Consider the following 57,671-nt stretch of genomic DNA (forward strand, 5'->3'; position numbering starts at 1 on the left):
CGATGTTGGAAGAGGAGCCCGGCTGACCGGTGAGCAGAATGATCTCTGCCCCGTCGGGGAATTTGCTTTTCACGAAGTCGCCAATCGCCTGGCCGCCTTTGTAGTTATTGGCACCAAAGTGCGGCACTTTCTTCTGACTGTCGACGGAGCGGTCAAGGGTGACCACCGGCAGCTTCGCATCCTGAATTTCATCCACCGCGCTGGAGACCGCGTTCACGTCGTTCGGGGAGACGATGAACCCCTGCGCTCCGCGGGTGATGGCGTTTTCCAGGTCAGCCACCTGTTTTGGTGAACTGCCCTGCCCGTCCAGCACCTGCAACTTGACGCCCATCTCTTTTGCGGCTTTCACCGCCGTGCGCTGCATGTGAACTTCAAACGGCATCGCCAGGTTTGGCGTACTGAAAACAATTTGCTCGTTTTCGGCGAGGGCGGCCCCGGACGTCATGGCGATGAGGGCGGCTAAGATCAGCTTTTTCATTATTATGTCTCTCTGTGTAGGGTGGTTGTGTTTAGAGGACGATCTCGCGCTGGCTACGCAGCGACTCCAGCGCTTTATCCGCGAGGTACAGCGCACGTTCACCATCATCGCCGCTGCAGTCAGGCACCGCTTCGCCGCGCAATACCGCAACAAAGTGTTCCCATTCCGCGGCGTAAGCGGATTTGTAGCGCTGCAGGAAGAAGTGTTCCGGCAGCGCGCTGGTGCAGCCCTGTTTGCCGTAGTGCTGCACCTGATTTTCAAGAATATTGCCCGCGCAGAGCAGCCCTTCAGAACCGTGTAGCTCCAGGCGCTGGTCGTAGCCGTAAGAGGAGCGGCGGCTGTTGACGATGGTCGCCATTGCGCCGGAGGCATATTTCAGAACGATAAATGCGGTGTCGATGTCCCCCGCCTCGCCAATCGCCGGATCCACCAGGTTACTGCCCTGGGCATACACTGACACCGGCTCTTCACCCATGATGAAGCGCGCCATATCAAAGTCGTGAATGGTCATATCGCGGAACATGCCGCCAGAGACGCGGACATACTCCGCCGGTGGTGGAGACGGATCGCGGGAGATGATCAGCAGCGATTCCGGTTTGCCGATACGCCCGGCCTGGGCGTCGGTTTTCACACGGCGGAACTGCGGGTCAAAGCGACGGTTAAAGCCGATAAACAGCGGCACGTCGTACTCTTTGACTACTTTCAGGCAGTCACGCACGCGGGCGAGGTCGAGGTGTACCGGTTTTTCACAGAAGATGGCTTTGCCATGACGGGCGGCCATTTCAATCAGGTCCGCATGGGTATCGGTCGCCGAGGCGATCAGCACGGCATGAACGTCAGGGTCGGTCATCGCCTCAATCAGGCTCTGCTGGCGGGCCTGATACTGCGTGGCGAGACGGGTGGCAAATTCCTGATTCGGGTCAACCACGGACCAGAGTGTGGTCGCGCTGTGGCTGGCGATGTTAGCTGCATGTACCTGGCCAATTCGGCCAGCGCCCAGTAAAGCAATGTTAAACATAACGGCTCCCGGTGTTAGTGAATGCTGTGAACTAACGACCCTTTAAATAAAACATTTATTTCATTTTTATAAATAGTGAAAATTATGTTTTTGAGTGTGGGTTAACACTTTTGAGATGAATGAGATAAATTTTGTTATCAATCTCACAACATGGGAGGGAGGACATCTTCCCCTCACCCCGGCCCTCTCCCTCAGGGAGAGGGAGGGAAAACCGCACCGAACTATCCCCTCTCCCAGTGGGAGAGGGTTAGGGTGAGGGGAAAAAGAAAAATGAAATGAAAATTTCGTTAAGGCGGGAAATCTTAATACTGACGAGCTTTTTTCACCTGCGCCTGCGTCTGCGCCGCGGCTTCGCGCACGGCAGTAGACGCTGCTACCTGCGCATCGCCGGTTCGCCACCAGGAGGCGTAATCGTGGGTCATGGTCTTCGGCAGCACTTTGATGTCCAGCAGCGTCGGGCCTGGATGGGCGCGGGACGCCTCCAGCGCCGCCAGCAGGCTTTGCTCATCATGTACCCGCCACGCGCGACAGCCGTAGCTTTCCGCGTTTTGCGCGAAATCGACCTTCACCAGCGGCCCGTCAAGCTGCCCGGTCTGCGGGTTACGGTGGCGATTTTCCGTGCCAAAGCTTCCCATTCCATGTCCCATCTGCAGGTTATTAATGCAGCCAAAGCTGGCGTTATCAAACAGCAGAACGGTGATTTTAATGCCCTCCTGCACCGCGGTTTGCAACTCGGAGTGCAACATCATGTAAGAGCCATCCCCCACCATGGCGTAAACCGGTTGCCCGGGTCGGGCAAGCTTCGCGCCAAGCGCCGCCGCAATCTCGTAACCCATGCAGGAGTAACCGTACTCCAGATGATAGGTATCAGGCATTTTGACCTGCCAGAGGCGCTGTAAATCTCCCGGCAGCGAACCGGCTGCGCCAACCACGATGGCGTTATCTTCAACATGCTGATTAATCAGCCCCAGTACCCGCGTCTGGGTCAGGCAGGTGTTGAGCGTCTCGCCATATTCCGTCAGCTGGGCATCAAGATGGCCCGCCACTTCCGGTGCCTCGTCCGGGCGCCACTGGCGATCCCAGAGACGGCGGCACTCGTCATGCCAGGCGGCTTTCGCCTGCGCAATCTCCTCTCCCCAGCCGCTGCGATACTCCCTGAGCGAGTGGGTTAAGGCCTGCAGTCCGGTCCGGGCATCGGCAATCAGCGCGGTGGCGTCAAGCTTCAGGGCGTCAAACTCGGCCACGTTGAGCAGCAGAAACTCGACGTCCGGGTGGGAAAAGAGCGCCTTGGAGCCGGTGGTAAAATCGGTAAGACGTGTCCCCACGCCAATCACTAAGTCGGCCTGCGGCGCAAGCTGGTTGGCGGCCATTCCGCCCGTCACGCCCACCCCGCCCATATTAAGTGGGTGGTCACTTACCAGCGCCCCTTTTCCGGCCTGGGTTTCGGCAAACGGCAGATGCAGCGTCTCGACAAATTCGCGCAACGCCTCATGCGCGCCGGAGTAGCGTACGCCGCCGCCGCACACCACCAGCGGACGGCGTTTGCGCGCAATCAACGCCTGCGCCTGCGCCAGACGCTGCGGATCTGGCGGTCGACGCTCGATGTGATGCACGCGACGCGCGAAGAAGCTCGGCGGGTAATCCCAGGCTTCGCCCTGCACGTCCTGCGGCAGGCAAAGGGTTACCGCACCGGTATCTGCGGGGTCAGTGAGCGTTCGCATCGCGTTTAACATGGCGCTCATTAACTGCTCCGGGCGATTGATGCGGTCCCAGTAGCGGGAGACCGGGCGGAAGCAGTCGTTGGTGCTGATGCTGAGATCGTGATACTGCTCGATCTGCTGCAACACCGGGTCCGGCTGGCGGCTGGCGTAGATATCCCCCGGCAGCAGCAGCAGCGGAATACGGTTCGCCGTGGCGGTTGCCGCCGCGGTGATCATATTGGCGGCTCCCGGCCCGACGGAAGAAGTCACGGCGAAAATGCGCTGACGGCGATGCTGTTTGGCGAATCCCGTCGCCATGTGGGCGATGCCCTGCTCATTACAGCCCTGCATTACCTGCAGATGGCCCGGATCCTGTTCCAGCGCCTGGCCGATGCCCAGCACGTTGCCATGACCAAAAATGGTCGCCACGCCCTCCACGAAGGGTGTTTCAATGCCATCAATGCTGACGTACTGTTGATTAAGGAACCGGACCAGCGCCTGGGCCATGGTCATACGTTCGGTTTGCATAAAACCTCCTGTCAGCCCAGCGTCGGCATGGAGAACGCAGCGCCTGTCTCCTGCTGCATTTCCGGCCAGCGTGCGGTGACGGTTTTCATTCGGGTGTAGAAACGCACGCCGTCGTTACCGTGAACGTTGAGTGCGCCAAAAATCGAGCGCTTCCAGCCGCCGAAACTGTGGAACGCCATCGGCACCGGGATCGGCACGTTAACCCCTACCATGCCCGCCTGCACCTCTTCGCAGAAGCGGCGCGCGCAGCCGCCGTCGCGGGTGAAAATGGCTGAACCATTACCATATTCATGGCGGTTAATCAGATCCACCGCGCTGGCGTAATCTGCTACGCGTACCACAGAAAGCACCGGGCCGAAAATCTCTTCCTTATAGATCGTCATCTCCGGGGTGACGTTATCGAACAGCGTCGGCCCGACAAAATAGCCCTTCTCGTGACCCTGCACGCTAAAGCTGCGGCCGTCCACGCGCAGATTCGCCCCCTGCGCTTCCCCGCTGTCGATGTAGCCCAGCACCTTGCTGCGGTGCGCGGAGGAGATAAGCGGCCCCATTTCGTTTTCTGGCGTCTGGTCCAGCCCTGGCCCAACGCGCAGCGCGGCAATCTGTTTTTCCAGACGGGCGCAGAGGTCATCGGCGGTTTTATCGCCCACCGCCAGTACCACTGAAAGCGCCATACAGCGTTCCCCCGCCGCGCCGTAGGCCGCGCCCATAATGGCGTTGGTTGCCATCTCCATGTCGGCATCCGGCATTAAAATGCAGTGGTTTTTCGCCCCACCCAGCGCCTGACAGCGTTTGCCGTGGGCGGACGCGGTCTGGTAGATGTATTCCGCAATCGGCGTAGAGCCAACAAAGCTCACGGCCTGCACGCGCGGGTCGGTCAGGAGCACATCAACGGATTCTTTATCCCCCTGCACCACGTTAAACACGCCGTCCGGCAGGCCGGCCTCTTTCAGCAGTTTTGCCAGCGCGAGCGCCAGAGAGGGATCTTTTTCTGATGGTTTCAGCACGAAGGTATTGCCGGTCGCCAGCGCAATCGGGAACATCCACATCGGCACCATCGCCGGGAAGTTAAACGGCGTGATCCCGGCGCAGACGCCGAGCGGCTGCATCAGCGAGTGGCTGTCCACACCGGTGCCCACGTTGGCAGAGTGTTCACCCTTTTGCAGATGCGGAATGCCACAGGCGAACTCCACCACTTCCAGGCCACGGGTCAGCTCGCCTACCGCGTCGGAGAAGACCTTACCGTGCTCTTCGCTGATAAGACGGGCCAGACGTTCCATATTCTCTTCCAGCAGCGCTTTGAAGCGGAACATCACACGCGCGCGCTTAAGCGGAGAATGACGCGCCCACGCCGGAAACGCCTGCTGCGCGGCGGCAATCGCCTGCTCCGTTTCCTGTGCCGTACTCATCACCACCTGACGGATCTGCTCGCCGGTGGCCGGGTTGAAGATCGCCTGAACGCGCTGGCCTGAACCGGTGACACATTCGCCGTGAATAAAATTCGCTACCGTCTCCATCCTTAACCTCTCGCTGTTGATACGTGACTGTTACCTGAACACTGTGTACTGAACACTATATATGAAACAAATATTCCATTTTAAGTTGAAATAAAATAAATGATGATTATTGTGATCAAGGATGGATTTTTATGTTAACAGCCAACAACACTGACGCAGCGTGCGCTATTAAGGATTTTCAGGCGATGAAATGAGTGAAGTTTCTGTTTCATTTTTGCTGCCAGATGGATGGCCAACATTTAAAAGACGCGGTTTTGCGTTTAGAATCATAAGACTGTATTTGGGGGATAACATGACGACAGCAACCAGCCTGAACGAACTGCAGCAGCAAATCCGCGATCGCTACGATAGCCTGAGCAAGAGGCTGCAGCAGGTCTCCCGCTATGTACTGGATAATACGAACAGTGTGGCGTTTGATACGGTTGCGGTCATTGCCGAGCGTGCCGATGTGCCGCCCTCGACGCTAATCCGTTTTGCCAATGCCTTTGACTTTACCGGCTTCAACGAGATGAAACAGCTGTTTCGTATGAACCTGGTGGAGGAGACCGCCAGCTACAGCGATCGCGCGCGGCTGTTCCGCGAAATGGAGAGCGAAGCCGTGCCGGAAACGCCGCTCGATATCCTGCAGGAGTTTGCCCGCTCGAACGCGCAGGCGCTGCAGCAGCTGGCCGCCCGCGCCGAACCGGAGATGCTGGAGCGCGCCGTACAGCTTCTGGCCGACGCGGACACCATCTACATCGCCGGACTGCGCCGCTCCTTTAGCGTCGCTGCTTATCTCACCTATGCTTTAAGCCACCTGGAGTGCCGCCCGATTCTGCTCGACGGCATGGGCGGCATGCTGCGTGAGCAGATCAGCCGCATTAAGGCGCGCGACATTGTGGTGTCGATCAGCTTCTCGCCGTACGCGGAAGAGACGGTGATGGTCAGCGAAACCGCCGCCAGCGTCGGCGCGCGGCAGATTGTGATTACGGACAGCCAGATTAGCCCGCTGGCGACATTTAGCGATCTCTGCTTTGTGGTGAAAGAGGCGCAGGTGGATGCGTTTCGATCTCAGTCGGCAACGCTGTGCCTGGTGCAGTCGCTGGTGGTGGCGCTGGCGTATAGGTTGGGTGAAGGGAAGTAAGGAAATAAAAAACCCCCTGCGCAGGCAGAGGGTTTTGGTGTTAACTCAGAGGGGGATTATTCCCACTCAATCGTAGCCGGTGGCTTACCGCTGATGTCATACACCACGCGGGAAATACCGTTCACTTCGTTGATGATGCGGTTAGACACACGGCCTAAGAAGTCATACGGCAGGTGCGCCCAGTGCGCGGTCATGAAGTCGATGGTTTCCACCGCACGCAGGGAAACAACCCAGTCGTACTTACGGCCATCGCCCATAACGCCGACGGAGCGAACTGGCAGGAACACGGTGAACGCCTGGCTCACTTTGTTATACAGGTCAGCTTTGTGCAGCTCTTCGATGAAGATCGCGTCCGCGCGACGCAGCAGGTCGCAGTACTCTTTCTTCACTTCGCCCAGCACACGCACGCCCAGACCCGGACCCGGGAACGGGTGACGGTAGAGCATGTCGTACGGCAGACCCAATTCCAGACCGATCTTACGCACTTCGTCTTTGAACAGCTCACGCAGAGGTTCAACCAGACCCATCTTCATCTCTTTCGGCAGGCCGCCCACGTTGTGGTGAGATTTGATGACGTGTGCTTTACCGGTTGCGGATGCCGCAGACTCGATCACGTCAGGGTAGATTGTGCCCTGTGCCAGCCACTTCACGTCTTCCAGCTTCAGCGCTTCTTCGTCGAACACTTCCACGAAGACGCGGCCGATGATCTTACGTTTGGCTTCCGGATCGTTGACACCGGCCAGCGCGTCCAGGAAGCGCTGTTCGCCTTCCACGTGAACGATGTTCAGACCGAAGTGGTCACCAAACATGTCCATGACCTGCTGGGCTTCATTCAGACGCAGCAGACCGTTGTCCACGAATACGCAGGTCAGGTTTTTACCGATAGCGCGGTGCAGCAGCATCGCGGTTACGGAGGAGTCAACGCCACCGGACAGGCCGAGAATGACTTTGTCATCGCCAACCTGCTGACGGATGCGCTCAACGGCGTCGTCGATGATTTTAGCCGGGGTCCACAGCGCTTCACACTGGCAGATATCGCGCACGAAGCGCTCCAGCATGCGCATACCCTGACGGGTGTGAGTCACTTCCGGGTGGAACTGCACGCCGTAGAAGCGTTTCTCTTCGTTCGCCATAATCGCGAACGGGCAGCTTTCGGTGCTGGCAACGGTCACGAAGTCGGACGGGATAGCGGTCACTTTATCGCCGTGGCTCATCCACACGTCCAGCAGCGGTTTGCCGTCTGCGGTCAGGGAGTCTTCGATACCGCGCACCAGCGCGCTGTCGTTCACCACTTCAACCTGTGCATAGCCAAACTCACGCTCGTTAGAGCCTTCTACGTGGCCGCCCAGCTGCATTGCCATGGTCTGCATACCGTAGCAGACGCCGAATACCGGCACGCCCGCTTCGAACACATACTGCGGCGCACGCGGGCTGTTCTCTTCGGTGGTGCTTTCCGGGCCGCCGGACAGGATAATGCCGCTTGGATTGAATTCGCGAATCTGTGCTTCCGTGACATCCCACGCCCACAGTTCACAGTAAACGCCCAGTTCACGCACGCGACGCGCCACCAGCTGAGTGTACTGAGAACCAAAGTCCAGGATGAGAATGCGATGTTTATGAATGTTTTCCGTCATTGACGCTAATTCCGAGGCAAGTGAAACAAAAACAGAGCGCCCGGCATGAGCCGGGCGCGGAAACTTATCAGGAGCCCAGACGGTAGTTCGGGGACTCTTTGGTGATCGTCACGTCGTGAACGTGGCTCTCCTGGATACCCGCACCGCTGATGCGTACGAATTCCGCTTTAGTACGCAGCAGGTCAATGGTACCACAGCCGGTCAGACCCATACAGGAGCGCAGGCCGCCCATCTGCTGGTGAATGATCTCTTTCAGACGGCCTTTGTAGGCAACGCGGCCTTCGATACCTTCCGGCACCAGTTTGTCAGCAGCGTTATCGGTCTGGAAGTAACGGTCAGAAGAACCTTTAGACATCGCGCCCAGAGAGCCCATACCACGGTAAGATTTGTAAGAACGGCCCTGGTAGAGTTCGATTTCACCCGGGGATTCTTCAGTCCCTGCCAGCATGGAGCCAACCATCACCGCGGAAGCACCTGCGGCGATCGCTTTAGCGATGTCGCCAGAGAAGCGGATGCCGCCGTCTGCGATGACCGGAATACCGGTGCCTTCCAGCGCTTCAACCGCGTCAGAAACCGCAGTGATCTGTGGAACACCTACACCGGTCACGATACGGGTTGTACAGATGGAGCCAGGGCCGATACCCACTTTCACCGCGCTGCAACCTGCGTCAGCCAGCGCGCGAGCACCTGCGCCCGTCGCCACGTTACCGCCGATGATCTGCAGATCAGGATATTTCGCACGGGTGTCGCGAATACGTTGCAGAACGCCTTCGGAGTGGCCGTGGGAGGAGTCAATCAGCAACACGTCAACGCCTGCGGCAACCAGCGCATCAACACGCTCTTCGTTACCGGCACCTGCGCCAACCGCAGCGCCAACGCGCAGACGGCCATGCTCGTCTTTACAGGCGTTAGGTTTACGTTCTGCTTTCTGGAAGTCTTTAACGGTGATCATACCGCGCAGGTGGAAGTTCGCATCCACAACCAGCGCTTTCTCAACGCGTTTTTCGTGCATTTTTGCGAAGACGACATCACGCGCTTCACCTTCACGCACGGTCACCAGACGCTCTTTTGGTGTCATATATACGCTAACCGGCTGGTTCAGGTCGGTCACGAAACGCACGTCACGGCCGGTGATGATACCCACCAACTCGTTCTCTTCGGTCACCACCGGGTAACCGGCAAAGCCGTTACGTTCGGTCAGGGCTTTCACTTCGTGCAGGGTGGTGGTTGGCAGAACGGTCTGTGGATCGGATACGATGCCGGATTCATGCTTCTTCACGCGGCGAACTTCTTCCGCCTGACGCTCGATAGACATGTTTTTGTGAATAAAGCCAATGCCACCTTCCTGTGCCAGGGCAATAGCCAGGCGCGCTTCAGTCACGGTGTCCATTGCCGCAGAGAGCATAGGAATGTTCAGGCGAATGGTTTTCGTCAACTGCGTGCTGAGATCGGCAGTATTCGGCAGAACGGTGGAGTGAGCGGGAACGAGGAGGACGTCGTCAAACGTCAGTGCTTCTTTAGCGATACGTAGCATGGGCAATATCTCTGACCTGGGTGGTTAAATATTGCCGTGGCATTATACAGAGCGTAACCGATTGCATCCACACTTTTTTATAAAAAAACCTTGCACTCCCCTCTCAGCAGGTTACTATCGACTGAATAACTTGCTGATTTAGAATTTGATCCCGCTCACATGTTATCCTCTCAATCCCCCTCAATTTATACTGTCAGCCGCCTGAATCAGACGGTGCGTTTGCTGCTTGAGCAGGAAATGGGGCAGGTCTGGATCAGCGGTGAGATCTCTAACTTCACGCAGCCCGCTTCCGGCCACTGGTACTTTACTTTAAAAGACGACACCGCCCAGGTGCGCTGCGCCATGTTCCGCAACAGCAACCGCCGCGTGACGTTTCGTCCTCAGCATGGCCAGCAGGTGCTGGTGCGCGCCAATATTACGCTGTATGAACCGCGCGGCGACTACCAGATCATCGTCGAGAGCATGCAACCTGCGGGCGAAGGCTTACTCCAGCAGAAGTATGAACAGCTTAAGGCTGCGCTTTCGCAAGAGGGGTTGTTCGACCAGCAGTATAAAAAGCCCCTGCCCTCACCAGCCCACTGCGTTGGGGTAATCACTTCGAAAACCGGTGCCGCACTGCACGATATTTTGCACGTCCTCAAGCGTCGCGATCCTTCCCTGCCCGTTATCATCTACCCGACCGCTGTTCAGGGTGACGATGCGCCAGGCCAGATTGTGCGTGCCATTGAGCTGGCGAACGCGCGTCAGGAGTGCGACGTATTAATCGTTGGGCGTGGCGGCGGCTCGCTGGAAGATTTGTGGAGCTTCAACGACGAGCGCGTGGCACGGGCGATTTTTGCGAGCGCTATTCCCATCGTGAGTGCGGTCGGGCATGAAACGGATGTGACGATAGCCGATTTCGTTGCGGATTTACGCGCGCCTACGCCGTCTGCTGCGGCAGAAGTGGTGAGCCGCAATCAGCTGGAGCTGCTGCGTCAGATCCAGAACGGCCAGCAGCGCCTGGAGATGGCGATGGACTACTTCCTCGCTAACCGTACCCGCCGCTTTACCCAGCTTCATCACCGCCTGCAGCAGCAGCATCCACAGCTTCGCCTTGCGCGTCAGCAAACCGTGCTGGAGCGTCTGCGCCAGCGGATGAACTTCGCGCTGGATAATCAGCTCAAGCGCGCTATGTCGCGTCAGCAGCGCGTGACGCAGCGCCTGAATCAGCAAAACCCGCAGCCGAAAATTTACCGCGCACAAACGCGCATTCAGCAGCTGGAGTATCGTCTGGCAGAAACTGTCCGGGCACGACTTAGCACCACCCGCGAACGCTTTGGCAATGCGGTGACCCATCTTGAAGCGGTTAGCCCACTTTCTACCCTGGCACGCGGCTATAGCGTTACCACCGCCACTGACGGCAAAGTGCTGAAGCAAACCATACAGGTGAAAGCCGGAGACGTGCTGACCACCCGTCTGTCGGACGGCTGGGTGGAAAGCGAAGTGAAAGCCATTACCCCTGTTAAAAAGACGCGTCAGCGAAAAAACGGATAATTCTTCGCCGGTTAGAAACTATACTGCTGCTATTCCCTTTTTTAATAAGGAGAGCAGCATGTCCCATCTTCACAGCGTGATCCCCCCCTATATTCTTCGTCGTATTATCGAAAGCGGTTCAGAGCCGCAGCAGCGCTGCGCCCGCCAGACTTTAACCCATGTTCAGACGCTGATGGCCCACATGCCTGGCAAACCTGCCGCGCCGCACGTGAGCAAAGCCGGACAACTGGAGCGTGATATCTACGATGCGAAACAGACCCAGGAGCTGCCAGGCACGCAGGTGCGCTATGAAGGCCAGCCGTCCAATGGGGATGTGGCCGTCGATGAAGCCTATGACTATTTAGGCATCACCCACGATTTCTTCTGGAATGAATACCAGCGTGACTCGCTCGATAATAAAGGGCTGATCCTCACCGGCACCGTGCATTATGGCCGGGAATACCAGAACGCCTTCTGGAACGGTCAGCAGATGGTCTTTGGCGATGGCGACGGGGAAATATTTAACCGTTTTACCATTGCCATCGACGTTGTGGCGCACGAACTCAGCCATGGCGTTACCGAGACCGAAGCCGGGCTGATCTATTTTGAACAATCGGGTGCGCTGAATGAGTCCCTGTCGGACGTGTTTGGCTCGCTGGTTAAACAGTATCACCTGAAGCAAACCGCCGACCAGGCCGACTGGCTGATTGGCGAAGGTCTGCTGGCGAAAGGGATTAACGGCAAAGGGCTGCGCTCCATGTCGGAGCCGGGCACCGCCTATGATGATCCTCTGCTCGGTAAAGATCCGCAACCGGCGCACATGAAGGATTTCATCAAAACGCGTGAAGATAACGGCGGCGTCCACCTGAACTCAGGCATTCCCAACCGGGCGTTTTATCTGGCCGCAACGGCAATCGGCGGCTATGCCTGGGAAAAAGCGGGTTATGCCTGGTACGACACAGTTTGCGATCGCAATCTGCCACAAGATGCGGATTTTGATGCCTTCGCAAAACTGACGATAGCCCACGGCGAAAAGCGCTCGGGCAGCGACGTCGGGGCGGCGATAAGACAAGCCTGGGAACAGGTGGGAGTGCTGTAAATGCAGGTTCCGGAACTGACGGATGACGCCGTGGTTGAGCTGGCCCGGGAAGGCGGCGTCGCTTTTATTCCCAGGCTGAGCGGCCAGCGTACCATCACGCTCTCATCTCTCAATGAGGCGCAGCGTCAGCGCGTGGTAAGTATTCTGGAGCAAGCCATTCCGCGTGGGCAACCGCCTGGTCAGACGTCGTCACCAGGCAGCGGTGACCAGCGTTATTTTCGTATCCAGATCTTCTGGACCCGGCACAACGAAGCGCAGTATACCGATATTATTGTGCTGGTACCGGAGCAGGAAGCGCCCGAATCGCTGGTTGAACTCTGGAAGAAAGGCGAAGGCTGCGTGTGTGATTAAGCCCCGACAGGGACGAACTCCACGCGTTTTTTAGAGATCAGGCCGTGGCCGTTCTGGCAGAAATAGTCCACCGCACCGCAGGCCTTTAATACCTGGAGTGGCTGATGGCACTCCGGGCAGCGGGCTTCGAGCGCAATATCTTTGTGACAGTGTTCGCAGTAAGCCACGCCGTTTTGCGGCTCCAGCTCGGCATGGCAGGTTGGACAGGCGATCGACATAGTAACTCCTTAAGCAGGTTGCCGGGGCGAAGCGGTCGCCCCGGCGGATCGATTATACCGCCTCAGTGGCAGGTTTCGTCCGGGCATTTTCCAGCATGCGACGAACCGGCACAATGAGAACGATCAGTACCGCAGCACAAATCAGCAGCGCGATGGAGCAACGCGCGAAGAGATCCGGCAACATATCCAGCTGGTCTGCCTTCACGTGGCCGCCAATCAGACCGGCAGCCAGGTTACCCAACGCACTTGCGCAGAACCACAGCCCCATCATCTGACCGCGCATTCTTTCTGGTGCCAACAGGGTCATGGTAGCCAGACCAATCGGGCTCAGACATAACTCACCCAGCGTCAGCATCAAAATACTGCCTACCAGCCAGAACGGCGAAACGCCTGCCCCGCCGTTGCCCAGCACATTCTGCGCCGCCAGCATCATCAGGCCAAAGCCCGCCGCCGCACAGAGAATACCAATAACAAACTTGGTGATACTGCTCGGGCGAATGTTCATGGTGGCAAGCTTCGGCCACGCCCAGCTGAATACCGGTGCCAGCAGAATGATGAACAGGGCGTTGATCGACTGGAACCATACTGCCGGAATTTCGAAATCACCGATCATGCGATTGGTGTAGTCGTTGGCAAACAGGTTAAAGGAAGTCGGTTTCTGTTCAAACGCGGACCAGAAGAACGCAGCGGAAACCAGCAGGATAAAGCAGACCAGCAGTCTGGCGCGCTCTTTACGGGTCAGACCCGCGAAGATGAACAGATAAATGAAGTAGAGCGCAACGGATGCCGCAATCACATAGACCAGCATACTGGCCACCGCGACCGGGTTAATCACAATGACCCCCTGGGCGATCAGCGTGACGAAAACCGCCACCCCAACCGCCAGCGCCAGCAGCCACGCGCCCACGCCGTTGCGTTTGACCACCGGGCTGTTCCAGGTGGAATCGAGGCCCACTTCGCTGTCGTAGCGCTTCATGGACGGGACAGCAAACACGCGGAAGATAATCAGCGCCACCAGCATCCCGATGCCGCCAATACCAAAGCCCCAGTGCCAGCCGTGGGTTTTAATCAACCAGCCGGAAATCAGCGGCGCAATGAACGAGCCCATGTTGATGCCCATATAGAACAGCGAGAATCCGCCGTCACGACGCGCATCGCCTTTTTTATACAGGGTGCCGACCATCACGGAGATACAGGTCTTGAACAGGCCCGATCCCAGCACAATAAACATCAGGCCGATAAAGAACAGGTTGTTCCCCATCACCGCCGAGAGCGCAATCGACAGGTGGCCGAGCGCAATCAGAATCGAACCGTACCATACGGCTCGCTGCTGGCCGAGCCAGTTATCGGCCAGCCAGCCACCCGGCAGCGCGGCCAGGTACATGGTACCGGCGAAGATACCGACAATCGCCGAGGCGTTTTCACGCGCCAGCCCCATGCCGCCGTCATAGACAGTGGCGGCCATAAAGAGGATCAGTAACGGACGAATGCCGTAAAACGAGAAACGCTCCCACATCTCGGTAAAGAACAGCGAACCGAGCGGATAAGGATGGCCGAAGAACGTTCGGCTTTCTTTTTGATTAACAGAGGATTGCATAATTCTCCCGAAAGGTATGTCGTTGTGCTGAAAGCACCGCGCGTACGCCGGCCAGTTACGTATCTGACCGATTTTTTACATGCGGCGAAAAATGAGTTAACCATTTGATAACCAGGCGCTAGTTTTGTCTAGTACCAGACCCTGGACTTTAAGATGAAAATTCGACGATTGTCTACTTTCTTAGATTTAAACATGGTTAAAAGCGAATAGTGATTGACTTCACACAAGGAAGGCAGGCGTTTTGTATGGGCGAAAAAAACCCGCGACAGGCGCGGGTTTTCGTGAGACAGGCAAAGTTTATTTGCTTTTCTTAATGTGCTTAATCAAACGCTTACGCTTACGCATCTGGTTTGGCGTAAGGGTGTTGCGCTTGTTAGCAAACGGGTTATCCCCTTCCTTGAACTGGATACGGATAGGGGTGCCCATCACGTCCAGCGATTTACGGAAGTAGTTCATCAGATAACGCTTGTAGGAATCCGGCAGGTCTTTCACCTGGTTGCCGTGAATCACCACGATTGGCGGGTTATAACCACCGGCGTGGGCGTATTTGAGCTTCACGCGACGGCCACGTACCAGCGGCGGCTGATGGTCTTCTGCTGCCATGTTCATGATGCGGGTCAGCATAGCGGTGCTCTGACGACGGGTGGAGCTATCATACGCTTCACGCACGGAGTCGAACAGGTTACCCACACCGCTGCCGTGCAGCGCAGAGATAAAGTGCACGCGAGCAAAATCGATGAAGCCCAGACGGAAGTCCAGCGTCTCTTTCACCTGCTCACGAACTTCATTGCTCAGGCCATCCCATTTGTTCACCACGATAACCAGTGAGCGCCCACTATTGAGGATAAAGCCGAGCAGCGACAAGTCCTGATCGGATATACCTTCACGCGCGTCGATAACCAGCAGCACAACGTTGGCATCTTCAATCGCCTGAAGGGTTTTAATGACGGAGAATTTCTCCACCACATCGGTGATTTTTCCGCGCTTACGCACGCCCGCGGTGTCGATGAGTACATACTCACGCTCATCACGCTCCATCGGGATGTAGATGCTGTCGCGGGTGGTGCCCGGCATGTCGTATACCACCACACGCTCTTCGCCCAGAATACGGTTAGTGAGCGTAGACTTACCTACGTTTGGACGCCCCACAATGGCCAGCTTAATCGGCAGATCCTGCGGGTTGAATGTCTCTTCAGGCTCTTCTTCTTCGCCTTCTTCACCGTCTTCGAACTGCGCCCAGTATGCCGCGTCTTCGTCCACCTCTTCCGGCGGGTTCACTTCGTCAACCCACGGCAGCAGAACGGTTTCCAGCAGGCTGGTCACGCCGCGGCCATGCGATGCGGCGATCGGGTAGATGTCACCCAGACCTAAAGACCAGAAATCGGCGATCGCCTGATCGGCATCGATACCGTCAGTTTTGTTCGCCACCAGGAAGGTCGGTTTTTCACGCGAACGCAGATGTTTAGCAATGGCGGAATCCGCAGGCATCAGGCCAGCACGGGCATCCACCATAAACAGCACCACGTCTGCCTCTTCGATGGCCAGCAGAGACTGCTCCGCCATGCGGGTTTCAACGCCGTCTTCTGTCCCGTCGATACCACCGGTATCGATACAGATGAACTCGCGTCCTTCCACCTCTGCACGACCGTACTTACGGTCACGCGTCAGCCCCGGGAAATCCGCAACCAGCGCATCACGGGTGCGTGTTAAACGGTTAAAAAGAGTGGATTTTCCAACGTTAGGGCGCCCGACAAGCGCGACCACAGGTACCATGTTTGAAGCCTCATAAAATTCAAAATAACGTCGCTTTCGCAGCGTTTTTAAAAATGTCAAAACGGCTCCTGAGTGAACAGGAGCCGTTTAGTATACTACAACCGCCGGGTAATTAACGCGTGATCGCGTACAGCGTGCCGTCTTTTGCCTGAATCAGCAGTTTGCCGTCAGCCACAACCGGCTCGGTGAGGAAGCCAGAGCTGTCGACTTTTTGCTGCGCAGTAAAGCGGCCCGTCTCCGGATCGATCCAGTGCATGTAGCCTTCGCTATCACCCACCACCAGGCTACCGTTGTACAGCGCCGGTGCGGTCAGCAGACGGTGCAGCAGATCGCTTTGCGTCCACAGCGTCACGCCGCCATCGGTGCTCAGCGCCAGCAGACGGTCGTTCTGGTCAACCATATAGATGCGGTTACCATCAACAATGAAATCATTCACTGAGCCCAGTTCACGTTTCCACATGATCTGGCCACTGCGCAGATCCAGCGCGGTCAGGTTGCCGTTGTACGCCAGCGCATAAACCACACCGTTGACGATAACAGGCGTCGTGTCGACGTCGTTCAGACGGTCGATTTCAGTTGACCCCGTCGCCTGAGAGATACGCTGCTGCCAGATCATCTGACCTTGCTGCATCAGCACCGCGCTCACGCGACCGTTATCACCACCCACAATGGCAGCACCAAAGGCTGTCGCCGGGGCAGATTCGCCGCGCAGGGAGAGTGATGGCATATCCAGGTTGACGGTCCACTTCACCAGACCATCGGCTTCGTTCAGCGCCTGCAGCTGGCCGTTGCTGGTGTGGATCAGCACCAGGCCGTCGCTCACCACCGGACGAGACAGAGACTCACCGGCAACCGTGGTTTGCCAGGCAACAGAACCGTCGCTGGTGTTCAGGGCATAGACCTGTGCTTTTTCGCTTCCCACGTATACGTGACCACCGGCAACGGTCAGGCCGCCAGACAGCAGTGCAGGTTTACGGGAGAACCAGCCGTCTTTTTCCGCCAGGTTAACGGACCACACTTCTTTTCCGTCATCGGCGTTAAGCGCTTTTACGGTACCTTTACGGTCAGCCGCATAGATAACACTGTCAGCAAAAGCCGGGTGCAGGTTGGAATAGAAATCACCAATTCCATCCCCCACGGAAGTACTCCACGCGGTTGACGGGGTAAACTGGTTTTCAACCGTCGGCAGCGGGGACATTTTCACAACGTCTTCTTCGCCACTGAACAGTGAACAGCCACTCAATAACGTAACAGAAAGCAGTCCTGGCAGAAGTAATTTACGCAATTGCATCGGGTCCCTCTCAGACGGACAAATTATTTATTTTCATCTGCATCATTTCGCTCAGCGCAGGGGATGCATTGCTATCTACACCAGCTTGCCACGCTTTACGCGCGCCCGCTTTATCACCTTTGCTTAGCAGTGCTTCACCGCGCAGATCGGCAACGATGGCAGCAAAACCTTCGCCTTTGATGGTATCGAGCGTTTTCAGCGCTTCATCAGCTTTTTTCTGCTGAACCTGGATACGGGCCAGGCGCAGATTGATAACCGCTTTCAGGTTGTCATCGCTGGCGGCTGCAAGCCCCTGCGACAGCTGGGCAGCCGCTTTATCCAGTTCGTTCTTATCAATGTACTGCTGAGCCACTTCCAGCGCGGCCAGCGCACCGTAGGTGTTTTTGTTGTCAGCGGCAAATTTCTCTGCTGCCGTCAGCGTTTGCGGCTGATCGGCACGAATGGCGCTCACGGTATTTTCATAGGACAGAGACGCGCCGCGCGCGGAATCCGCCTGATGATTGTTCCAGTAGCGCCAGCCAATCAATGCACCTACACCTAAAATAACCCCAACAACCAGCGCTTTGCCGTTTTCAGCAAAGAAGCGTTTGATCGCGTCGACCTGGTCGTGTTCGTTCTCGTAAATTTCCACGCAGTCCTTCTCCTTAGCCCAATAGAGTGCGCAAGTGCGCCGCAACGCCGTCCTGCGTTACCGTTGTCTGCTCACCAGAGCGCAGGTCTTTCACTACCACTTCGCCGTTGGCCACTTCGGACTCACCCAGCACCAGTGCAATACTTGCGCCCCACTTATCGGCACGAGCAAACTGTTTTTTGAAGTTGCCGCCGCCATGGTTGGTCATCAGCTTAACCTCCGGCAGTGCATCGCGCACGCGTTCAGCAAGCTGCATCGCCGCAGACTGCGTTTCCGCGCCTGAGGCCACCAGGTATATATCGACAACGGAATCTGCTTTAAATTCCGGATTAACTGCCTGTACCAGCAAAACAAGTCGCTCAAGGCCCATTGCGAAACCAACCGCAGGCGCGGCACGGCCGCCAAGCTGCTCAACCAGACCGTCATAACGGCCGCCAGCACACACGGTGCCCTGCGAACCGAGGCTGGTGGTAACCCACTCAAACACGGTACGGTTATAGTAGTCCAGACCGCGCACCAGGCGCTGATTAACGGTATAGGCAATGCCTGCTGCTTCGAGCAGTTTGCAAAGACCAGCAAAGTGTTCGCGAGACTCGTCGTCCAGGTAATCGCCTAATGCAGGCGCATCGTTCAGCAGCGCCTGCACGTCCGGATTTTTGGAATCAAGCACGCGCAGCGGGTTGCTGTACATGCGACGTTTGCAGTCTTCGTCCAGCTTCTCTTTGTGCTCTTCAAGGAACGTCACCAGCGCATCGCGGTAGTTGGCACGCGCTTCCAGAGAGCCGATAGAGTTCAGCTCCAGAGAGACGTGCTCGGAGATGCCCAGCGCACGCCACCAGCGGGCGGTCAGCATGATCAGCTCAGCGTCAATGTCGGGGCCTTGCAGGCCAAACACTTCTACACCCAGCTGGTTGAACTGGCGATAACGACCTTTCTGCGGACGTTCGTGGCGGAACATCGGGCCGATATACCACAGGCGCTGCTCCTGATTGTACAGGAGACCATGTTCGATGCCGGCGCGTACGCAGCCCGCCGTACCTTCAGGACGCAGTGTCAGGCTGTCGCCGTTGCGGTCCTCAAAGGTGTACATCTCTTTTTCAACCACGTCGGTCACTTCGCCGATCGCGCGTTTGAATAACGGGGTCTGCTCTACAATCGGCAAACGGATTTCGCTGTAACCGTAGCTGCCGAGCACCTGTTTCAGTGTGCCTTCAATGCGCTGCCAGATGGCGGTTTCGCCAGGCAGATAATCGTTCATGCCGCGGATGGCTTGAATGTTTTTTGCCACGTTTATTCTCTTTCTATATACAAAAAAGAACCCAAAGAATGGGTTCAATCATACATGGGAAGCACTTCGCTTCCCATCACGTTATTTTTCAACCTGCTGAACGCTGATGCGCTGCGCTTCGTCCATCATCGACGCTTTGGCACGAATGCGCGCTTCAAGCTGATCGATCATATCACTATTATCCAGACGATCTTTACGAACGCCATCTTCATAGAGACCACTTTTCTTGTTACCGCCGGTGACGCCCAGCGTTGACACCAGCGCTTCACCCGGGCCATTCACCACACAACCGATGATGGAGACGTCCATTGGGGTGATGATGTCTTCAAGACGTTGCTCCAGGGCATTCACGGTTCCGATGACGTCAAACTCCTGACGTGAACAGGTTGGACAGGCAATGAAGTTGATCCCACGTGCGCGGATACGCAGTGATTTCAGAATGTCGAAGCCAACTTTGATCTCTTCGACCGGATCGGCCGCCAGCGAAACGCGCAGGGTGTCGCCGATCCCTTCCGAGAGCAGCAGACCCAGGCCAATGGCTGATTTGACAGAGCCACTGCGCAGGCCACCCGCCTCGGTGATCCCAAGGTGCAGGGGCTGATCGATCTGCTTCGCCAGCAGACGATAGGACTCTACCGCCAGGAAGACATCGGAGGCTTTTACGCTGACCTTGAACTGATCGAAGTTAAGACGATCCAGATGATCAACGTGACGCATCGCGGATTCAAGCAGCGCCTGCGGCGTGGGTTCGCCGTACTTTTCCTGCAGATCTTTTTCCAGAGAACCGGCGTTCACGCCGATACGGATGGGGATGTTCTTATCGCGTGCGCAGTCCACCACCATACGGATACGCTCTTCGTTACCGATGTTGCCTGGGTTAATACGCAGGCAGTCGACGCCGTATTCGGCAACTTTAAGCGCAATGCGGTAGTCGAAGTGGATGTCTGCAACCAGCGGCACACTGACCTGCTGTTTGATCAGTTTGAACGCCTCTGCGGCGTCCATGGTCGGCACGGAGACGCGAACAATGTCCGCGCCTACGCGTTCTAAGGCTTTGATTTGGTTGACCGTCGCTTCCACATCCGTGGTGCGCGTATTGGTCATCGACTGGACGGCGATAGGCGCCCCATCGCCGATTGGCACATTCCCAACGTAAATCCGTTTTGATTTTCTACGTTGAATCGGAGCCTGGTTATGCATGAAAAATCTCCCGCGTAGCCCGTCTGTTACTGTGCTGCTGATTGTTCGGCATTAACGGTAAGACGTGCAACCTGGTTAGTTCTGATAAAGCGGCTCAGATCGACAGGTTTTCCTTGATACTGGATCTGTACCGCTGCCGGTGCGCCGATTTTAAGTTTATACGGTGCCTGACCGGTTAGGTTTAACGTGCCATCTTTACGCTGCAGGCCGCTGAACAGTTTTTTACCTGTTGCGTCAGTGACTTCTAACCAGCAGTCTGCAGTGAAATTCATCACCAGCGCGTTAGGGTCAACCGCTGGCGTTGCGACACCGGCCTGATCGGTCGGCAGGGGGGCCGAGGTGTTCGCCGCCGGTGTGTTCGTTGCGGTATCCACAGGAGCCTGAGAAGGTGCAACCACGGCGTTTTGATCCTGCGCTGGAGACTGTGTCTGAGGCGCTGGCGTGTTAGCCGTTGCCGCTGGGGTCTGCGCAGCGTCGGTAGCTGGCGTATCGGTCGTCGCGGTTTGTGGTTCGCTGGTCGTTGCCGCGCTGTCGGTGCTCAGTGGAACGCTCTGCGCGTTACCGTTTCCGGCCTGGTTAAGTTCGGCGGAGGATTGATCGGCCATCGTGGTGATCTCTTCCTGCTGCGCCTTGTGGTTTTGCCACCACCATGCGCCGGTCAGGCCGACCACCACAAACAGCACCAGCCAGGTGAAGCTCATCAGCCAGCCATCACGTTTTTTACGACGTTTGCCCAAAGAGAAGCTCTGCATCGGTGCAACTTTGGCTGCACGAACCGGTGCCTGCTTCTCCATCATTGGCAGTAATTCGTCTTCAGGGATGTGCACCAGTTTTGCGTAAGAGCGGATATACCCGCGCAAGAATGTTGAAGCCAGATCGGCAGGTGCCTTATCTTCTTCAATATCGCGAACCGTGGAAACCTTCAGGCACAAGCGTTCTGCAACGGCTTGCTGGCTGAGTCCGAGTTGTTCACGGGCGTTGCGAAGACGAACGCCAGTGGAGAGTGCTTCATGTTGGTCGTGAGTGGCTTCAGTATTCATTCGCTACAACTACTGGTACGTGAAAAATAAGGGTTCAGGTGCCGGTGAGTCACAATGCCACCCGCACCGCGAAACTTCTGGTCAGTTAACCTTGAACAGTCAGTATAAGACTGTCAGCCCGGAGATGACAGTGCGCCCTGCCCGTGAAGCTAAACTGTTGTTACGTCGTTACATACTGCCCGAAAGTCGTATGAAACGCACCGTAATTATTACTCAGTCATCACGAATCTGACTGATTATTCAGTAAGATTATGCTTCACGGCGCAATAATGCGCCGTGATTGCATAATAATCAAACAGCTTTGACCGCAATCGTCTCGCCCTGCATGCGTTTACGCAGGGTACGTTTGGTTCGGTCAATCACATCACCCGCCAGCTGACCGCATGCGGCATCGATATCATCACCACGGGTTTTACGCACGATGGTGGTGAAACCGTACTCCATCAACACCTTCGAGAAACGGTCGATACGGCTGTTCGAGCTGCGGCCATACGGCGCTCCCGGGAACGGGTTCCATGGGATCAGGTTAATTTTGCACGGCGTATCTTTCAGCAGTGCAGCCAGTTCATGCGCATGCTCGGTACCGTCGTTCACGTGGTCGAGCATCACGTACTCGATGGTTACGCGGCCCTGGTTGGCGTTGGATTTTTCCAGGTAGCGACGCACCGCCGCAAGGAAGGTTTCGATATTGTACTTTTTGTTGATCGGCACAATTTCGTCGCGGATTTCATCGTTTGGCGCATGCAGAGAGATGGCCAGCGCCACGTCAATCATGTCACCCAGCTTATCCAGAGCCGGAACCACGCCTGACGTAGAGAGCGTCACGCGACGTTTGGAGAGGCCAAAACCGAAATCGTCCAGCATGATTTCCATTGCCGGAACCACGTTAGTCAGGTTCAGCAGCGGTTCACCCATCCCCATCATCACCACGTTGGTAATTGGGCGGGTTCCGGTCACTTTCGCCGCGCCAACGATTTTCGCGGCACGCCAGACCTGGCCAATGATTTCCGATACACGCAGGTTACGGTTAAAACCTTGCTGCGCGGTTGAGCAGAATTTGCACTCCAGCGCACAGCCAACCTGAGAAGAGACGCACAGCGTGGCGCGATCGTCTTCCGGGATATACACGGTTTCAACACGCTGATCGCCAACGGCAATCGCCCATTTGATGGTGCCATCTGAAGAGCGTTGTTCTTCCACCACTTCCGGTGCGCGGATTTCAGCCACTTCTTTGAGCTTGTTGCGCAGCACTTTGTTGATGTCAGTCATGTCATCAAAATTGTCGCTGCAATAGTGGTACATCCATTTCATGACCTGATCGGCACGAAACGGCTTCTCGCCCAACTCTTTAAAGAACTCGCGCATCTGCTGACGGTTCAGATCCAGCAGGTTAATTTTTCCATTTTTATTTGGAACCGCAGGCGTGGCGACTTCGGAGGTATTCACTAATTCAGACATAATATTTTCCGGCCTCGTTGTTACACGTTATGGCCCATGGAGGGTTGAAAAGAAACGCCCCGGAAAGCGTTCTGCTCGTCCGGGGCGTTGCATTGTACAAAGTCTGGCGCAGGGATGCCACGTTTGCACGTGGCATTTACGAAAATAATGTGTAAACGAAACCGTTAAATTAACGGGTACGTGGACACACTTCGCCTTCTGCGAAGAAGAAAGCGATTTCGCGCGCTGCAGATTCAACAGAGTCAGAACCGTGGGTGCCGTTCTCGGTGAAGCTGTCAGCGTAGTCAGCGCGCAGCGTACCTGCCAGCGCGTTATCCGGGTTGGTTGCACCCAGCAGGTCACGGTGACGCTGTACCGCATTTTCGCCTTCCAGCACGGATACCACGATCGGGCCAGAGGTCATGAACTCAACCAGACCGTCAAAGAATGGGCGACCTTCATGCTCAGCGTAGAAACCACGAGCCTGCTCAACGGTCAGATGCAGCATTTTGGTGCCAACGATCTTAAACCCTGCTGATTCAAAGCGAGCGAAGATGCTGCCAATAACGTTTTTTGCCACCGCGTTTGGTTTGATGATGGAAAAAGTACGTTCAATAGCCATTGATAACCTCTGTAAAATGTTCTGTTGTTTTTGCATACCTGAGTATGGTGTGGCGCGGATTATAAAGAGCAATAGCGCCATTGCCTATGGTTATACATAACATTTTTTTAAAATGAGACGAAGATTAGCAACAGGACAGATTTCGCATCCCGTAGTGATGGTGGAAACAGAGCGGGCACTGCTTTTCTTCATGCGTAAATGACCAGAACCGACGACGGCACGTCTGGCAATTGGCCTCATATGCGGGCATGGTTACCGTTTTCGCTATTCCCTCTGTTCGTGTCACTTTTATCGCCGCATGCTGGCAAACCGCTTCACAACCACCGCAACCGGTGCAATATTCGGTTTCCACCCTCAGACTGGCGCTCTCAAAACGAATCGCCTTTTCCTGACAGCTTCGCCAGCACGCCCCGCACAGCACGCACTTTCCGGCGTCGAGAGCGATCTCTGCCTCGCTAAAGGCGGGAAAAGCCCTTCGCAACTCACGCAGGCCGGGCATGACGCGACAGGCACGAACATCCTCACGGTGAACGTGCATTAGCGCACGGCGGGCGAGATTCACCTCGTTGTGCGGGATGAGCTTAAATGCCCACGCCGCTTCACCGCGTCGGCGAAGCGTAAGATTAAGCCGGGCAAGCGCCAGCAGCCAGTCAGGATGGTGCTCCACCTCAATACTGATAAAACGAACGCGGTATTGCGCGTGCCACAGTAGCAGCTCATTCACTCCAGGTGCGCGTTCCGCAAACGGCCCGACAAGCGTATCTCCACGCAAAAAGCGTTTTCGCGGTACGATGCCGGTAATGGCTCCGGCTGGGCAGACAAACAGGCAGTCACCGCATTCAATACATCGGCTGTCATCAATCAGAACGCCCGAGTCCGTAAAAGAGAACGCCTGCACAGGGCAAGCGTCCGCACAGGCGTGGCAGGAGGCATGGCGGAAACGGCGACGAACGCAAGCATGCGTCACGTCCATCGCCGGGATAAGCGTTAATCCGGCCATCAGCCAATACTGAAGAAAACGAAGCGCAGCATTAGCTCACCCACAATCAGTAATGCGCTGCCCAGCAGCACCGGGCCTCGCGCGGCCTTCAGACCGCCCGCGGCAAAACACAGCATGCCCGCAACGGAAACGCACCAGCTCAGCAGATGCACCGTGCGCAGTTGCTCCAGCATCCGTAACGGAGCGTGAGGGAATGTCACCACGGTGTTGTCCATGGCTGTAATGTCGGCCAGCCAGACGGGCTGCGTCACCAGACGCACAAGCACCAGCAGCGTAATAATCACAACCGCCGCGCGCAGGTTAATCCGGGAAGGCGCCCCAACGGCCACGCAGGCTGAGCCAATGATTCCCACCGAGCCGATGAACAGCACCAGCGTGTTGATGTGCTGCCAGGTGACAACCGACGTATGGATATAAATCTGCGCCATGCAGAACACGTCCACCAGCCCGACAAGCCCCGCCACCGCCAGAAGCGGCTTCCAGCCTGGTTTTTTCGCGAACATCAGCAGCGTCGCAAGACCAAGCGCCGCAAGGTAAAGGCTGGCAAATACAATCTCACGGCTCAGCCAGGAGCTGGATACGTGGCGCAGCGCGTTGAGAGCATTGAGCGGGTAGCCCATATGCAGCGTCGAGGCGAGCAGCCCCAGGCAGGCCAGCACGAATGCCCCGGCAGCAGGCAGCAGCGCGTTACGCGGCGAAGCCTGCGCGCCTCCGAGCGCCAGCCAGAGCGTAACGCCTACCGATCCCTGAAGGAACAGGGTAAAAATCAGCAACGGTAACTCATGCATGACGTGTCCCCTCTTTCTCTGCGCCCTGATGTGCTTTGATCACCAGGTTAGGTTTGGTGATGGAGGAATCAGGCAATCCCTTCACGTCACAGACCACACCGTATTACGCCCGAAGTTCATCAATCGGCCCGAATTTGATCGCTTCAAGGGGACAGGTTGCCACGCAGACAGGCTGTTCGCCTTTCGCCTGCAGATCCACGCAAAAATCGCATTTGGACATCTGCCCGGTCTGCTCGTTGAGCTGCGGCGCGCCATAGGGGCATGACCACGCACAATATCCACAGCCGACGCACTTATCCGTATCGACGCGCACGATGCCGTCACCCGGACGCTTATGCATCGCGGTGGTCGGGCAGTTTTTGGTGCAGACAGGATCCGCACAGTGGTTGCAGGAGACAGAAAGTGTGTAGGCAAAAACGTTATTGCTGACGCCGCCCTGGCCGGTTGGGATGAAATTCCCGCCGTTGATTTCGTACACGCGACGGAAACGACGCCCGGGTTCAAGGTTGTTTTTATCTTTGCACGCCACCTGGCAGGCCTTGCAGCCCGAGCAGCGGGATGAGTCGATATAGAAGCCCAGCTGTTTGTCGCTCACCGGCGCGTAGTGTTTAAACTGACTCATGCTTTTGCGACCTCCACCAGCATGCTTTGATGAGAATTCCCTTTCGCAAGTGCGGTAATGCGGGCGGAGCTGAGCACGTTCGCGCAGCCACCTTTATCAATGCCCCGCTCGTCCGGCTGCCACCAGGCGCCAGCCTGCATGGCAACAACGCCAGGAATGATGCGCGGCGTGACTTCGGCCGGGATTTCACATATCCCCCGTGCATTGTGAATACGCACGGTATCTCCCTGCGCAATACCGCGTTTTTGCGCGTCCTGTGGGTTAATCCATAACTTTTGCTGCTGAACCTCAATCAGCCATGGGTTGGCATACTGAGTGGAGTTGGCGCGGTTTTTCCCCTTCCAGGTAATGAGCTGTAGCGGGAACGTCTTCGCCAGTTCATCCTCCGGTCCTTCATAGGCTGGCACGTAATGCGACAGCGCAGGGATTTCCGGGTGATGCATGTCGTAAAGACGCTTCGAGAAGATCTCAATTTTTCCGGATGGCGTCGGGAAAGGATAATTTTGCGGGTCGCGAATATTGTCCTCAAAAGCGACATACGGTGCGCTTTTGAAGAGATGTTGCCGCGTCTTTTGCAGCGTCGCGAAGTCAGGCAAGTTTTCCTCTGGCATCGCCAGGCGTGTCTGCTCCCATATGTGTTCAATCCACGCCTTTTCATCCCGCCCCTGGCTGAAGGCCGGTTCGATACCCAGCTTAGCGGCTACTTCGCGCAGCCAGTCATAGTCTGAACGGCGTTCAAATTCGGGTTTGATCAGCTTTTCCGAGAGGATCAGATAGCTTGCGGTCCCCCAGGTTTCACCGATATTCCAGCGTTCCATAAAGCTGGTTTCCGGCAGCAGAAGATCGGCATAGCGGGCACTCGGCGTCATGAAGAGATCGCTTACCACGATGAACTGAATTTTCGACTCGTCTTCCAGTACCCGTGTCGCCTGATGCAGATCGGGGTTCTGGTTAGCAAGATAGTTACCCGCCAGAGAAAACAGAATGCGGATATTACTGTCGAGCTTTTCAGCATCCTTCAGGCCGACATCCGGTGTGACCTGTGAGGCATCGTCAGCGGCCTGAACCCAGTTCATCACCGATATTTTTGCTTTGACCGGGTTATCCGGCATGTCAGGACCGACCGCAAATTTCCGGTTGGCACAACCACCATATCCTGCAGCCCACCCACCTTTTACGCCAACATTGCCCGTCAGCGTTGCCAGCAGCGTAGAGCCACGCGCAGTGCGTTCGCCGCAGTTGTGGCGCTGTGGACCCCAGCCCTGAATTAACGCGGCAGGTTTTGTTGTGGCATAGTCGCGTGCCAGCTGCCGGATGGTCTGCGCTGGCACATGGGTAATTTGCTCTGCCCATTCGGGAGTTTTCACCACTCCATCTTTCGCACCGGTCAGATAGGCGACAAGAGACTCGTTGGCGGGCACACCTTCAGGCATTGAGGCTTCATCGAAGCCCAGCGTATAGCGCTGAATAAATTCGCGATCGTGCAGGTTTTCCGTGACGATAACGTACATCATCGCGTCCATCAGCGCGTTATCGGTCGTCGGTAATAAGGGGATCCATTGATCGGCAAGGGATGAAACGGTATCTGAATAGCGTGGATCGACCACGATAAAACGCGTGCCGTTTTGCTTCATCCTCTGGAAATAGTGGTTGCTGTGACCAAAAATGGTCTCCGTTGGGTTATGACCCCAGAGGATCACCAGCCGGGTATCCTGCAGTGTATCCAGCGAACTGCCGCTGGCGGCGGTGCCGTAGGTGTAAGGCGTCGCGGCAGCTGTATTGCCCATACTGACCGAATGATAGCTTTCAAGGTATCCGCCGGTTAAGTTGAGCAAACGACGGACCATCTTATCCCCGGAAAAGGTGCCCCCGGAAACCGCCGTACCCACATGAACATAGCGCGAGGCTGCGCCATATTGTTGCGTGATCGTTTTTAACCGTTCGGCAATAAGCGTGGTAGCTTCATCCCACGAAATACGTTCAAATTTTCCTTCACCGCGCTTACCCACGCGTTTCATCGGATATTTTAAACGGTCAGGATGGTAAACAAATTTCCGGTAAGCCCGGCCACGAACGCAGGCGCGCATCACCGGCATTTGCGGATCCAGCTCATTATCCGGGCGCGTAGAAATTCGGGTCACCACGCCATCGTTGACGTGGGCCCGAATATCACACTTCCCCCCGCAGTCAAATGTGCTGCAGGTCTGAATAATGTTTTCCGCAGGCTCATCTTGTGCAGCGGTGCCTTCACTCGACTCTGCTTTGCCAACGCGGGCGACAAACGGCAGGGCAGCAAGCGCCGACCCGGCCTGAATAAACTGACGTCGGGATACAGCGGGTAAAAGGCCGTCTCCCTGGCTTTTTATTTTTGTCATTGCTCATTCCTTCAAATAAAAACGCATTCTCGTTTTTTCGCAGGAACGAACATTGATTATTATCAAGCTAATTAATAGGGAGTAGGGGTTAGCGGCTTAATTCAAAATTAAGCGTAGCCAATTTCCCGGCCTCATCCATGGCAACTAATTGATATTTACCGGGCAAAGATAACTGCATTGAAAAATTCCGATTTTTATGTTCAAGAGGCTCGCCATTTAAAAACCACCATCGCTGCCCTTCTCCCCCGCTGGTCGTGACGGAAATTGTCACATTGTCCTCACCCGGCAGACGCTTAATGACCGCCCCCTCTCTGACACCCGAAATCATTAGCGGTGCCGCATTGTTATCATCCAGCGGTGGACAAACCGTTGAGGGAGAAGGAAGACGTGCCGCTCTTTTTTCCGCTGCCGGTAGCCACGGCTCCAGGGGCAGCGGCCAGACGTCCAGCACTTTCTCTGTGGCATCCGGGCAATCTGCCGCCACGCGTTTGCCAGTTTTATCCAGCCAGATCGGGAAACGGATCCCGCGGATGCCCTCCTGCTCCGGCAGCAACAGCGTCGGCGGCTCACTCCCTTCCAGCAGCCAGGTCGACAGGCGTCGACGGCAGTTTTCACTGCCCTCCGGCAACGATTGCCCGCCAGGCCAGCAGATCACGCCTCGCCCGACGCTTTCCGGGCGCGGATCGCGTGGCAGGCGCGCTTCGTCTATCGTTGAGCGCGACTGAAGCAGGTTATTCACCTGATTTAACAGAGGTACGGCACTGGCAAAACCAAACTGTCCCGCCACGGGCGTGCCGTCCGGCCTTCCTGTCCAGATGCCAATCACGTAACGCGCATTCAGGCCAATGGCCCAGGCATCGCGATAGCCGTAGCTGGTGCCCGTTTTCCATGCCAGCGGTGCAACCTGCGGCAGTGCGTTATCCGGTAACGGTTGGGCTTCATTCGCCAGAATACGGCGAATAATCCAGGCCGAGCCGGGTGACAACAGCGGACGTTCAACCAGCGTATCACCTGGCTGTAAGCGCAGCCTTCCCGCTTTACCGTGGCGGGCAAAAGCGCTGTAGGCAGCAGTAATATCTGCCAGCCGCGCTCCCGCCCCGCCCAGGATCAACGACAGATTTGGCTGCGCCCCCGCAGGCAAAATAAGCGGCAACCCTGCGTTGCTGAGCATGCCGGCAAAACGCTTAGGCCCGTACGCCTCCAGCACCTGCACGGCAGGCAGATTAAGGGAGCGCACCAGCGCTTCGCTCATGCTCACCGGCCCATGGAATCCGCTGTCAAAGTTACCGGGACGATAATCACCGGTTTTCCTGGGAACATCCTGAAGCAGCGAAGCGGGATGGATCAATCCATCGTCGAGCGCCATACCGTAGATAAAAGGTTTCAGTACCGATCCCGGGGATCGGATCGCATTCACCATATCCACATGGCTGAAGCGGGTGTCATCGTTAATATCCACCGAACCGACCCAGCCGCGCACTTTCATATTGGTATGATCCACGACGATCATCGCCAGTGAACTGCGCGCTGGCAGGCGGGATTTCCAGTTCATTGCCAGCTCTTCCAGCTGCCGTTGTAAGGCGGCATCCAGAGTGGTGACAATTTTGGTATCACGGCTTTTTCCCAGCATCATGCGTGCGAAGAGCGGCGCCAGCTGGGGCATCTGCCGGGGAGCCAGCCATACCGGCTCTTCACGGGATTCGTTAACCTGTCGGGCTGACCAGACGCCCTGCGTTACCATCCGGTCGAGCACTTTGTTGCGCGCCGCTTCCGCCCGCGCTGGCCAGCGGTCCGGGCGTAAACGGCTGGGGGCCTGAGGTAGCACCGCCAGCAGGGCCGCTTCGGAATAGCTGAGCTGTGATGGCGGTTTACCCAGATAGGTCCAGCTTGCGGCACCTATTCCCTGGAGCGTCCCGCCAAACGGGGCGCGGTTGAGGTAGAGGGTGAGGATCTCGCGCTTGGAGAGATGCCATTCAAGCTGCATCGCCCGCCAGAGTTGACGAATTTTACCGCCAAAGGTGCGCGGATGCGGATCCAGCAGACGCGCAACCTGCATGGTCAGTGTACTGCCGCCGGAGACAACCTTACCGGACGTCAGATCCTGCCAGGCAGCGCGCAGCACAGAGAAAGGATTCACGCCTGGATGCTCCCAGAACCAGCGATCTTCATACTGGATCAGGGCCTCAAGATAGCGAGGAGAGACCTCTTCAATCGTGACCGGATAACGCCAGATCCCTTCGCTGTCGGCAAAACGCCAGAGCGGCGTGCCCTTCTCATCCACCACCACCCGGGCGGGGTTAACCTCTTTCAGCGGCAACGGCCAGAGGCGGTCGGCGGCGACAATCAGCCCCCATAAAATGAGAAGCGCCCCCGCCAGCCACAGCCAGCGGGAGCGTATCAGACGTGCAACTGACATATTACGGTACAACAATCAGCGGGCCACTGGCCGCACCCGTTGCCCGCCACTGCGGAACATACATGGACTCCACCAGCGGCACCGGTACCTGGTACGTTCCCGGCGTCACGGCGCGCGCCAGATAAACCAGCGTAACCGGCTGCCCTTCGTTTACCGGCACTGCGGCCACAAAGCGGTCGTCGCGGAACTCCATATGCTGAATATCCGCCTGCTGCATCTGGCTAAGCAGGTTCTGCACTTCGCTGCCGCTGTCCTGCAGGCTGGCGCTGCTGCTTGCCAGGTTCTGGTTCTCCAGCTCCAGACCCGCCGGGAGGAGATCCACCACCAGCGCATCCGGCACGTTCTGGCTGGCCTTCACTTCCAGCCATACCAGCACCAGCTCACCGCTCTTCAGCGAAGAGAGCGATTTCGAACTGCCGTCGGTTGCCAGAATATGGCGTTCAATCTGCAGAACATTCGAGAATGGCTGAGGGGCTGAGTCCGGGTAACCGGTGCTATCCAGACGCACCCACAGCGGTGTCGTGCCGGTGTTGGTCACCTGCAGCGCACCAAGCTGATCGCCATTCATATTCTGCACCAGCGCCTTGTCACCGCTCAATGCGCTACCCGAGAGTGAGGTTTCCGCCTGCCATGCTCCGGACAGAGTTTGTAGCGAACGTCCGGCCAGGAACAGCGCGTTACTCTCCTGCGTAGACAGCCAGCGCTGGCTGAAGGCCTGTTCAGACAGGGCATTCAGCAGCGTATTTTGCGCATCCGGCAGCAGCTTGTACTCCTCCAGAAGGGAGAGCATCAGCGCGTTATCACGAAGCGCGCTACCGTAATCCGCCATCCAGTTTCTGCTGTCGTTGCGCGGCGTTTTGAGGGCAAGATCCAGCGCCTGCTGGCTGCGCGGGGCATCCCCCATCAGTTTGAGTGCCATACCGAGCTGCATCAGCGGCAGACCGGAAGCCGCCTGCCCGTGACGATCCCAGATTTCACGCAACGCACCCAGCGGGGCTTTTTGCTGGCGCGCCAGTACCAGTGCGGCATAGGCCTGCACGGCAAATTTGCTGGCCTGGGTATCGTCGCTGTAGCGGATGGACATCATGCCCGGATCCTGCAGGTAGCGGAGCAGTCGGCTATTGGCATTATTGACCGCATCCGTCGGCACGCTGTAGCCCTGCTCACCGGCACGCACCAGGAAGTCAGTGACATAGGCAGTCAGCCAGTACTCTTCCGGACCGTTTTTATCCCAGAGCGCAAAACCACCGTCGTCACGCTGCATCTGCAGAAGGCGGGAGATGCCAATATCAATGGCAGCACGACGTTTGTCGTCCGTGTCGCCTTTAATGCCAAGCGCCTTCAGCTGTGACGCGTTGGTATAGAGAGACGGGAACAGGCCACTGGTGGTTTGTTCAAGACAGCCATAAGGATATGCCTGCAGCTCACGGATATAGCGCGCCAGATTAAGCGGCGGTTTGCCGCTAAGCAGCAGTTGTCCCTGCAATGTAGCGGGAGAGAAGCCGTTGATATGCTGCCCTGGCGCAGTCCAGGACTCACCCGGGTTCAGCATGGCCCCGGTATTCACCGTCTGCGCCGGGAACGCAGGACGGACGCCGATTTTCCAGCTCTTCTGCTGCGGAGCGAAGGTCTCGCCAGGCAGCTGAAGTCCTGTTACCTGCGCCGTCACTTCGCCGTCACCGTAACCTTCCAGTGCACGCACCGGAATAAACAGCGTGCTGCGCGCACCCGGTGGCAGTTTGACAGGCTGCGGCTGCGCCCCTTCCAGCGACAGCTTGCCGGTCGCGGTTAAGGCCACATTTAGCGTTTGCGGCTGATCGGTCAGGTTAGTGAGATCCAGTGTCAACCGTGAGGTATCGCCGCTTGCCAGGAAGCGCGGCGTATTAAGCTCGGTAATGACCGGCGCGGCCACAATCACTTTGCTTTCGCTGCTGCCGAAATCCTCTTCCGTCCAGGCCTGCGCCATCAGACGCAGCTCACCGTTGAAGTCTCCAATTGGCAGTGTGATGGACCCTTCACCATTCGCATCAAGCGTCACTGGCTGTGCCTGCTGGGCGATAATGGTGACATGGTTCACCGGCGGCTTACCGCCGCGTTTAAGCTCATCGCCGTCACCACCAAAACGCAGCGCGGCCATACGTCCCTGGCCTTCAATCACCTGGCCGTAGATATCGTAGATATCCGCGCCATAGCGCTTCTGACCAAAGAAGGCCTGCCACGGATCCGGCGTGACGTAATCGGTAATGTTCAGCACGCCGCTGTCCACCGCGGAGACCAGCACGTTCACTTTCTGTGGTACCGGGCCCTCTTTCACGCTGGCTTTTACCTTCACGGAAAGCGTCTGGTTAGGGCGCATTTTTTGCGGGTTATCCAGCGCGATATTCAGACGGCGATTTTCATCCCCCATCGGCAGATGCAGCAGGCCAACCGCCCGCTTCGGCGTGGCGGATTTGGATTTATCGCCAGGGCGAACCACCAGCGTGCTGAGATAGAGGTCGTGGCGTTTCCAGGCTTTGTCTACCGGAATAGACAGATCCAGTCCGTTGGCCGGAACGTCGATCTCTTTCCACCACAGTGGCCCTTCGCTGGATTCGATCATCGCATAGCCTTTACCTGCGGCAGGTGCGGCGATATGCAACTGGATGGTGTCACCCGGCTGGTAAGAAGGCTTATCCAGTTTCAGGGTCACGCGGTCGGGGCGCGCGGCTCCCGTGCCGTCACTGTTATCCTGCCAGCTGTACCCGGCCCAGAAACGTACGCTGCTGACCATGTCATCAGGCGCTTTCACTTCCAGACGATAGGAGCCCCACTCTACCGGGAACGTCACTTTGCCCGTTTCATCGGCCTTGAGGGTCAGTTCCTGCTCGCCTTCAATGAGATCTTTTTGATCAAACTGGGACTGCCAGCCATCGCTTTCTGACCAGTTCCAGTAGTAGTCGCGGCGTTCGCGGATCAGGCGCACCTGTAATCCGGAAACAGCCTTTTTCGCCCCACTGGCATCGGCATAGACAATGTCGAAACTGGCGTTGCCGTTTTCATCGACAATAGGCTGGTTAACGGTGGTATCGGTGCGGTAATCATACACCGCCTTGCTGGCGAACTGAGGACGAATACCCGGTAATTCGGCTGCTGGCCAGATAGCCTGTTCAGCACGACGCGTCACCGGACGACCGCCTGATTCCAGCAGGCTGGCCTGCAGGATCAGCTGAAGCGGAGAATGCACCTCTTTCCACTGGCTTTCCGTAGAGACCTGCCCACGCCCCTGTTCATCAAGCGTAAGCTGCACTTCATCCAGGCTGCGACTCAGGTTGTCTTCGGCGATATCGCCAAACTGGAAGCCAGGCAGCGCCGGAACCGCTTCACGCAGTGGACGCAAAAAGAGCTGCCCCTGCAGGGCATTACCGTTGGCCGGTGCGCCGTAGAGGTAATATCCCACCACGTTAAAGTCGACGTTATCCTGCGGTGCAACCGGCGTTTTTTGTCCGCTCAGATTCAGCGCCATACGCTCTGGCATAAAATCTTCGACGTGGAAGTCCCACAGACGCTGCTGGTTATCGCCCGTATTGGCGCGGATATGCCACATGCCGGTTTGCGCCCCGCTGTCCAGCGGATAGTTAAAGCGATAGAGACCATTCTCCGGCTGGACGACGACGGTACGCGCTACCTGCCCATCCGGGCGAAGCACATCCAGCTTCACCGGCTGCGCAGGCAGCGGTTTACCGTCGCTGTCGCGCAGTAAGCCGTTCAGGATCACCGTTTCGCCTGGGCGATAGAGGTCACGCGGGCCAAACATAAAGAATTGTTTGCTGTAGCCCGGGCTACCGGCAATGTCGAACTCCGCCAGATCGAGCGCCGGCAGCTTGAGGTCAAGCAGCGTAGTCTGGCCATCTTTACTGGCAAGGATCAGCGCGGCTTCTTTGTCAGTTTCGAGCTTTGCATGGCCGTCGGCATCGCTGTTCGCCTCAGCCAGGGTCTGCCCTTTATCGTTTAACAACGTGACGGTTACGCCGGATTGCGCCGCACCGTTTTCCAGGCTCTGGGTGAAGATATCGAGACGGTTATGATAACGGTGAGCGGACAGCCCAATATCGCTTAAGGTGAAGAGCGTGGCGGCATTGCTGTAGTTGTAGTGCCCTGCCTGATTCATCACTGCAATATAGACGCCCGACTGCTGGAGCGGCTTGATATCTTTCAGCGGCAGCAGCAGTTTTTCACGCGTGTTGCGTGCCGGGTTAAGATCGAAACGACCGGTATAAACCAACTCGGCCATCTTCAGCAGATTGTCAGATTCCCAGTTGGTCAGCGAGTTACGGTATTCCCACTGGCTGACGAATGAAGCCAGCGACTCCGGTTTCACGCGATAGAAGTTCACGTCCACGTTATTGACGTTGAGCGCCATGACCGGCAAGCCTTCCACGACTTTCCCCGGCAGCAGTGACCCGCGGCTGGCGAACCCGACCGTCGGCTCGACATCCCGGGTGGTCAGGGCTTTTTCGTAGTCGATGCCAAAAGTCGCTTTGTTTAACGCCTGCAGATCGCGTTCCACGGTGACGACCAGATTGCGGTTAGGCTCCAGATGGCGCAGACGAAGCTCTTTCAGGTTCGGCGCCAGTTCCCACGCCCCGTCAACCTTGCCGCTTTTCTTATCCACGACATGCACGGTTTTCGAGAAATCCTGATCCGGATTTAGTGGAACAGAGAATGTCAGCACCAGCGTGGCGGCGCCGTCCAGCTGCACTTCAGAGGCATCAAGCAGAGTGAGCGCTTTGCCCTGACTTTGTGCCGCCAGTTTTGCCAGCTTGTCAGCGTCTGGCTTTTCGGCCGCTTTTGGTGTGGTTGCTGTAGATGCCGCGGGAGCCGCAGCCTGAGGTTTATCGTCGCTGTTATCACAGCCGACAAGCGTAAACGTGGTGAGCAGCGCAAGAGAGAGCGCGGCTAAGCGAAACGGTTTCATCCTTTGTCCCTGGCCCATGGAGCCTGTTGGTCGTCTTCCGGATAAGTATTATCCGCAAGTTTCGTTAATACAAAAAGTCCATTTTTAGGATCTGGAAGGCGGCTCGCATCGTCAACGTGGTGATGTTACGCCGATCACAACGTCAAACGTCACATGTTACCTTTCACGTCATTTGTTTTTAAAACAAGAAGATAGCTGGATAAGCTCGCCGGGAGCCTGCTAGTTTTAAGCTCAAGACGCACCCCGAGTGCGCGGTTCAATAAGAGAGTAAGCTCAAGACGCACCCCGAGTGCGCGGTTCAATAAGAGAGAAAGCCATGAAACGAGCCGTGAACGCCCTACAAAATTTCGGAAAATCATTGTACGGACCGGTACTTATTTTACCGATCGTCGGTCTGTTTATCGCCTTTGGCAATGTGCTGGGCAATGGCAACCTGGCCGAGTATCTGCCGTTTCTCGGCCATCCGCTGATCCAGAACATCGGCCAGCTGATCGCCAAATCTGCCGTGTCGGTGCTGGTTAACCTGGCCCTGGTGTTTGCCGTCGGCATCCCGATTGGTCTGGCAACACGGGACAAAGGCTACGCGGCGCTGATTGGGCTGGTAACGTTTGTGGTGTTTATCAACGCCATGAATGTCACGCTACAGCTTCAGGGCGAACTGGCACCCGCAGCACAGATGAAAGCCGCCGGGCAGACTATGGTGCTGGGCGTTCAGGTGCTGGAGATGGGCGTGTTCGCCGGGATCCTGACCGGCGCGCTTTCTGGATACCTGTACAACAAATACTCCGGCGTACAGTTTAACGGCGCGATGGCGATTTACTCTGGTCACTGTTTTGTCGCCATTGTGATGCTGCCCGTTTCCATGCTGCTCGGCGTAGTGATGAGCGAGCTGTGGCCGTTTGCCCAGCACGGCATTAGCGCAATGGCGCTTGCCATCAAAGGTTCTGGTCCGTTCGGCGTGGCGATCTACGGCTTCCTTGAGCGCATTCTGGTGCCCACCGGTCTGCATCATCTGGTCTATACCCCGTTCCTGTATACCGAACTGGGCGGCACGCAAGAGGTGTGCGGTACGGTTTATCAGGGCGCGCGCAACATTTACTTCGCGGAAATGGCCTGCCCGGAGGTGAAACAGCTCAGCAGCACGGTGGTATGGGATGCGCGCGGCATCAGCAAGATGTTTGGCCTGCCGGCGGCGGCGCTGGCGATGTACATGACCGCAAAGCCGGAGCGTAAAGCGGCAGCAAAAGCGATTCTGATCCCGGCGGCGCTCACTTCACTGCTGGTCGGTGTCACCGAGCCCATCGAGTTCTCCTTCCTGTTTGTCGCCCCGCTGCTGTTCGTGGTGCACGCGGTGCTGACGGGTATCGGGATGATGCTGTTCTCCCTGCTGGGTGTTCACGCCATCGGCGCTAACGGGATTATCGATTTTATTCTCTACAACCTGCCGCTCGGTACGGAGAAGTCCAACTGGCCGATGTACATCGTGGTCGGGCTGATCATGTTCGCCCTCTACTTCGTGGTGTTCCGCTTCCTGATCCTGCGTTTCAACATGAAAACGCCAGGCCGTGAAGATGAGGACCAGGAGACGCGCCTTTACAGCAAACAGGAGTACCAGGCGAAGGGCAATAACGACGGGCTGGGTGAATCCATCGTCGTCGGTCTGGGCGGCCGGGAAAATATTGAAGTGGTGGATAACTGTTACACCCGCTTACGTGTGACGGTAAAGGATGTCGCCATCATTGATGAGCCGCGCCTGAAAGCGACCGGCGCAAAAGGGATTATCAAACAAGGTAACAACGTTCAGGTGGTCTACGGGCTGCATGTCAAAAAAATGCGAGAAGCCGTTGAGACGTTTCTCTGAAAGGAGCTAAAGATGTTTACACCCCCATTCATTCTGTCGATTGCTGGCGGCGGTAGCACCTACACGCCAGGTATTGTGAAAAGCCTGATGGTGCGTCTGCAGGACTTCCCGCTGGCCGAAATCCGCCTTTACGACATCGACGAGGCGCGTCAGAACACGATTGCCCCGGTGGTGGAAAAAGTGATCCGCGACCACAGCCAGAGCATCAAATTTACCGTCACCAATGACCCGGAAGTGGCCTTCAGCGGCGCACACTTCGTCTTCGCCCAGATGCGCGTTGGCCAGTATAAAATGCGTGAGCAGGATGAGAAGATCCCGCTGCGCCAAGGCGTGGTTGGTCAGGAGACCTGCGGCCCCGGCGGGCTGGCTTACGGGCTGCGTACGATCCTGCCAATGGTCGAGCTTATCGATCTGGTGGATCGCTACGCGCATGAAAAAGCATGGATCGTAAACTACTCCAATCCGGCGGCAATCGTCGCAGAGGGGGTGCGTCGCCTGCGGCCGAACGCCCGCGTGCTGAATATTTGCGATATGCCGGTTGCCGCAATGCGTAACATGGGAGCCATTCTGGGGGTCGATCGCCGCAAGCTGGAGGTGGACTACTTTGGGCTGAATCACTTCGGCTGGTTTACCCGTGTGTTGGTGGACGGCGAGGACAAGCTGCCGGAGCTGCGTAAACATATCGCGAAGTTTGGTCTGCTGACAGAAGATGCCGCCAAAACCGACCCGCAGCACTCCGATCCGTCGTGGGTGAAAACCTGGCGCAACATCAAGCCGATCATGGATAACTTCCCGGAGTATCTGCCGAACCCGTATCTGCAGTACTACCTGATGCCGAACCAGATTGTTGAGCATCAGAACCCGGACTACACTCGCGCTAACGAAGTGATGAACGGGCGTGAGAAAAAGCTGTTTGCCGCAGCCGAAGAATATAAGCGTACCGGGATCCTGCCGGACGCCTTCCACGTTGGCGTTCACGGCGAGTTTATCGTCGATGTCGCCTGCTCGCTGGCCTTCAACCTGCGGAGCCGTCATCTGGTGATGGTGGAAAACCGCGGGGCAATTACCAATCTGCCGTACGATGCGGTCGTTGAGGTTCCCGCTTATATCACCTCAGAGGGGCCAGAGCCTGTCCGCGTGGGCCAGGTGCCGCTGTTTCATCAGACGCTGCTACAACAGCAGCTCGCCTCTGAACAGTTGCTGGTGGAAGCAACCATTGAAGGGAGCTATGAGAAAGCGCTGCAGGCATTTACCCTGAATCGCACCGTACCGACCATGGAGCACGCGAAAGCGATTCTGGATGAGATGATCGAGGCTAACCGCGAGTACTGGCCTGCGCTGCAAAAAGCCTGGCAGAACGGCGAAGCGGTGAAAAAATAGGGGCTTGCTCGCGAGTTGAACGTGGTTTGCTTGTCGGTGTCAGAAAAAACATCGACAATCCTTTTTTACGGAAAAGAATGGAGGCAACCCATGTCCACCTCATATTTTGTCGCCGCCGACTGGCTGATTGAGCACGGCGACGATCCTGAAGTGCAGATTATTGACGCGCGTATGGCTCCTCCGGGCCAGGAGCATCGTGACGTTCCCGGTGAATACCGCGCAGGGCACCTGCCGGGCGCGGTATTTTTTGATATCGAAACCCTCTCCGATCACACCTCCCCTCTGCCGCACATGCTGCCGCGCCCGGAAGCCTTCTCCGTAGCGATGCGCGAGCTGGGCATCAGCAAAGACAAACACCTCGTTGTTTATGATGAAGGTAACCTCTTCTCTGCCCCGCGCGCGTGGTGGATGCTGAAAAACTTCGGCGTCGAGAAAGTCTCGATTCTGGCGGGGGGTCTGGCTGGCTGGAAGCGCGACGAACTGCCGCTGCAGCAGGGGGACGTGACGCTGCCGGAGGGGGATTTTGACGCGACGTTTGACGCAAATGTGGTGAAACGCCTGACCGACGTGCTGGTCGTCAGCCATGAAAACACTGCTCAAATCGTCGATGCGCGTCCTGCCGCACGTTTTAACGCTGAAGCGGACGAACCTCGCCCTGGCCTGAAACGCGGACACATTCCGGGGGCGTTGAACGTGCCGTGGGGCGATCTGGTGTTTGAGGGCGAGCTGAAAACCACCGATGAGCTACGCGCGATTTTTGATCGTCAGGGCGTGGATTTACACCGTCCAATTATTGCCAGCTGCGGTTCCGGCGTAACGGCCTGCGTGGTGATCCTGGCGCTCGCCACGCTCGGCGTAAACGACGTCACGCTGTACGATGGCGCCTGGAGTGAGTGGGGTGCGCGGGACGACCTGCCGGTTGAACCCGCGAAATAATGGATAACCGCCTGGCCACGCTGTTAACGCGCGGGGAATCGCTGACCCGCGCGGAATATCGCGTACTCGCCCATCTCACGGAGCATCCGCTGCTGGTGGGTAACATCACGGTGCGGGAACTGGCGCAGGCGACATTTGTCTCTACCGCGACGATTATGCGGCTGTGTCAGAAGCTGGGGTTCAGCGGGTTTAGCGAGTTTATCTGGCACTGCAAACAGCTCCTCACCGACACGCCGCATATTACGACGCAAGGAAACGCCCTTCCGCAGTTGCCCGCGCTGTTCAGCCAGTTTATTGCCAACTATCAGCAGACATTCCAGTGGGTGACCGATGAGAAGCGTCTGCAGTTTGCCGACCTGCTGCGTCACAAAGAGAGCTTCTTTCTCTACGGTGCCGGGTTTTCCTATCTGTTTGCCGAATACCTGACCAAAAAACTGCAGGTGCTGGGGAAAACGGCGTTTATCTCCGGGCCGGGTGACAGCCGGAACATCTTTCTCAGTAACGCCGCCCGTTATCAGGTATTTATTGCCGTCTCGCGCAGCGGCGAAACAGAGCAGGTGCTGGATAAAGCGCGGATCGCCAAAAACGTCGGGATGACGATTGTCGCGTTTACCCGCGCCTCGGCCAATACGCTGGCGGGCATGGCGGACGTGCACTTCGCTCTCTATGACGAGGCGGTGCATTACGCCGCGGAAGCCGCAGGGGTGACGTCGTTTGAGTCGAATCTGGTACTGCTGATGGATTTACTGCTGCTGGAAGCAACGGGGTGACAGTCACCCCGCTGTAATCAGATGATGCGGTTGGTTTTGAGATCGCGCAGGAAACCGCCCCAGCGACGCTCATAAAACGGTGTGATGTGCTCGGTAATAAAGTGGCTGATGCCCTTCTCACCGTTCTTCACCTGGCAGATATCAATTGGCTCATCGCCCGGCAACGTATCAGTGGCCACACTGCCCGCCGCCTGGATGATCTCATCAATATCAGCGTCAGCTTCAATACCAATCAACAGTACCGGCTGTTCATCCGCTTGCTCTTTAATCGAACAGAGGAACGCGCGTCTTACCGGCTTCAGGGTTTTGAACAACGTGGTCAGGGAATCGATCATCTGCGCTGGCGGTTCGGCCACTTCAGAGAGCAGCAGCGTTTCGCCCCCTTCCAGTACTTCCTGGGTGCTGAGCGGGTTACCCTCTTCACCAATCAGATGGCTGATTTCACGCGGCGTGAACTCTTTCCCGGTCGGCAGTTTCGCATTAAGGAACAGCGTCTGGCCCAGCGTCATTTCGAACAGCGTGCGCACCGGCATCACCACGAACGCCTGTTCGTCTTCAACGGCGGTCTGCAGCGCTTCAAGCGAGGTAAAGAACGGGATCACCGAGGTGCCGTCGTCTTTCTCCCAGTGCAGCAGATCCAGCGCGCTGTCTTCAACAACCTGCTCACCTTCCGCCGCGGTTCCTGGCACCCAGACGGTGGATTCCAGCAGCGTGCGGAAAAATGCCGGACGGTGGGCGGGCTCGGTCGCCGCCTGTTCCAGCAGGGTTTCTAATTCGTTTTTGGTTTCGGACATAACAATTCCAGATGTCGAATTTCCCCCCTCACCCCGGCCCTCTCCCTCAAGGGAGAGGGAGCAAACCATCCCCTCTCCCCGTGGGAGAGGGTTAGGGTGAGGGCAAAAAGCATTACTCAGCCGTCAGCAGGTTCGCCACGGTACGCACGCCCAGGCCGGTCGCGCCCGCAGACCACTGCTCAACTGCCGCTTTACGGTAGGTTGCGGAGCAGTCGATATGCAGCCAGCCTTCGTGATAGTTCTCAACGAAGTGGGACAGGAAGCCTGCTGCGGTGCTTGCACCCGCCGGGTATGCCGCGCTCGCGGTGTTATTCAGTTCGGCAAAATTAGACGGCAGCTGGCTGCGGTGGAACTCCGCCAGCGGCAGACGCCAGAACGGTTCGTTTTCTGCCGCAGCGCTTGCCAGCAGGCGGGCCGCCAGCTTGTCGTCGAAGCTGAACAGCGCATGGTAGTCGTTACCCAGCGCCGTTTTTGCCGCGCCGGTCAGGGTGGCCATATCGATAATCAACTCTGGCTTCTGGGCAGAAGCGTCGATCAGGCCATCAGCCAGCACCAGACGACCTTCTGCATCGGTGTTCATCACTTCAACATTTTTGCCGTTGCGGTAGCGAATGATGTCGCCGAGCTTGAAGGCATTACCGCTTACCATGTTGTCCGCGCAGCACAGGTACAGCTTCACGCGTTTTTTCAGGCCACGGGTAATCGCAAACGCCAGCGCACCAGTGATGGTTGCCGCCCCGCCCATGTCGGATTTCATGGAGTCCATGAACGCGCTCTGCTTCAGGCTGTAGCCACCGGTGTCGAAGGTGATACCTTTCCCGACCAGGCAGGCAAATACTGGCGCGTCTTTATCGCCGGTTGGGTTGTAGTCCAGCGCCAGCAGCACCGGTGGACGCTCAGAGCCACGACCCACGGTGTGAATGCCCATGTAGTTCTGCTCGCGCAGGTCTTCACCTTTGGTGATGCGATAAGACATGTTGTCGCCGGCCACGCCGCACAACAGGTCAACGGCGCGCTGTGCCAGCTGTTCCGGCCCCAGCTCTTCTGCCGGTGCGTTAATGGTGTCACGTACCCAGTCGATAATGGTCAGGCGGCTTTCCAGCTCTTTTTGACCGGCTTCGTCAAGGTTGGCCCACTCAATTTTGCGGGTGCCTTTTGGCCCTTTATAACCAGCCCAGAACGCCCAGCTGCGGTCGGTGTCCCAGCCCTCGCCTGCCAGAGAGACATGCTTAATGCCGAGCCCATCAACTTTACGCGCGGCGCGCTGGATCAGGCCCAGATCGTCGTTGCCCGTCAGGTGCAGGGTAATACCGTCGTTGTTGATACTGTAAGTGGCTTTTTCGCCCCAACGCGCATCGGCGGGTTGCGTAGAGAGCGTAATCTTCATCGCTTCGGTCATTTTATTTATCCTTATTAGCAAACGGGCCGCCTGAAGGCAGCCCGTTACGTGATTTACTCTGCTTCATCTAACCAGACTAACAGAATCGCCTCCAGAATTTTTTCATTGGATGCGTTGGGATCGTCGTCAAAATCCTCTAAATCGCAGATCCACTGATGCATATCGGTGAAACGTACGGTTTTTGGATCGAGATCCGGGTTAGCGTCGTAGAGCGCTTCGCCGATTTCACGGCTGTCTGTCCACTTCAGTCCCATATTAATGCTCGCGTGCGTGGTTGATGGTGTAGCGTGGAAACTCCACGACCAGATCCTCGTCGGTCACCGCTGCCTGGCAGCTTAAGCGGCTGTCGGGCTCCAGACCCCATGCTTTATCCAGCATGTCATCTTCGTCTTCGGTGCTCTCGGCAAGCGAGTCGAAACCTTCACGCACGATGCAGTGGCATGTTGTGCAGGCACAGGATTTTTCACAGGCGTGTTCCACTTCGATACCTGCACGCAGGGCAACATCGAGAATGGTTTCACCGGTCTTCGCTTCCAGAACAGCGCCATCCGGACAGAGGTCCGCATGAGGCAAAATAACAATCTTTGGCATATTAAACCTCGTCCACGGACTGGCCTTTCAGCGCGACGCGGACAGATTTGTCCATGCGGCGAGCAGCAAAGTCCTGGGTTTGTTTATCAACGTTTTTAATGGCTTCTTCTATTGCGTCAGCGTCATTGCCCTGGGCGACCACGCTTAAGTGCGCAGCAGCCTCGTCAATCACCTGACGCTCAGCGGCGCTTAACAGCGCGGCATCGGCAGCGAGCGCGCCGTTCAGGCTTTCCAGCACGCGTGCGGCTTCCACTTTTTGTTCGGCCAGCATACGCGCCTTCACATCCTGCTCGGCGTAGCTCATTGAGTCCTGAATCATGGAGGCGATTTCGCCATCGGTCAGGCCGTAGGACGGCTTCACCTGAATGGACGATTCGACACCAGTCGATTTTTCCATCGCCGTGACACTCAGCAGGCCGTCCGCATCCACCTGGAAGGTGACGCGAATATGCGCCCCGCCCGCAGGCAGCGCCGGAATGCCCCGCAGCGCAAAGCGCGCCAGCGAGCGGCAGTCCTGCACCAGTTCGCGTTCGCCCTGCATCACGTGAATGGACATGGCCGTCTGACCGTCTTTAAAGGTAGTGAACTCCTGTGCACGTGCCACCGGAATAGTAGTGTTGCGCGGAATGACTTTCTCCACCAGTCCGCCCATGGTCTCTAAACCCAGCGACAGCGGGATAACGTCCAGTAGCAGCATTTCACTGTCCGGCTTGTTGCCGACCAGAATATCCGCCTGAATCGCCGCGCCCACGGCAACCACTTTGTCCGGGTCAATGGAGGTCAGCGGCGTGCGGCCAAAGAATTCGCCTACACGCTCACGCACCAGCGGTACGCGGGTGGAACCACCCACCATGACCACTTCCAGCACTTCATCCGCCTCAACGCCGGCATCTTTCAGCGCACGACGGCAGGCTAACAGCGTGCGTTTCACCAGGGGGGCGATGAGATCGTTAAACTGTTCACGGGCGATCTCACCCTGCCAGCCCGCCACGTTCACACTGACTGACTCAGCATCGCTTAGCGCAATTTTGGCCTCGATGGCCGCATCCAGCAGTTCACGCTGTACGCGCGCATCGCTGCGATCGCTGATGCCCGCCTGCTCGCGAATGTAATCCGCCAGCAGATGGTCAAAGTCATCGCCGCCCAGCGCGGAGTCACCGCCGGTCGCCAGCACTTCAAACACCCCACGGCTTAAGCGCAGGATCGAGATATCAAAGGTGCCGCCGCCGAGATCGTAAACCGCAATCACCCCTTCCTGACCGGAGTCGAGGCCGTAGGCAATCGCTGCCGCCGTCGGTTCGTTCAGCAGGCGCAGCACGTGCAGGCCCGCCAGACGCGCGGCGTCTTTGGTGCCCTGACGCTGTGCGTCATCAAAGTAGGCCGGAACGGTAATCACCACACCGTCTAAATCGCCGCCGAGCGTTGCCGTGGCACGCTCCGCCAGCGCTTTAAGGATGTCAGCGGATACGCGAATCGGGTTCAGCAGCCCGGCCGCAGTCGCAATCATCGGCAGGCCGTTTTCACTGGCCTGCAGCTGATACGGCAGATGCGGATAACGGGTCTTTATATCGGCCAGCGAGCGGCCCATCATCCGCTTAACGGAGCTGATGGTATTCGCCGGATCGCGCGCGGCGTTAGTGCGGGCATCAAAGCCCACCGCGTGGCCCTGCTGCTGGTAGTGGACCACGGAAGGCAGCAGATGGCGGCCCTGCTCGTCAGCCAGCGTCTCCGCCTGGCCGCTACGCACGGTTGCCACGAGGGAATTGGTGGTGCCGAGATCAATACCCACCGCCAGACGACGCTGGTGCGGTGCGGCACTTAAGCCAGGCTCACTAATTTGTAATAAGGCCATAATTGCTTCCGAAATTAAAAATCGAGCAGCTTTTCTTCGAGTTGTTCAGCACTGCTTCGCAGTTTATCGAGAAAACGGAGTTTGCGCACAGTGTCTGCCGCCACGTCCCAGGTCTCGTTGTTCAGTTGCGCCACCATCTGCTGATGGCGGGTCTCAAACATGCCCTTCACGCGCGTGATGAACCTTTCCAGACGCGCTTCGTCTTTGGCCTGTTCAATCTCATCCAGCTCTTCGCGAAGCGTAAGCTGTTCCATCAGAAACGCCGTGTCGCGTACGGTGTGTTGTTCGCTCGCCAGATCAAAGCCGTGGAGCGAAAGCAGATATTCAGCACGCGCCAGCGGATGGCGCAGCGTCTGCCAGGCCTGGTTGATGGTCGCGGATTGCGACACCGCAGCCAGTTGTTCAGCCTGAGTACCGCTGGCGAATTTGTCCGGATGATACTGACGCTGCAGGTCCTGAAAACGGATCGTCAGCGCCTGGAGATCAATCGGGTATTGAGCGGGTAAACCGAAGAGAGTGAAGTAATCCATAACAATCTCAGGGGTAGCCTGTTAGAACAAACCCCACGCGTAGCGGATAAAGCCACGGTGGGGTTTCGGATGACGCGCGATTAAACGTGGAAGCTTTCGCCGCAACCACACTCGTCTTTGACGTTCGGGTTCGTGAATTTGAACCCTTCGTTCAGGCCTTCTTTTACAAAGTCCAGCTGAGTGCCGTTGAGGAATTGCAGGCTTTTGCCATCGACCACCACCTTCACGCCCTTGTCTTCAAACACAGTGTCATCGGACGCTGGTTCGTCAACAAACTCCAGTACGTAAGCCATACCAGAACAGCCGGAGGTACGTACGCCCAGTCGCAGGCCAAAGCCTTTACCACGGTTCGCCAGAAAAGAGCTTACTCGCGCGGCAGCGCTGTCGCTAAGGGTAATCGACATACTCAAACCTCAATTATTTTGCTTCACGTTTGCTTTTGTAATCCGCAATGGCGGCTTTGATCGCGTCTTCTGCCAGGATAGAACAGTGAATTTTCACCGGCGGCAGTTCGAGTTCTTCAGCAATATCCGTGTTCTTGATTGCCTGTGCCTCGTCCAGAGACTTGCCCTTCACCCACTCGGTGACCAGGGAGCTGGACGCGATAGCAGAACCGCAGCCGTAGGTCTTGAAGCGCGCGTCTTCAATGATACCTTCATTGTTGACTTTAATCTGCAACTTCATCACGTCGCCACAAGCTGGCGCGCCAACCATACCGCTTCCTACGCTCTCGTCGCTGTTGTCAAAAGAGCCAACGTTGCGCGGGTTTTCGTAATGATCGATTACTTTTTCGCTGTATGCCATGATTGAATTCTCCTTAATGTACCGATTAGTGATGTGACCATTCAATGCTGTTCAGATCCACGCCCTGCTTGAACATTTCCCACAGTGGAGAAAGGTCACGCAGACGGCCGATGGAGTTGCGAACCAGCTTGATGGTGTAGTCAATCTCTTCTTCGGTAGTGAAACGACCTAAAGAGAAACGGATAGAGCTGTGTGCCAGCTCGTCAGTCATACCCAACGCGCGCAGCACGTAGGATGGCTCCAGGCTTGCAGACGTACAGGCAGAACCGGAAGAGACCGCCAGGTCTTTCAGCGCCATGATCAGCGATTCGCCTTCAACATAGTTAAAGCTCACGTTGAGGATGTTGGGTGCGCCCTGCTCGAGATCGCCGTTCAGATACACTTCTTCCATATCTTTCACGCCGTCCCACAGACGGTTACGCAGCGTGCGCAGGCGTGCCATCTCGGTTTCCATCTCTTCTTTCGCAATGCGGTAAGCTTCGCCCATGCCCACGATCTGGTGAACAGGCAGCGTACCGGAACGCATGCCGCGCTCATGACCGCCACCGTGCATTTGCGCTTCAATGCGGATACGTGGCTTACGACGAACGTACAGCGCGCCAATGCCTTTCGGGCCATAGATTTTGTGGCCGGAGAAGGACATCAGGTCGACTTTCAGCTGGCTCAGGTCGATAGGCAGTTTGCCCACGCTCTGAGTCGCATCAACGTGATAGATGATGCCGCGCGCACGGCACATTTCGCCGATGGTCGCGATATCCTGCACCACGCCGATTTCGTTGTTTACATGCATGATGGAAACCAGGATGGTGTCATCACGCATCGCCGCTTCGAGCTCTTTCAGGTCAATAATACCGTTGCTCTGTGGCGCCAGGTAAGTGACTTCAAAGCCTTCACGCTCGAGCTGACGGCAGGTGTCCAGCACGGCTTTATGTTCGGTTTTGCTGGTGATGATGTGCTTGCCTTTTTTCTGATAAAAGTTGGCTGCACCTTTGATCGCCAGGTTGTCGGATTCGGTCGCACCGGAGGTGAACACAATCTCACGCGGGTCGGCACCCACCAGGTCAGCAATCTGATTACGGGCGATATCCACCGCCTCTTCAGCATGCCAGCCAAAACGGTGTGAACGGGAAGCTGGGTTACCAAAGTTTCCGTCCAGGGTCAGACACTGCATCATTTTCTCGGCAACACGCGGGTCCACCGGCGTGGTTGCGGAGTAGTCGAGATAAATCGGTAATTTCATTGCTCTATAAACTCCGTACATCGCTTCAATGCAAGGAATCAGGCAACCGGCTGGATGTACGACCGAGTACACGGGGCAGCTTCGCCCCGGCCTGATTCTGAAATACTTATCTTTTTATTACGCGCGTAATTTAACGTCGATAGCGTCCTGCGCGCGGGTGCTGCGTTGAGATTCCTGGCTGTGCTGACGGCCCGATACATCCAGAACTTCCTGGTTATTCACCAGTTCACCGAGGGTGATGTTGTTCAGGAAGCCGGTCAGGCGGTCGCTCAGATCGCGCCACAGCGCGTGGGTCAGGCACTTATCGCCGCCCTGGCAGCCACCTTTACCCTGGCAACGGGTCGCATCAACGGATTCGTCAACCGCACTAATGACTTCGCCAACCGCAATACTGCCCGCGTCTTTACCCAGCAGATAACCGCCGCCTGGACCACGAACGCTGGAAACCAGTCCATTTTTACGCAGTCTGGAGAACAGCTGTTCCAGATAAGAGAGGGAGATCCCTTGTCGTTCAGAAATATCAGCCAACGGAACCGGGCCCGCTTCGGAGTTGAGCGCAACGTCCAGCATCGCGGTTACGGCATAACGCCCTTTAGATGTCAGTCTCATGTCTTACTTAACCTCAAACTCGCCCCTGCCCGGGGTTTTTTATAGTAAAATGGGGTATTGCATAGCAGGGCTAAGTCTGACATTCCTGACTAAATTGGTCAACTATTTACTTGACTGTTTTAGTCAGGTATTTAACCTTCCGTGCCGTATTCTTTTGCCCGGCGGCGCTGCGCTTGCACGGGCCTACGGGTTTTGTAGGCCGGGTAAGCGCAGCGCCACCCGGCGAACAGACGACACTACTCTTTATTCTTCTGCTCAATCGACGCCAGAATTCCACGCAGGATGTTCAGCTCCTGGCTTTCCGGACGCGCACGGGTGAACAGACGACGCAGCTTATTCATCACCTGCCCCGGATGGCCTTCGCGGATAAAACCGGTAGAGAGCAGCGTCTGCTCCAGGTGACCATAGAAGCGCTCCAGATCGTCCACCAGCGGATAGGCGGTCTCTTCTTTCGGTTCTGCCACTTTCTCCTGGGTCGCCAGCCAGGCCATCCGCACTTCGTAGGCAATGACCTGTACCGCCATCGCCAGGTTCAGCGAGCTGTATTCCGGGTTCGCCGCAATCGCGACGTGGTAATGGCACTTCTGCAGTTCGTCATTGGTCAGGCCGACGCGCTCACGCCCAAACACCAGCGCCACAGGCGCCTGTTCCGCTTCTGAGACACTTTTCAGGCCGCATTCGCGCGGGTCGAGCATTGGCCACGGCAGCGTACGGGAACGCGCGCTGGTACCGACGACCAGACTGCAACCCGCCAGCGCTTCGTCCAGGGTATCAACAATTTGCGCGTTGCCAATCACGTCGCTGGCACCGGCGGCCAGTGCGATGGCCTGAGAGTCCGGTTTCACCAGCGGATTAACCAGCCACAGATTCGTTAAGCCCATGGTTTTCATAGCGCGGGCAACGGAGCCCATATTGCCGGTATGCGATGTTTCGACCAGCACGATTCGAATGTTTTGCAGCATAGTTTTGGATGTCTGAATTCAGTGTCTAAAGAATATTCGGGCATATTATCATAAACGAGAGACATATTCCGATCCCGCTGCTATACTCTGCGCCGATTTTCCTGTTCTTTAACATCCAGTGAGAGAGACCGATGCATCCGATGCTGACCATCGCCGTGCGCGCAGCGCGCAAGGCGGGTAATGTAATTGCCAAACACTACGAAACGCCAGACTCCGTAGAAACCAGCCAGAAAGGCAGCAATGATTTCGTGACTAACGTCGATAAAGCCGCAGAAGCGATTATTATCGAAACGATCCGCAAATCTTACCCACAGCACACCATCATCACCGAAGAAAGCGGTGAACATGAAGGTACCGATCAGGATGTTCAATGGGTTATCGATCCACTGGATGGCACCACCAACTTCGTTAAACGCCTGCCACACTTCTCTGTGTCTATTGCAGTACGCATTAAAGGCCGTACTGAAGTCGCCGTTGTTTATGATCCAATGCGTAACGAACTGTTCACCGCTACCCGCGGTCAGGGCGCGCAGCTGAACGGTTACCGTCTGCGCTGCAGCAATGCACGCGATCTGGACGGCACCATTCTGGCGACCGGTTTCCCGTTCAAGGCGAAACAGCACGCAACCACCTACATGAATATCCTCGGCAAACTGTTCACCGAATGCGCGGACTTCCGTCGCACCGGCTCTGCCGCGTTGGATCTGGCCTACGTGGCGACCGGCCGCGTTGACGGTTACTTCGAACTGGCGCTGAAGCCGTGGGACTTTGCTGCGGGCGAGCTGATCGCGCGTGAAGCAGGCGCACTGGTATGCGATTTCACCGGCGGCCATAACTATATGTCTACCGGCAACATCGTTGCAGGTAACCCACGCGTTGTTAAAGCCATGCTGGCAAACATGCGTGATGAACTGAGCGATGCGCTGAAGCGTTAATCCCGGTAATTCCCTCTCCCTGTGGGAGAGGGTCAGGGTGAGGACATCAGACCGCACCCTACTAAAACGGCCGCAATCCCCTTCCCACCGGCACCGCACTCATCCACATCGTCACCGCCGCTACCAGCAGAATCACCCCGCCCGCCAGCGCGAGCGTCGTCCAGCCTACCTGTCGCCACAGCACCGGCGTCTTATTGCCGCTGAGTTTTACCGCCAGTTGACGGAAGCTGTGAACCAGTAATGCCAGTGACGAAATGGTCAGGGACGTTCCTGCCGCCATAGCCAGCGCAGAGAGCATGCCCCAGCCGAATACGCCAATCACTTTGCTGAACAGCAGCACCATGATCGCGCCTGAACATGGTCGCATCCCCATTGAAAGGATAATCATCACCCGCGCACGCCAGTCGTCGCCGCTCTGCAACTGCGCCTGCGTAGGCAGATGCTGATGTCCGCAGCCGCAGTGGGCACCATGAACATGATGTGGCGTAAAGGATTTGAAGGTTGGCTTTTGCAGCAGGACGCGCAATTTTTTCAGCGCCCGCCAGCAGAGGATCACCCCCAGCACGCCCACCAGCGCATAACTTCCCTTCTCCAGCCAGAAACTGCTCAGGTGCAGCTGACGAGCGGGAAGCTGTAACAGCGAGAGGACGACCACTACCAGCCCGATAGCGACGCCGCCCTGCAGCAGCGAAGAGGCCAGCGTCAGACCGATGCTCGATTTCAGCTTCGAGGGATGCGTGGCAAGCCAGGTAGCGATCACAATCTTGCCATGCCCCGGCCCCAGCGCATGCAGCACCCCGTAGACAAAACTGAATGCCAGCAGGGAACCACCTGCTTTTGTCGGGTTATCCGCCACCGCCTTGAGTAACCCACTCATCTGCTGGTTAACGTCACGCTGCCAGAGAATGCTTTTCATCATAACCTGCGGCCAGGCCTGCCATAACCACAGCGCGCCGCACACGGCCAGCAATAAAAAGAGCGCCAGCGGCCAGAGATGAAGCCAGCGACGTGGTTTGCGGGCGGAAGAGGCGATCACTGACATTGTAACGTCACCTGCTGTGCAAACTGTTTACCCAGTTCCATATCTTCAGGAGGGGCATCCTCTTTATCCAGAGAGACGGCGAAGTTGAGCGTCTCTTCGCTGGGTTTTGGCGTATGAACAGCGAGTTTGCAGGATTTTTGCAGGGTAGTCGGTAGCGTCACGTCACTCTCCTTCGCATAGCTCATATCGACGTAATAGGTGGGGTCGAAGGTGGAAAAGGTATACGTCTGTCCTGACAGCGGCTGAGGATGCGCCAGCGGGAGAACAAACGTCAGCACCGCCTGATGACCGTCGCGCGACATGCCGTACTCCGTCGGGCGATTCATAAACTTCACCTTTTGTCCGTTATGCCAGAACTCGGTGAAGTAGTGCTGTCCCAGCACGTTGGCCATGACCTCCGCCGCCAGCTTTTTCCAGATCTCATCGCCTGGCTTTGCATTTCCCGCGTCATACAGGAGATCGGCCGAGGTGATTTCATCCATCGTCCAGCGCATTTTCAGGCCGCTCAACTGGGTTCCGTCAGTCACCAGCTCGGTTTTGAGACTGATAAAACTGTGAGGATGCGCGCCGGCGGTGAAAGTGATAACCGCCAAAAATAACGCCATCGCGCTGTGTTTAACTGTTTGCATCAATTCCTCACGTCAAAAATTCTGTGATGTTCGCCAGCAATCCTGAGTGAAAGGGCTGCCGGTACGCTTTTCAGCGTCGATCCTTTAGCTATTCTTACCAGACATTCACACTGGATACCCAACAGATGATGACAACGCTTGAAATTCCATCTGTGCTTTCCAGTTCGCAGCGCCGCTGCCAGGTGCTTTTGATGCTTTACCTGCCCGATGCTGCCGTCACCGCACAGAGCATAATCGCAACCAACGGCGTGGACGACGCCATGGCACGGCAAGATATAGCCGAGACGCGCGATGAAATCCAGCGCTATCACCGGCTGGACATTGTCACGCACCATGACGGCAGCTACCGGATTGAAGGCACGGTCCTGAATCAGCGTTTATGTCTGCTGCACTGGCTGCGCAGGGCGCTCCGCCTGTGCCCACATTTTGTTTCGCAACAGTTTACCCCGGCGCTTAAAACCGCGCTTAAACAGCAGGGCATCGCGCGTCCGCTTTATGACGATACGAATCTGCGGGCGTTGATCAGCTTCTGTTCGCGAAAGCTACAGCGCCCCTTTGACTGCCGTGACGTGCAATTTTTACAGCTCTTCTTGCAGTATTGTCTGATCCAGCATCACCTGGGCAATACGCCGCAGTTTTCCCCCGTTCAGCGCAACTGGACACAGTCGCGAGGGGAATACTTTACGGCGCAGGAAATTGTGCGTCACTGGAAACGCCGCGTGCCGCAGGGCACCCACAGCGACGAACAACTGTTCCTCGCGCTGCTGTTTATGATGCTGCGCACGCCCGATCCAGTGCTCGATAAACATCAGCAGGATCAGCGTCTGCGCCGGGCCATCGTGCGGATGATTGCCCGTTTTCGCGCCCAGACAGGAATGAACTTCAGCGATGAACAAGGGCTGACCGATCAGCTCTACGTTCATCTGGCACAGGCGCTGGACCGGTCGCTGTTTGAGATCGGCATCGACAACAGCCTGCCAGAAGAGATCCATCGCCTTTACCCCCGTCTGTTACGCACCACCAAGGAGGCGTTGTTTGAGCTGGAGGTGGAGTTTGGCCTGCGTTTTTCTGATGAAGAGATGAGTCTGGTGGCGGTGATTTTTGGTGCCTGGCTGATGCAGGAGACCGATCTGCACGAAAAACAGGTGGTGTTATTAACCGGAGAGGACAAATCCTGTGAAGAGGTGATTGAACAGCAGCTACGCGAACTAACGCTGCTGCCGCTCAATATTCGTTATCTGACGCTGCAGGCTTTTCAGAAAGAGGGGGCTCCGCGCGAAGCGGCGCTGGTTATTACTCCTTACCCCACCGCCCTGCCCCTGTTCTCGCCGCCGCTGATCCACGCCGTGGAATCGCTGAACGCACAGCAGCAAGAACATATTCGCGCTATGCTGGAATCGTAGTCAGGCGCGCGCGGCCACTTTCGGGCGAATAAACATCGCCGGTAGCGCAACCAGTGCCATTACCCAGAATACGCCGTGTCCCAGATGTTGATACAGGAAGCCCGCAAAGACCGTCATCACGGCAATGCTGCCGCCCATCGCCACCGCAGAATAGACCGCCTGCAAGCGAATCACATCCCCGCCTTCACGCGCGGCGATATAGCGCATGGCCGCCAGATGGCAGACGGTAAAGGTGCCGCAGTGCAGAATTTGCGCCACGATCAGCCAGGGCAGTTCGGTCGTCCAGCCCATAATGCCCCACCGCGCCACGCCACACACGGCGGAGAGCAGCAGCAGGTCGCGCGCGCCGAAGCGGCGGAACAGTTTCTTGCTGAGCGCAAAGATAATCACTTCGGCCACTACGCCAAGCGACCACAGGTAGCCCACGGCAGAGGCAGAGTAACCGGCGCCCTGCCAGTAAATGGCGCTGAAGCCGTAATACGCCGCGTGCGCCCCCTGAAGCAGGCAGACGCAGGCCAGAAAACGCCAGCTTTGCGCCACCAGGCTTCGCCAGGCGGGCCAGCCTGCGCTTTCCTGATGGCGACTTTCGCCTTGCGGCATGACTGACGGTCGCAGCAGCATGCCCAGCAACATCGAGGCGATACCGATGCTTAGCAGGGCCAGAATGGCGTGGTAATCGTAAAGGCTGACCAGTTTCCCCACCAGCGCAGAGCCAATCACAAACGCAATGGAGCCCCACAGGCGCACGCGACCGTAGTCCATGGTGATCTGCTTTTGCCAGGTGTTTGCCAGAGCGTCCGTCAGGGGAACCAGCGGGGAGAAGAACAGGTTAAAGCCGACCATTACCACCATCAGCCAGGCAAACTGATGGCTGACCCAGAAGCAGGCCATAAAGACCAGCGTTAACAGGGCAAGAATACGCACCGCTTTGATGAGTAAGGAGGGATCGCTGACGCGCGGTGCAATCAGCAGGCTGCCAAGGAAACGCGCCACCAGCCCCGCCCCCAGCAGGACACCGATGGTTTCCGGAGTAAGGCCAATTCCCTTGAGCCAGACGCTCCAGAAAGGCAGAAAAATACCGTAACTAAAGAAATAGGTGAAATAGCTAAGCGCCAGCCAGCGCGTGGAATGCAAGACCATGAATCCCTCCCGAAATGGAGGCCATAGTCTGGCGAGAATATAAAAATTAAGCAAGTAGATAGCCTGCTATAAATTAACGAAAAATTAACATTCAGTGCAATCGTCTGGCTTATGGCAGGGAACGAAAATGTGTATTACGTTTAAATTACTCCACTTGCAGAGGTTTTCTGCCATGAACTCACTTCGCTATTTCGATTTCGGTCAGTCACGCCACCTGTTGTTGTTGATTGCCCGTATCGCGCTTGTCGTACTCTTTATTATCTTCGGCTATCCAAAACTGACGGGGTTTAACGGCACCGTACAATATATGACGTCGCTTGGCGCGCCAATGCCCATGCTGGCGGCCATTATCGCCGTGGTGATGGAAGTCCCTGCCGCCATCCTGATCGTGCTGGGCTTTTTCACCCGACCTCTCGCCGTACTGTTTGTGTTCTACACGCTGGGCACGGCAGTTATTGGTCACCATTACTGGGACATGACCGGGGATGCGGTTGTGCCGAATATGATTAATTTCTACAAGAACGTCAGTATTGCGGGCGCATTTATCCTGCTGGCGATTGTGGGACCGGGAGCAATATCCCTCGACCGACGTTAAGACATAAAAAAAGGCCGCAAATGCGGCCTTTTTTATTTCTGCTAAGCAGAAGAATTATGCGTATACCGGGAAGCGTGCGCAGATATCCAGAACTTTCGCTTTTACGCGCTCAATAACCGCTTCGTCATTGATATTGTCCAGAACGTCACACATCCAGCCAGCCAGCTCTTTCACTTCCGCTTCTTTGAAACCGCGGCGAGTAACAGCCGGAGAACCGATACGGATACCGGAGGTCACGAACGGACTCTTCGGATCGTTTGGTACGCTGTTTTTGTTCACGGTGATGTTGGCGCGGCCCAGGGCGGCGTCAGCTTCTTTACCGGTCAGGTTCTTATCAACCAGATCCAGCAGGAACAGGTGGTTTTCAGTACCGCCGGACACCACTTTGTAACCACGGTTCAGGAACACTTCCACCATCGCTTTGGCGTTTTTGGCAACCTGCTGCTGGTAGACTTTGAACTCTGGCTCCATCGCTTCTTTCAGCGCGACAGCTTTTGCCGCGATCACGTGCATCAGCGGGCCGCCCTGTGCGCTTGGGAACACAGCGGAGTTCAGTTTTTTGTACAGCTCTTCATCGCCGCCTTTCGCCAGGATCAGGCCACCGCGTGGACCCGCCAGGGTTTTGTGCGTGGTGGTGGTCACAACGTGAGCATGAGGAACCGGGTTCGGGTAAACGCCTGCGGCGATAAGACCGGCAACGTGCGCCATATCAACGAACAGGTAAGCGCCGATGCTGTCTGCGATTTCACGCATTTTTGCCCAGTCAACGATACCGGAGTAAGCAGAGAAACCACCGATGATCATCTTCGGCTTGTGCTCTTTAGCCTGCTTCGCCATGTCTTCGTAGTCAATTTTGCCTGACTCATCAATACCATAAGGGATGATGTTGTACAGTTTGCCAGAGAAGTTTACCGGGGAGCCGTGAGTCAGGTGACCGCCCTGCGCCAGGTTCATACCCAGAACGGTATCGCCCGGCTGCAGCAGCGCGGTGTAGACCGCGAAGTTTGCCTGAGAGCCGGAGTGCGGCTGGACGTTAGCGTAGTCAGCGCCAAAGAGTTCTTTCGCACGGTCAATCGCCAGTTGCTCAACGATATCAACGTACTCGCAACCGCCGTAGTAGCGCTTGCCCGGGTAACCTTCAGCATATTTGTTGGTCAGCTGAGAACCCTGCGCCTGCATGACGCGCGGGCTGGTGTAGTTCTCGGAGGCGATCAGTTCGATGTGCTCTTCCTGACGTACTTTTTCCTGCTCCATAGCCTGCCACAGTTCGGCATCATAATCGGCAATGTTCATTTCACGCTTTAACATCCGCATCTCCTGACTCAGCTAACAAGTAAAATTTGGCCTGAAAAGGCAGTCCTGTTGGACGACGGGCAACAGTATAACTGAATAGTTCTGTGATAACAGGTCTTGACAAACGATTTTACGCAAACGTTTTCCTTCACGCCACGCAAGGGTTTGAGGAATAAAGCCCTCGTCATTTTCAACGGATTTCTTTTCAGGTTTGTGATGCATATATTTCATCTTGCAAAGAACCATTTACATCGCAGGGTTATTTTTATAAGATGCATTTAAAATACATCATTAAGTTCACATCAGAAGGACGCGCTCATGCTCGACGCTCAAACCATCGCTACCGTTAAAGCCACCATTCCCCTGCTGGTGGAGACAGGCCCTAAGCTCACCGCTCATTTCTACGACCGCATGTTCGCGCACAACCCGGAGTTGAAAGAGATTTTCAACATGAGTAACCAGCGTAACGGCGATCAGCGGGAAGCGCTTTTCAATGCCATCGCGGCCTACGCCAGCAACATTGAAAATCTGCCAGCCCTGCTGCCTGCGGTGGAGAAAATCGCGCAGAAGCATACCAGCTTCCAGATCAAACCCGAGCAGTACAACATTGTGGGCGGTCACCTGCTGGCGACGCTGGACGAGATGTTCAGCCCGGGCCAGGAGGTACTGGACGCCTGGGGCAAAGCTTACGGCGTGCTGGCAAACGTCTTTATCAACCGAGAAGCGCAGATCTACAGCGAAAACGCCAGCAAGAACGGTGGCTGGGAAGGGACCCGCGCCTTCCGCATTGTTGAGAAAACGCCGCGTAGCGCGCTGATTACCAGTTTTGAGTTCGAGCCGGTGGATGGTCAACCCGTTGCCGATTATCAGCCGGGGCAGTATCTCGGCGTCTGGCTGAAGCCTGAAGGTTTCCCGCATCAGGAGATCCGCCAGTACTCCCTCACCCGTAAGCCAAACGGCAAAGGCTACCGTATTGCGGTGAAACGCGAGGACGGCGGTCAGGTTTCCAGCTGGCTGCATAACGAAGCCAGCGTGGGCGACGTGGTTCATCTGGCTGCGCCGGCGGGCGATTTCTTTATGACCGTTGAGGCAAATACCCCGGTGACGCTGATCTCTGCGGGTGTGGGTCAAACGCCAATGCTGGCGATGCTGGACACGCT

The 57,671-nt window shown here is 56.6% G+C and carries 48 protein-coding genes and 1 pseudogene (2 of these 49 only partly in view); 12 read left to right on the forward strand and 37 right to left on the reverse strand.

The genetic code is table 11. The features are described 5' to 3' along the window. The 4 genes from ACQG22_RS17170 to ACQG22_RS17185 form a co-directional block, all read right to left on the reverse strand. Nucleotides 1-478, reverse strand: partial view of a sugar ABC transporter substrate-binding protein gene (locus ACQG22_RS17170; RefSeq protein ID WP_013098256.1) — the 5' portion only. It extends 452 nt beyond the left edge of the window; only the first 478 of its 930 coding nucleotides appear in the window; it begins with the start codon at nt 476-478; its stop codon lies beyond the left edge, outside the window. A gap of 31 nt (nt 479-509) precedes the next feature. Beyond that, a complete protein-coding gene (iolG, locus tag ACQG22_RS17175; RefSeq protein ID WP_013098257.1) occupies nt 510-1,496 on the reverse strand; it encodes an inositol 2-dehydrogenase in 987 nt (328 codons plus the stop codon). Between the two features lie 302 nt (nt 1,497-1,798). Next, nucleotides 1,799-3,724, reverse strand: a complete 1,926-nt coding sequence (gene iolD, locus ACQG22_RS17180; RefSeq protein WP_130626379.1) for a 3D-(3,5/4)-trihydroxycyclohexane-1,2-dione acylhydrolase (decyclizing) — start codon at nt 3,722-3,724, stop codon at nt 1,799-1,801. A gap of 11 nt (nt 3,725-3,735) precedes the next feature. Beyond that, the gene (locus ACQG22_RS17185) at nt 3,736-5,241 is read right to left on the reverse strand and encodes a CoA-acylating methylmalonate-semialdehyde dehydrogenase (RefSeq protein ID WP_045293461.1); all 1,506 of its coding nucleotides are present in this window, start codon (nt 5,239-5,241) and stop codon (nt 3,736-3,738) included. A gap of 292 nt (nt 5,242-5,533) precedes the next feature. On the opposite strand from ACQG22_RS17185, the gene ACQG22_RS17190 reads away from it, so the two are divergent. Continuing rightward, a complete protein-coding gene (locus ACQG22_RS17190) occupies nt 5,534-6,364 on the forward strand; it encodes a MurR/RpiR family transcriptional regulator (RefSeq protein ID WP_008502123.1) in 831 nt (276 codons plus the stop codon). Between the two features lie 56 nt (nt 6,365-6,420). Here the strand turns inward: ACQG22_RS17190 and guaA are convergent, their stop codons facing one another. Continuing rightward, on the reverse strand, nt 6,421-7,998 hold the full coding sequence (gene guaA / locus ACQG22_RS17195) for a glutamine-hydrolyzing GMP synthase (protein ID WP_013098264.1): 1,578 nt from the start codon (nt 7,996-7,998) through the stop codon (nt 6,421-6,423). Between the two features lie 67 nt (nt 7,999-8,065). Next, nucleotides 8,066-9,532: an IMP dehydrogenase gene (gene guaB / locus ACQG22_RS17200; RefSeq protein WP_013098265.1), complete on the reverse strand. Its 1,467-nt coding sequence runs from the start codon at nt 9,530-9,532 to the stop codon at nt 8,066-8,068. A 159-nt stretch (nt 9,533-9,691) separates the two neighbouring features. Between guaB and xseA the strand changes: the two genes are divergently transcribed. Genes xseA through ACQG22_RS17215 form a run of 3 tightly spaced genes read left to right on the forward strand, consistent with a single transcriptional unit; the run spans nt 9,692 to nt 12,494 of the window. Beyond that, a complete protein-coding gene (gene xseA / locus ACQG22_RS17205; protein WP_063252685.1) occupies nt 9,692-11,065 on the forward strand; it encodes an exodeoxyribonuclease VII large subunit in 1,374 nt (457 codons plus the stop codon). Nucleotides 11,066-11,123: 58 nt separating this feature from the next. Next, the gene (locus ACQG22_RS17210) at nt 11,124-12,143 is read left to right on the forward strand and encodes a M4 family metallopeptidase (protein WP_149896180.1); all 1,020 of its coding nucleotides are present in this window, start codon (nt 11,124-11,126) and stop codon (nt 12,141-12,143) included. Beyond that, nucleotides 12,144-12,494: a protealysin inhibitor emfourin gene (locus ACQG22_RS17215; RefSeq protein WP_149896179.1), complete on the forward strand. Its 351-nt coding sequence runs from the start codon at nt 12,144-12,146 to the stop codon at nt 12,492-12,494. On the opposite strand, the gene ACQG22_RS17220 is transcribed toward ACQG22_RS17215, so the two are convergent. The 16 genes and pseudogenes from ACQG22_RS17220 to ACQG22_RS17295 all read right to left on the reverse strand — a co-directional run bounded on the left by ACQG22_RS17220 (nt 12,491) and on the right by ACQG22_RS17295 (nt 35,746). Continuing rightward, the gene (locus ACQG22_RS17220; protein ID WP_020690017.1) at nt 12,491-12,712 is read right to left on the reverse strand and encodes a zinc ribbon domain-containing protein; all 222 of its coding nucleotides are present in this window, start codon (nt 12,710-12,712) and stop codon (nt 12,491-12,493) included. The genes ACQG22_RS17215 and ACQG22_RS17220 overlap by 4 nt on opposite strands. Nucleotides 12,713-12,764: 52 nt before the next feature. Continuing rightward, a complete protein-coding gene (locus tag ACQG22_RS17225; RefSeq protein WP_149896177.1) occupies nt 12,765-14,309 on the reverse strand; it encodes a peptide MFS transporter in 1,545 nt (514 codons plus the stop codon). Between the two features lie 297 nt (nt 14,310-14,606). Then, nucleotides 14,607-16,082 (reverse strand): ribosome biogenesis GTPase Der, encoded by a 1,476-nt coding sequence (der, locus tag ACQG22_RS17230; RefSeq protein ID WP_029882245.1) that lies wholly within the window; start codon nt 16,080-16,082, stop codon nt 14,607-14,609. A gap of 112 nt (nt 16,083-16,194) precedes the next feature. After that, on the reverse strand, nt 16,195-17,373 hold the full coding sequence (gene bamB / locus ACQG22_RS17235; RefSeq protein WP_155022822.1) for an outer membrane protein assembly factor BamB: 1,179 nt from the start codon (nt 17,371-17,373) through the stop codon (nt 16,195-16,197). A gap of 10 nt (nt 17,374-17,383) precedes the next feature. Beyond that, nucleotides 17,384-18,004: a YfgM family protein gene (locus ACQG22_RS17240; protein WP_013098275.1), complete on the reverse strand. Its 621-nt coding sequence runs from the start codon at nt 18,002-18,004 to the stop codon at nt 17,384-17,386. Between the two features lie 13 nt (nt 18,005-18,017). Continuing rightward, nucleotides 18,018-19,292: a histidine--tRNA ligase gene (gene hisS, locus ACQG22_RS17245; RefSeq protein WP_369706703.1), complete on the reverse strand. Its 1,275-nt coding sequence runs from the start codon at nt 19,290-19,292 to the stop codon at nt 18,018-18,020. 81 nt (nt 19,293-19,373) lie between these two features. Then, complete coding sequence (gene ispG, locus ACQG22_RS17250) at nt 19,374-20,492, reverse strand: flavodoxin-dependent (E)-4-hydroxy-3-methylbut-2-enyl-diphosphate synthase (RefSeq protein ID WP_013098277.1); 1,119 nt, start codon at nt 20,490-20,492, stop codon at nt 19,374-19,376. Nucleotides 20,493-20,518: 26 nt separating this feature from the next. After that, nucleotides 20,519-21,532 (reverse strand): cytoskeleton protein RodZ, encoded by a 1,014-nt coding sequence (gene rodZ / locus ACQG22_RS17255; RefSeq protein ID WP_251999352.1) that lies wholly within the window; start codon nt 21,530-21,532, stop codon nt 20,519-20,521. A gap of 291 nt (nt 21,533-21,823) precedes the next feature. Continuing rightward, the gene (locus ACQG22_RS17260; protein ID WP_013098279.1) at nt 21,824-22,990 is read right to left on the reverse strand and encodes a bifunctional tRNA (adenosine(37)-C2)-methyltransferase TrmG/ribosomal RNA large subunit methyltransferase RlmN; all 1,167 of its coding nucleotides are present in this window, start codon (nt 22,988-22,990) and stop codon (nt 21,824-21,826) included. Between the two features lie 169 nt (nt 22,991-23,159). Further along, nucleotides 23,160-23,591: a nucleoside-diphosphate kinase gene (gene ndk / locus ACQG22_RS17265; RefSeq protein WP_003860625.1), complete on the reverse strand. Its 432-nt coding sequence runs from the start codon at nt 23,589-23,591 to the stop codon at nt 23,160-23,162. A gap of 124 nt (nt 23,592-23,715) precedes the next feature. Beyond that, on the reverse strand, nt 23,716-24,591 hold the full coding sequence (locus ACQG22_RS17270; RefSeq protein WP_222168704.1) for a 4Fe-4S binding protein: 876 nt from the start codon (nt 24,589-24,591) through the stop codon (nt 23,716-23,718). Continuing rightward, nucleotides 24,591-25,379 carry a dimethyl sulfoxide reductase anchor subunit family protein gene (locus ACQG22_RS17275; RefSeq protein ID WP_222168703.1) on the reverse strand — a complete coding sequence of 263 codons (789 nt, stop codon included), beginning with the start codon at nt 25,377-25,379 and terminating at the stop codon, nt 24,591-24,593. The genes ACQG22_RS17270 and ACQG22_RS17275 overlap by 1 nt, the downstream gene beginning before the upstream one ends. After that, nucleotides 25,372-26,001 (reverse strand): annotated as a pseudogene (locus tag ACQG22_RS17280) (DMSO/selenate family reductase complex B subunit). Before ACQG22_RS17280 ends, ACQG22_RS17275 begins: the two are co-directional and overlap by 8 nt. Continuing rightward, nucleotides 25,998-28,376, reverse strand: a complete 2,379-nt coding sequence (locus ACQG22_RS17285) for a DMSO/selenate family reductase complex A subunit (RefSeq protein WP_222168702.1) — start codon at nt 28,374-28,376, stop codon at nt 25,998-26,000. The pseudogene ACQG22_RS17280 and the gene ACQG22_RS17285 overlap by 4 nt, the downstream one beginning before the upstream one ends. Before the next feature lie 88 nt (nt 28,377-28,464). Then, nucleotides 28,465-30,792, reverse strand: a complete 2,328-nt coding sequence (gene pbpC, locus ACQG22_RS17290; protein WP_038420379.1) for a peptidoglycan glycosyltransferase PbpC — start codon at nt 30,790-30,792, stop codon at nt 28,465-28,467. A 1-nt stretch (nt 30,793) separates the two neighbouring features. Beyond that, nucleotides 30,794-35,746 (reverse strand): alpha-2-macroglobulin family protein, encoded by a 4,953-nt coding sequence (locus ACQG22_RS17295; RefSeq protein WP_102752273.1) that lies wholly within the window; start codon nt 35,744-35,746, stop codon nt 30,794-30,796. A gap of 316 nt (nt 35,747-36,062) precedes the next feature. On the opposite strand from ACQG22_RS17295, the gene ACQG22_RS17300 reads away from it, so the two are divergent. The 4 genes from ACQG22_RS17300 to ACQG22_RS17315 all read left to right on the forward strand — a co-directional run bounded on the left by ACQG22_RS17300 (nt 36,063) and on the right by ACQG22_RS17315 (nt 40,693). Then, complete coding sequence (locus tag ACQG22_RS17300; protein WP_045293487.1) at nt 36,063-37,607, forward strand: PTS transporter subunit EIIC; 1,545 nt, start codon at nt 36,063-36,065, stop codon at nt 37,605-37,607. 12 nt (nt 37,608-37,619) lie between these two features. After that, nucleotides 37,620-38,987, forward strand: a complete 1,368-nt coding sequence (locus tag ACQG22_RS17305) for a 6-phospho-alpha-glucosidase (protein ID WP_369706702.1) — start codon at nt 37,620-37,622, stop codon at nt 38,985-38,987. A 90-nt stretch (nt 38,988-39,077) separates the two neighbouring features. Continuing rightward, nucleotides 39,078-39,923: a 3-mercaptopyruvate sulfurtransferase gene (gene sseA, locus ACQG22_RS17310; protein WP_058651812.1), complete on the forward strand. Its 846-nt coding sequence runs from the start codon at nt 39,078-39,080 to the stop codon at nt 39,921-39,923. After that, a complete protein-coding gene (locus ACQG22_RS17315; protein ID WP_013098289.1) occupies nt 39,923-40,693 on the forward strand; it encodes a MurR/RpiR family transcriptional regulator in 771 nt (256 codons plus the stop codon). Before sseA ends, ACQG22_RS17315 begins: the two co-directional genes overlap by 1 nt. 17 nt (nt 40,694-40,710) lie before the next feature. Here ACQG22_RS17315 and sseB read toward each other — a convergent pair whose 3' ends face one another. The 11 genes from sseB to trmJ form a co-directional block, all read right to left on the reverse strand. Then, nucleotides 40,711-41,487: an enhanced serine sensitivity protein SseB gene (sseB, locus tag ACQG22_RS17320; protein ID WP_102752275.1), complete on the reverse strand. Its 777-nt coding sequence runs from the start codon at nt 41,485-41,487 to the stop codon at nt 40,711-40,713. 112 nt (nt 41,488-41,599) lie between these two features. Beyond that, on the reverse strand, nt 41,600-42,886 hold the full coding sequence (gene pepB / locus ACQG22_RS17325; protein ID WP_369706701.1) for an aminopeptidase PepB: 1,287 nt from the start codon (nt 42,884-42,886) through the stop codon (nt 41,600-41,602). 53 nt (nt 42,887-42,939) lie between these two features. Further along, a complete protein-coding gene (gene iscX, locus ACQG22_RS17330; RefSeq protein ID WP_003860650.1) occupies nt 42,940-43,140 on the reverse strand; it encodes a Fe-S cluster assembly protein IscX in 201 nt (66 codons plus the stop codon). Between the two features lies 1 nt (nt 43,141). Continuing rightward, nucleotides 43,142-43,477 (reverse strand): ISC system 2Fe-2S type ferredoxin, encoded by a 336-nt coding sequence (gene fdx, locus ACQG22_RS17335; protein ID WP_003860652.1) that lies wholly within the window; start codon nt 43,475-43,477, stop codon nt 43,142-43,144. A 1-nt stretch (nt 43,478) separates the two neighbouring features. Continuing rightward, nucleotides 43,479-45,329: a Fe-S protein assembly chaperone HscA gene (gene hscA, locus ACQG22_RS17340; protein ID WP_369706700.1), complete on the reverse strand. Its 1,851-nt coding sequence runs from the start codon at nt 45,327-45,329 to the stop codon at nt 43,479-43,481. A 14-nt stretch (nt 45,330-45,343) separates the two neighbouring features. Continuing rightward, nucleotides 45,344-45,859, reverse strand: a complete 516-nt coding sequence (hscB, locus tag ACQG22_RS17345) for a co-chaperone HscB (protein WP_369706699.1) — start codon at nt 45,857-45,859, stop codon at nt 45,344-45,346. A gap of 80 nt (nt 45,860-45,939) precedes the next feature. Next, complete coding sequence (iscA, locus tag ACQG22_RS17350; protein WP_003860659.1) at nt 45,940-46,263, reverse strand: iron-sulfur cluster assembly protein IscA; 324 nt, start codon at nt 46,261-46,263, stop codon at nt 45,940-45,942. 13 nt (nt 46,264-46,276) lie between these two features. Further along, nucleotides 46,277-46,663, reverse strand: coding sequence for a Fe-S cluster assembly scaffold IscU (gene iscU / locus ACQG22_RS17355; RefSeq protein ID WP_003860661.1), 387 nt, complete (start codon nt 46,661-46,663; stop codon nt 46,277-46,279). A gap of 25 nt (nt 46,664-46,688) precedes the next feature. After that, nucleotides 46,689-47,903 (reverse strand): cysteine desulfurase, encoded by a 1,215-nt coding sequence (gene iscS / locus ACQG22_RS17360; RefSeq protein WP_003860663.1) that lies wholly within the window; start codon nt 47,901-47,903, stop codon nt 46,689-46,691. A 117-nt stretch (nt 47,904-48,020) separates the two neighbouring features. Next, nucleotides 48,021-48,512: a Fe-S cluster assembly transcriptional regulator IscR gene (gene iscR / locus ACQG22_RS17365; RefSeq protein WP_013098294.1), complete on the reverse strand. Its 492-nt coding sequence runs from the start codon at nt 48,510-48,512 to the stop codon at nt 48,021-48,023. A 236-nt stretch (nt 48,513-48,748) separates the two neighbouring features. Then, the gene (trmJ, locus tag ACQG22_RS17370; protein ID WP_013098295.1) at nt 48,749-49,474 is read right to left on the reverse strand and encodes a tRNA (cytosine(32)/uridine(32)-2'-O)-methyltransferase TrmJ; all 726 of its coding nucleotides are present in this window, start codon (nt 49,472-49,474) and stop codon (nt 48,749-48,751) included. A 131-nt stretch (nt 49,475-49,605) separates the two neighbouring features. Between trmJ and suhB the strand changes: the two genes are divergently transcribed. Then, nucleotides 49,606-50,409 (forward strand): inositol-1-monophosphatase, encoded by an 804-nt coding sequence (gene suhB / locus ACQG22_RS17375; protein WP_013098296.1) that lies wholly within the window; start codon nt 49,606-49,608, stop codon nt 50,407-50,409. Between the two features lie 61 nt (nt 50,410-50,470). Here the strand turns inward: suhB and ACQG22_RS17380 are convergent, their stop codons facing one another. Together ACQG22_RS17380 and ACQG22_RS17385 are read right to left on the reverse strand one after the other, a co-directional pair. After that, nucleotides 50,471-51,451, reverse strand: coding sequence for a nickel/cobalt transporter (locus ACQG22_RS17380; protein WP_369706698.1), 981 nt, complete (start codon nt 51,449-51,451; stop codon nt 50,471-50,473). After that, nucleotides 51,442-52,080 carry a DUF1007 family protein gene (locus ACQG22_RS17385; RefSeq protein WP_013098298.1) on the reverse strand — a complete coding sequence of 213 codons (639 nt, stop codon included), beginning with the start codon at nt 52,078-52,080 and terminating at the stop codon, nt 51,442-51,444. Before ACQG22_RS17385 ends, ACQG22_RS17380 begins: the two co-directional genes overlap by 10 nt. A 125-nt stretch (nt 52,081-52,205) precedes the next feature. Here ACQG22_RS17385 and csiE point away from each other — a divergent pair, with 125 nt between their 5' ends. Next, nucleotides 52,206-53,483, forward strand: coding sequence for a stationary phase inducible protein CsiE (gene csiE / locus ACQG22_RS17390; protein ID WP_038420396.1), 1,278 nt, complete (start codon nt 52,206-52,208; stop codon nt 53,481-53,483). Here csiE and ACQG22_RS17395 read toward each other — a convergent pair whose 3' ends face one another. Next, nucleotides 53,484-54,623: a 3-phenylpropionate MFS transporter gene (locus ACQG22_RS17395; RefSeq protein WP_348593339.1), complete on the reverse strand. Its 1,140-nt coding sequence runs from the start codon at nt 54,621-54,623 to the stop codon at nt 53,484-53,486. It abuts the gene before it with no gap. Nucleotides 54,624-54,795: 172 nt separating this feature from the next. On the opposite strand from ACQG22_RS17395, the gene ACQG22_RS17400 reads away from it, so the two are divergent. After that, nucleotides 54,796-55,218 carry a DoxX family protein gene (locus ACQG22_RS17400; protein WP_013098301.1) on the forward strand — a complete coding sequence of 141 codons (423 nt, stop codon included), beginning with the start codon at nt 54,796-54,798 and terminating at the stop codon, nt 55,216-55,218. A gap of 54 nt (nt 55,219-55,272) precedes the next feature. On the opposite strand, the gene glyA is transcribed toward ACQG22_RS17400, so the two are convergent. After that, nucleotides 55,273-56,526 carry a serine hydroxymethyltransferase gene (gene glyA, locus ACQG22_RS17405; RefSeq protein ID WP_013098302.1) on the reverse strand — a complete coding sequence of 418 codons (1,254 nt, stop codon included), beginning with the start codon at nt 56,524-56,526 and terminating at the stop codon, nt 55,273-55,275. A gap of 303 nt (nt 56,527-56,829) precedes the next feature. Here glyA and hmpA point away from each other — a divergent pair, with 303 nt between their 5' ends. Beyond that, nucleotides 56,830-57,671 carry the 5' portion of an NO-inducible flavohemoprotein gene (gene hmpA / locus ACQG22_RS17410; protein WP_058682278.1) on the forward strand. Its footprint extends 349 nt past the window's final position, so only the first 842 of its 1,191 coding nucleotides appear in the window; it begins with the start codon at nt 56,830-56,832; its stop codon lies off the right edge, out of view.

It is taken from the genome of Enterobacter cloacae complex sp. 309I3 (genome assembly GCF_050031595.1).
Lineage (GTDB): Bacteria > Pseudomonadota > Gammaproteobacteria > Enterobacterales > Enterobacteriaceae > Enterobacter > Enterobacter cloacae.

Excerpts from the sequence above, each read along its gene's own strand:
- iolG (WP_013098257.1), bottom strand. The coding sequence starts at position 1,496 with ATGTTTAACATTGCTTTACTGGGCGCTGGCCGAATTGGCCAGGTACAT.
- iolD (WP_130626379.1), bottom strand. The coding sequence starts at position 3,724 with ATGCAAACCGAACGTATGACCATGGCCCAGGCGCTGGTCCGGTTCCTT.
- ACQG22_RS17185 (WP_045293461.1), bottom strand. The coding sequence starts at position 5,241 with ATGGAGACGGTAGCGAATTTTATTCACGGCGAATGTGTCACCGGTTCA.
- ACQG22_RS17190 (WP_008502123.1), top strand. The coding sequence starts at position 5,534 with ATGACGACAGCAACCAGCCTGAACGAACTGCAGCAGCAAATCCGCGAT.
- guaA (WP_013098264.1), bottom strand. The coding sequence starts at position 7,998 with ATGACGGAAAACATTCATAAACATCGCATTCTCATCCTGGACTTTGGT.
- guaB (WP_013098265.1), bottom strand. The coding sequence starts at position 9,532 with ATGCTACGTATCGCTAAAGAAGCACTGACGTTTGACGACGTCCTCCTC.
- xseA (WP_063252685.1), top strand. The coding sequence starts at position 9,692 with ATGTTATCCTCTCAATCCCCCTCAATTTATACTGTCAGCCGCCTGAAT.
- ACQG22_RS17210 (WP_149896180.1), top strand. The coding sequence starts at position 11,124 with ATGTCCCATCTTCACAGCGTGATCCCCCCCTATATTCTTCGTCGTATT.
- ACQG22_RS17215 (WP_149896179.1), top strand. The coding sequence starts at position 12,144 with ATGCAGGTTCCGGAACTGACGGATGACGCCGTGGTTGAGCTGGCCCGG.
- ACQG22_RS17220 (WP_020690017.1), bottom strand. The coding sequence starts at position 12,712 with ATGTCGATCGCCTGTCCAACCTGCCATGCCGAGCTGGAGCCGCAAAAC.
- ACQG22_RS17225 (WP_149896177.1), bottom strand. The coding sequence starts at position 14,309 with ATGCAATCCTCTGTTAATCAAAAAGAAAGCCGAACGTTCTTCGGCCAT.
- der (WP_029882245.1), bottom strand. The coding sequence starts at position 16,082 with ATGGTACCTGTGGTCGCGCTTGTCGGGCGCCCTAACGTTGGAAAATCC.
- bamB (WP_155022822.1), bottom strand. The coding sequence starts at position 17,373 with ATGCAATTGCGTAAATTACTTCTGCCAGGACTGCTTTCTGTTACGTTA.
- ispG (WP_013098277.1), bottom strand. The coding sequence starts at position 20,492 with ATGCATAACCAGGCTCCGATTCAACGTAGAAAATCAAAACGGATTTAC.
- rodZ (WP_251999352.1), bottom strand. The coding sequence starts at position 21,532 with ATGAATACTGAAGCCACTCACGACCAACATGAAGCACTCTCCACTGGC.
- ACQG22_RS17260 (WP_013098279.1), bottom strand. The coding sequence starts at position 22,990 with ATGTCTGAATTAGTGAATACCTCCGAAGTCGCCACGCCTGCGGTTCCA.
- ndk (WP_003860625.1), bottom strand. The coding sequence starts at position 23,591 with ATGGCTATTGAACGTACTTTTTCCATCATCAAACCAAACGCGGTGGCA.
- ACQG22_RS17270 (WP_222168704.1), bottom strand. The coding sequence starts at position 24,591 with ATGGCCGGATTAACGCTTATCCCGGCGATGGACGTGACGCATGCTTGC.
- ACQG22_RS17275 (WP_222168703.1), bottom strand. The coding sequence starts at position 25,379 with ATGCATGAGTTACCGTTGCTGATTTTTACCCTGTTCCTTCAGGGATCG.
- ACQG22_RS17285 (WP_222168702.1), bottom strand. The coding sequence starts at position 28,376 with ATGACAAAAATAAAAAGCCAGGGAGACGGCCTTTTACCCGCTGTATCC.
- pbpC (WP_038420379.1), bottom strand. The coding sequence starts at position 30,792 with ATGTCAGTTGCACGTCTGATACGCTCCCGCTGGCTGTGGCTGGCGGGG.
- ACQG22_RS17295 (WP_102752273.1), bottom strand. The coding sequence starts at position 35,746 with ATGAAACCGTTTCGCTTAGCCGCGCTCTCTCTTGCGCTGCTCACCACG.
- ACQG22_RS17300 (WP_045293487.1), top strand. The coding sequence starts at position 36,063 with ATGAAACGAGCCGTGAACGCCCTACAAAATTTCGGAAAATCATTGTAC.
- ACQG22_RS17305 (WP_369706702.1), top strand. The coding sequence starts at position 37,620 with ATGTTTACACCCCCATTCATTCTGTCGATTGCTGGCGGCGGTAGCACC.
- sseA (WP_058651812.1), top strand. The coding sequence starts at position 39,078 with ATGTCCACCTCATATTTTGTCGCCGCCGACTGGCTGATTGAGCACGGC.
- ACQG22_RS17315 (WP_013098289.1), top strand. The coding sequence starts at position 39,923 with ATGGATAACCGCCTGGCCACGCTGTTAACGCGCGGGGAATCGCTGACC.
- sseB (WP_102752275.1), bottom strand. The coding sequence starts at position 41,487 with ATGTCCGAAACCAAAAACGAATTAGAAACCCTGCTGGAACAGGCGGCG.
- pepB (WP_369706701.1), bottom strand. The coding sequence starts at position 42,886 with ATGACCGAAGCGATGAAGATTACGCTCTCTACGCAACCCGCCGATGCG.
- iscX (WP_003860650.1), bottom strand. The coding sequence starts at position 43,140 with ATGGGACTGAAGTGGACAGACAGCCGTGAAATCGGCGAAGCGCTCTAC.
- fdx (WP_003860652.1), bottom strand. The coding sequence starts at position 43,477 with ATGCCAAAGATTGTTATTTTGCCTCATGCGGACCTCTGTCCGGATGGC.
- hscA (WP_369706700.1), bottom strand. The coding sequence starts at position 45,329 with ATGGCCTTATTACAAATTAGTGAGCCTGGCTTAAGTGCCGCACCGCAC.
- hscB (WP_369706699.1), bottom strand. The coding sequence starts at position 45,859 with ATGGATTACTTCACTCTCTTCGGTTTACCCGCTCAATACCCGATTGAT.
- iscA (WP_003860659.1), bottom strand. The coding sequence starts at position 46,263 with ATGTCGATTACCCTTAGCGACAGCGCTGCCGCGCGAGTAAGCTCTTTT.
- iscU (WP_003860661.1), bottom strand. The coding sequence starts at position 46,663 with ATGGCATACAGCGAAAAAGTAATCGATCATTACGAAAACCCGCGCAAC.
- iscS (WP_003860663.1), bottom strand. The coding sequence starts at position 47,903 with ATGAAATTACCGATTTATCTCGACTACTCCGCAACCACGCCGGTGGAC.
- iscR (WP_013098294.1), bottom strand. The coding sequence starts at position 48,512 with ATGAGACTGACATCTAAAGGGCGTTATGCCGTAACCGCGATGCTGGAC.
- trmJ (WP_013098295.1), bottom strand. The coding sequence starts at position 49,474 with ATGCTGCAAAACATTCGAATCGTGCTGGTCGAAACATCGCATACCGGC.
- suhB (WP_013098296.1), top strand. The coding sequence starts at position 49,606 with ATGCATCCGATGCTGACCATCGCCGTGCGCGCAGCGCGCAAGGCGGGT.
- ACQG22_RS17380 (WP_369706698.1), bottom strand. The coding sequence starts at position 51,451 with ATGTCAGTGATCGCCTCTTCCGCCCGCAAACCACGTCGCTGGCTTCAT.
- ACQG22_RS17385 (WP_013098298.1), bottom strand. The coding sequence starts at position 52,080 with ATGCAAACAGTTAAACACAGCGCGATGGCGTTATTTTTGGCGGTTATC.
- csiE (WP_038420396.1), top strand. The coding sequence starts at position 52,206 with ATGATGACAACGCTTGAAATTCCATCTGTGCTTTCCAGTTCGCAGCGC.
- ACQG22_RS17395 (WP_348593339.1), bottom strand. The coding sequence starts at position 54,623 with ATGGTCTTGCATTCCACGCGCTGGCTGGCGCTTAGCTATTTCACCTAT.
- ACQG22_RS17400 (WP_013098301.1), top strand. The coding sequence starts at position 54,796 with ATGAACTCACTTCGCTATTTCGATTTCGGTCAGTCACGCCACCTGTTG.
- glyA (WP_013098302.1), bottom strand. The coding sequence starts at position 56,526 with ATGTTAAAGCGTGAAATGAACATTGCCGATTATGATGCCGAACTGTGG.